Origin of the sequence: Arsukibacterium ikkense, assembly GCF_000987775.1 — a bacterium.
GTDB classification, from domain to species: domain Bacteria; phylum Pseudomonadota; class Gammaproteobacteria; order Enterobacterales; family Alteromonadaceae; genus Alishewanella; species Alishewanella ikkense.
On the sequence record NZ_LAHO01000009.1, the window covers coordinates 115,147 to 172,817 of the forward strand.

A 57,671-nucleotide genomic window follows, 5' to 3' on the forward strand; every position below is an offset into this window, starting at 1 on the left:
GTCGCCTGATAATCGCTATTTGTATATTACCGCTACCAACTACTTACTGCGGATAGCTTTGCTGACGTTATAGCGACCAGCTCAGGTTTTAGCGTTTAAAACCAATCCGAAAGCCGCCCCAGTGTTTACCATTAACGTAAATGGGAACCGACAAGTCGTGCAATATTTCACCGGTGTCGCGTTTGTAAGTTTGTAACAGCATGGCTTCGCGGTTGCTACCACAACGGCTGCCGGTGCGATCGGCAAAAATGCGTTTACTGCGGTTCGTCAGTAAGTCTTTGTGGTAATCGCCAGTCAGGGGTTGGCTGAACTTTTTATTGTGGGTCGGGAAATAGCCTTTGCTATCCACCGCACCGGCATATAATACCTGAGCATTCCGGCTTAAGATGGGTTCCTGCACCTGAGGAAAGGTCTGGTCGGTATAGCTGTCGTAAGCAGTATGGAACTTCTCCGGGTTAGTGTTGGCTATCGGTTGGTAGTTTTTGGCAAACAGCTGTTGCTCGCTGAATTTGCCATTGATAATGCCTTGCTGCAATAAGCCGGCAATAGCGTCGGCGGCTTGCTGCGCTTCTGCCAGTATCGGACTGTAAAAACTGTGATGGTCGAGCTGGCTGAGCTCACGATAAATACTTTCAGTTTCCATTGATAAATCAATAGCCTGATTAGCAATGTTACTGCCTTTTTGTTCAATAGTATTCAGGCCTTCGCTGACGCTGCTAATCGACTCCGTTATCGTCTTACTGGTATGAGCCAGGCTGGCACCGGCCTGCTCTAACTGGTTAGTGGCGGTGGCGGCTTGCGCTATTTCGCTGTTGATGCAGGTAAAACCGCTGGCAACTTGTTGTAGCTGCTGCTGTACCTCACTACTTTTTGTTACCAGGGCGTTCATTTGATCAGCGGTCTGGCCGCTTTGCTGGCGAATTTCTGCCAGCATCCTGGCAATATCAGCGGTGGCGCCCGAGGTTTTGCTGGCCAGCGCCCGCACTTCTTCTGCTACAACGGCAAACCCCCGGCCCTGCTCCCCGGCTCTGGCGGCCTCTATAGCTGCATTCAGCGCCAGCAGATTGGTCTGATCGGCAACATTATTAATGACTTCGGTGATCCGCTGAATATTGTCGGCAGAGTTACGTAACTGCTCCAGCTCCCGGGCAGAGTCGTTGACCGAGCTGGCCAGCTGCTTCAGACTCAGCACACTGCCAGATAGCTGATTATCGGCTTGCTGGCAGGCACTGGCGGTGTGTTGAATGCTTTGGTTCAGAGTTTGCAGGCTGTCGTTCAACTGGTTGCTGGTATGGCTGAGTTCATTACTGCTATGGGCAATCTGGCTGCTGCTCTGGGCACTGTGTTTAATATCGTTATTCAGGCTATCAATAAAAAAAGACACTTCAGCTGAGCCAATCGCCAGTTTGGAGGTAGATTCTTCCATTTTTGCCATATCCGGCGTTTTCTGCTCCGGCAATGTTGCAATAGCCGCTTGGGGGCGTTGCAACCAATATTGTAAGGCAAAGTAGCCCAGCAGCAGTAATAGTAGCAAGATGCTGCTACCCAGGCTGGCACTGCTTAGCCAGTAACCGGCCAGCAGGGCCGCTATTAATCCAAGATTAACTAACCAAACCAACATATTAACTCCGGAATATGCACTATGCTTGTACGTACTATGGCAGAAAACAAAAGGCGGTAAAGGATTACTGGCCGGGCTGCTACTAAAGTCTAGGCTGTTTTTTGCACTAAATAGTTGATGTCTGTCAAAACCACCTGGCAATTTTGCCAGTATTATAATAATAACCAAATGCAGGAGAGTTATTTATGAGCAACTTAGATCGTCGCACCTTTTTTAAAATTTCAGCCGGGACGGTAATTGGTATTACGGCAGGTGGTGTCAGCCTTAGTGCGCTGGCCGCGGAAAAGCTGAAACTGGACGACCCCCTGGCCGCAGCCATGCGCTACACCCATAAGTCGGAAGTTGAGGGGCAAATTTGTGGTAATTGTAATTTGATCCAGGGCGAAGATGGCCAGGAGTGGCGCCCCTGCGCCATTTTCCCGGGCAAGCTGGTTGCCAATGAGGGATGGTGCGCAGCCTGGGTTAAGAAAATCGCAGCTTAAGGTAGCACTTGGGTTTAAACAAAAACGGCCTGATAGGCCGTTTTTTTATAAGGGTGTCAGGGCAGCTGCAAATGGCGACCGCCATCCAGTGCCAGCACCCGGCCGGTAATATAGCGGCTGGTAAGCAAATACAACACGCTTTGTAATACTTCATCCGGGCCTGGGGCTATGGCCATTAGCGATTTCGCCAGTGCTTTTTGCCGGTAAGCGGCATCGTCGTTGTCGTTAAACATTAACAGGGCGGGGGCTATCGCATTTACTTTAACCTTAGGCGCCAGCTGGCGGGCCAGTGATAAGGTCAGGTTTTCCAGAGCGGCTTTAGACGCCGCGTACGCCTGATGTTTACTGCTGCCTACACTGGCAACAAAGTCGGTTAAATGAATAATATCAGCTGGCCCGGGACCTGCTAATAATTTGGGCAATAAGGCGCGATTCAGTAAATAAGGTGCCCGGGCATGTACCTGCTGCATGCTGTCGAATACCGCAGCGTCTTGTTGCAGCAAGCTTAAGGTAGTTTGCTGCGCGGTGTGCCCTGCCAGTGGCAGATCGGGCTGCCAGCTGGATGCATTGTGAATAACTGCCCGAATGGCCGGGTAGGGCGCCAGAGCTTCAATAAAGCTTGCCAGTTGTGCCAGCTGATTAAAATCGGCTTGCAGACAAAGCGCTCCCGCCTGTTGCAGAGCCTCAATGCCGGGCGTGAAGGTTCGATAACTGACCGCCAGTGCATAGCCTTGCTTCAGTAGTGCCTGCGCACAATATAAGCCGACCCGTTGCCCGGCGCCGGTGATAACGATCAGTTCTTTTTGTTGTTGCATAACATGCATAAGTTGTTGGCTGCCAGCTAATTAAAAAAAGCTATACGCAGCCAGGTGTCATCAGGTTTTCGTTTTTTTTGTTTCATTCAGTAATTCAGCACTGACAAAGCCAAGAAAGTCGCCCTCTGGTAACGGCTTGGCCCAGTAAAATCCCTGGCCTTCGTCGCAGCCCAGCAGGGCCAGCCGGGCTGCAGTAGCGCTGTCTTCAATGCCTTCGGCCACGGTTTTCAGCCCCAGACTTTTGCTCATCTGAATAATCGCCCGTACCAGCGGCTCGTCCCGCTCGGATAAACACAGCGATAAAATAAACGACTTATCAATTTTCAGCCGGCTGGCATTAAAACGACGCAAATAGCCCAGGTTTGAATAACCGGTACCAAAATCATCAATCGAAAACCGAATACCTAGCTGGTGCATTGCTGCCAGTTGCAAGGCGATATTGTCGCCCTCGCCAATCAACAGTGATTCGGTCAATTCCAGCTCTAATGCATGCGCGGGCAAGGCGGCTGCGCTCAGGGCTTGTTGTACCTGTTGTTCCAGCTTGCCATCGCGAAACTGCACAAAAGATAAGTTAACCGCAACGGTGAGATCATACCCCTGCTGCTGCCAGCGGCTGCATGCCAGGCAAGCTTGCTGCAGCACCCATTCACCAATTTCAACAATCAGGCCGCTGCTTTCTGCCAGCGGAATAAACTCGTCCGGGCTTATCATGCTGCCATCGGGTTGCGGCCAGCGTATTAATGCTTCGGCACCAATGATCCGCTGCTCAGCCAGCTGCAATTTTGGTTGAAAATATAACTGAAATTCCCGTTTTTTCAGAGCCTTGCGCATCAGCTGCAATAAGTTGAATTTGTCGATGCTGGCTTTATTTAATTCATCGTGATAAAAGCGGAATACATTGCGCCCGTCGGCTTTGGCCTGGAACATCGCCATATCAGCATGTTTGCAAATTTCACTGAATTCACAGCCGTCGTCCGGCGCGATGGCTATGCCTACTGAGCCAGAAATCTCTATCTGATTTTGCATAATAAAAAACGGCGCCGTGGTTTGAGCCAGTAACGCGCTTGCTTTTGCTGCCAGTGTCTCAGTATTGACAAAATGTGGCACCAGCACTAAAAACTCGTCGCCGCCAAAGCGGCACAACACGTCGTTTGCTGTCAGCTGATTTTCCAGTCTGCGAGCCAGTTGCTGTAACAGTAAATCACCGGCAGCATGGCCTAAGGAATCATTAACCGGTTTAAAATTGTCTAAATCCAGAAACAATACTGCCAGCCGCTGCTCGCTTGCCAGGCATTCGGTGTACAGCTGTTGAAAATGTTGCTGGCAGTACACCCGGTTTGGCAGGGCAGTCAGCGAGTCATGTAAGGCTAAATGTTCGATATGGGCCTGGCTTTGTTTTACCCGATGATTTTCGTTTTGCAAGCTGTGCATTAACCGTTGCTGGTCTCGGTATAATAAGTACACGCTGACCCCGGTAACCAGCAAAATAGTGCCAATAAACACGAAGTGTGCCACGCTGATCAGCGGTATAACAGGGGTTACTATGCCGCTTACCGCCAGATACGTCAGCAGGCCACAAAAAGCCAGCATAAAACTAATCAACGAGAAAAACAGCCGGCTATTACCCAGCATCGCTGCAAATACCAGTACCCCGGGGTAGCCAAGTAACGCCAGATCACGAATGCCGCCAGAAATAAAAGCCAAAGCTGATAACATGAGGCACATGGCCCACAACAATACAAAAGTTGCCGGCATAATCTGGCGCTGATAGGCTAAAATTGCCGCCAGTGCCAGGGCAAAACAGCCTGCCAGCAATACCCATTTGGTGGTGCCGCCGGCTACCGCCACGGCCAACACCAGGCCAAACAATGTCAGGCCAATAATTTGCAGTAAACGTTTGGTACGCAGCCGGTAAAGCTGGTTGGAAGAATTGTCAGGGTAAGTCGATGCTATTACTGGCTGATTCGGCATTTAAGTCGATACTACAGATGTTACGGATGACTTTACTGTAGCCGCTTTTTGGTGGTTGCGCGAATTGCCGCTGGTAGTTAGTCACTATCGGGCATTGCAGCAGGCGGCACCGCAGGCAGCAAGCTGGACACAAACACAGTAAGTACCAGCAGGGCACTGGATACCCAGAGGCAGGCCACCAGACCTGAGGTTTGGTAGAGCCAGCCAGACAACACCGTGCCAAGCAGCCGGCCCATAGCGTTGGCCATATAATAAAAGCCCACATCCATTGATACGCCATCATTTTTGGCATAGCTGACAATCAAATAACTGTGTACTGAGGAATTAATCGCAAAGACGCTACCAAACAGCAGTAAACCACCCAGCACAGCCAGTTCGATCTGCCAGTTGACCATTAGCGCCACGGCGATAAGGCCGGGAATAGCACACAGCAGCAAGGCCCAGAATGCTACCGTTTTGCCATCAGGTATATTGCCACTGCCCAACAGCATCGGGGCTATGCTTTGCACTGCACCATAACCTATAACCCACAGCGCCAGAAAACCACCCACTGTCCAATGGTCCCAGCCGAGCTGGCTGGCCAGAAACAGCGGCAGGGCAATAACAAACCAGACATCACGGGCGCCGAACAGCAGCATGCGGGCGGCGGATAAAATATTAATCGCCCGGCTTTTTGACAGCATTTCCCTGAATTTCGGTTTAGCGCTGCTTTTGCCTAAATCCTGTTTTAATTTTACTAAGCTCACTATCCAGACCAACAGCAACATCACAGCCAAACACAAAATGGCCAGCTGAAAGCCTAACAGTGTCAGTAGTAAACCGCCGATAAAAAAGCCCAGCCCTTTTAATGCGTTCTTCGAGCCGGTGAGTAGTGCTACCCACTTAAACAAGGTACCCTGCGCCTCGCTCGACACCAGCATTTTAATGCTGCTTTTGGCGCTCATTTTGTTTAAGTCTTTGGCTATGCCCGACATGGCCTGGGCCGCCATCACCCAGGGCACAATAAGGTACTCAGCCGGTAGCAACAGCATTGTCAGCGCAATAATTTGCAAAAACAAACCAATATTCATGGTTTTATTTAAACCAATCCGCGCGCCCAGCCAGCCACCCACCAAATTGGTAATAACCCCGAAAATTTCATAAAACAAAAACAGCATGGCTATGCTCAGACCGCTGTAACCGAGGCTGTAGAAATGCAGCACCACCAGCATTCGCAGTGCGCCGTCGGTCAGGGTAAAGGCCCAGTAGTTACCTGTTACCAGTAAATACTGGCGCACAGCGGGGGAAAGTGTAGCTAGCATCATGCTGCTCTCTGGTTGATGAACAGAAAATTACGGCTCAGGCCTGATCCTGTAGCCCGACCATTTTGACTAGTTCGACCGTGCGGTTAGCATAGCCCCATTCGTTATCGTACCAGGCGTAAAGTTTAACCTGAGTGCCGTTAATCACCATAGTACTGAGCGCATCAATAATGCTGGAGCGTGGGTCAGTTTTATAATCTATCGACACCAGCGGCCGGGTTTCATAACCGAGAATGCCGGTTAATTCGCCCTCTGCTGCTGCTTTTAGCATGGCATTGACTTCATCGACGGTGGTGGCGCGCTCAACTTCAAACACACAGTCGGTTAATGATGCATTCGTCAGTGGTACCCGCACGGCATGACCATTTAAGCGGCCTTTTAATTCCGGGAAAATTTCAACAATAGCCGTGGCAGAGCCGGTGGTAGTGGGTATTAAGCTGCTGCCGCAGGCACGGGCGCGGCGTAAATCTTTATGCGGCGTATCCATAATGCTTTGGGTATTGGTTAAACTGTGAATAGTGGTAATAGAGCCATGCTTGATGCCCAGCTGCTGGTGAATCACTTTTACTACCGGTGCCAGGCAGTTAGTGGTACAGCTGGCTGCAGTGACTATCTGGTGTGTGGTTTTGTCATACAGCTGATGGTTGACGCCCATCACGACATTTAGTGCGCCGGCTTCTTTTACCGGTGCACTTACCACCACCCGTTTGACGCCTTGCGCCAGGTAATCCTGCAAAGCGGCGACGGTTTTCATTTTACCCGAGGCTTCAATAACGATATCACAGCCCGACCAGTCGGTGTCGTTGATGGCTTTATTATGGCTAACCGCAATGGCTTTACCATTGATCAGTATAGTGCTGTCTTTGGCTGTGGCATTGTGGCACCAGATCCCGTGTACCGAGTCAAAATTCAGCAAATGGGCGTGGGTAGCGGCATCCGCCGCCGGGTCGTTAATGTGCACAAACTCCAGCTCGGGCCAGTCAAAGGCCGCGCGCAGGGCCAGACGGCCAATCCGGCCAAAACCATTAATGCCTACTTTAATGCTCATTCTACTGTCCTTTTAATGTTAGCGGCAGCTTTGCTTGGCCGGCCGCGTTGATACCAGAGTAGTTTGTTGCTGGCAGTCAGCCAGGTAGGGCTGATTGGCCAACAGCGTCTGTTGTAAGACCAGATGCGCCCAGGTTGGCAGCTTTGGGTGCAGCGAATAAAACACCCATTGGCCACTACGTCTGTCTTGCAGAATATCGGCTTTGCGCAGCTGGGCTAAATGGCGGGAAATTTTGGGCTGGCTTTGTTGCAGCGCCACCATCAGTTCACAGACACACAGCTCTTGCTGCTGGGCAATTAACAGCACGCTTTTTAAGCGGGTGTCGTCAGCCAACGCTTTGTAAAATAGCAGGGGGGATAGCATGAATGTGCTGCGCCATAGCCATTGGATATGCGAATAATCATATATGTAATATTTCATATGTCAATGCGTCTGCTGCTATCCTGCAGAACTTAACTTTACCCTAAGCAGTGCGAGCGCTAAGATGCCGCTGTAATAATAGCGCAGCCAGTGGACGTAATTATGACAGAATGCAGTCAGCAGGGTTTTAGCAATGAAATGGCGCAGGCCAGGCAACGGGTGCAGGCGATTAGCAGCCTGGCGCTACAGCAATTTCAGCTGGCGTTGCAGGCGTATAGCAAGCACGATGCCGGTCTGGCGCAACAAGCGCTGAATCAGCTACAAAAAGCCCATGACTTTGAGCAGGCGATGGATGATCATTGTCTGGATATGTTAAGCCACTCGGCCAGTGGCGGTGAGTTACGCCTGGTGCTGGCGCTGCTAAAAGCCATCAGTGATATTGAATACATTTGCGGCCAAAGCGCCTTAATTGCCCAGCAAGCGTTGCTGGCGGCAAACAGTCAGCCCCAGGCTCAGCAATTGGCGGCAATCAATACTCTGGCCGAGCCGGTAGCCAATATGCTGACTCTGGCATTGGCTGCCTTGCAGCAACGCAGTATCACGCAGGCCGAGCAGGCACTGAGTCTGGCCCCCACAGTTAACCGTTGCTATGGCGCTATTTTACGCAGCAACCTGGACAACACTGATAACCTGGCGGGGCACTTAGACAGTGCGCTGGGCGTTAACTGGGTAGCCAGAGCGCTGGAGCGGATTGCTGAACACAGTGCTAATCTGGCAAAGCATGCCATTTTTCTGGCCAAAGTCAGCAGTGGTCAGTCATTACGGGTCGAGTTGCAACCGCGTCGACGCTAATTTTTACGTCGTATTATGTAGTGTCATATAATTGTCATTATGAAGTCGTATCCTCAGTCAATCACCATTGCCTGAGTTGTTGCTATGTTGTCACGGCTAAAAATTTCCCAACGGATTTTCTTACTGGGTCTGATCCCTTTGCTGCTTTTAGTATTGGTGCTGGCAGCCAGTTTCTGGGCGGCTCAAACTAAAGATAAATTGTTTCATCAGCTGTATAACCAGCACCTGGCTATTCTGGCCGATATTATGAGTGCGCAGAAGATTATTCAGCAACAAGGCCTGGCTGAGATCCGGAAGTATCGCACGGGTTGGGCATCGGCAGACAATACCCGAAGTACCGTATCAGACCAATTAGCACAGGCAAAGCAGCACTGGCAAAGTTTCAGTGAACAGCGACCGGTAATGGCCACAGAAGAGGGTTATCAGGAACTGGATCAGGCCTTTGCAAGGGCGCTTAAGCAATATGAAGAGTGGATAAGTCCGGCGGGTAGTGACGCCTTACTGGCTCGTATTTTAAATGAGTCGACCATTAATAGTGAAGTAGAGCTGCGGATCACCGCCTTTACCGATCTGGCAGATGGGTTTATTCAACAACAAATTGCCGCTGCGGCTGAAGTGCGCGACCAGTCAGTTAGCTTTACCGGATTAATGGTGCAGTTTTACCTGTTTGGCGGGTTTATGCTGGTATTGCTGATCACCGGCTTAATTCTGGCCATTCAGCGCTCGGTGTCCCGGCCATTAAGCAATCTAAGTGCATTGCTGCATCGGTGGCACAACAATCTGACTTAACCCTGCGGGCCGATACCAGTGGCCAGGACGAAGTGGCAGCAGCGACGCAAGCACTCAATACCATGTTGCAACATTTTGCTGGCTTGATTGGCAGTTTTGGCCAAAGTGCTGGCATGCTAAGCGAACAAGCTGCCCAGGTATTTGCCGGCAGTGAAGATGTCAGTAATGGCTCGGGGCGGCAGGCCGATCAGGTAACCCAGCTTGCAGCGGCCATTGAACAAATGAGTATGGCTATTCGTCAGGTTGCGGCAAATGCCCGCAGTGCAGCTGACACCGCAGAGCAAGCAGAACAATTTAGTCTGGATGGTAGCGAAGTAGCGGCAACCAGTATGGCGACCATTGAGCGGCTAGAGCTGAAAATGCAACAAGCCAGTGGTGTGATCAGCCAACTGCAGCAAGACTCGGCTCAGATTTCCAGCGTACTGGATGTGATCCGGAAAATCTCTGAGCAAACCAATTTACTGGCACTCAATGCCGCCATTGAAGCAGCCCGGGCGGGTGAAGCCGGGCGGGGCTTTTCAGTGGTGGCGGATGAAGTGCGGATGCTGTCAGCCAGCACTCATAAAGCGACCGAGTCGATTCGTCAGATGATTAGTCAGCTGCAGCAACAAGCCAACTCTGCGGTTGCTGCGATGCGGCAAGCGGCAGAGCAAGCCAGTCAAAGTGTTGGCCAATCCCGTCAGACTGAGCAAATGTTTCAGCAAATTGCCGGGGCGGTTAAGCAAATAGTGCAACTGAATGCCGAAATTTCGATGGCGACTGACGAGCAGCAGCAAGTGGCAACAGGTATTGCAGATAGCATTACGTTATTGAATGACGATATCCGTCATCTGAACACCGGTGCGGCGCGTTCTGCGACAGCCAGTGAACAGCTCAACACCCTGGCTGGCCAGTTGTTACATGGCTGTCAGGCGTTTAAGGTTTGATTAATTTATTTAAATTCAATGGGATATGGCAGTTAAATTAATTGATAACTGTAATATTCCTGCAATAAAACTATCGCACACTGTGCAACGTCAACTAAAACATTTACCCGAGGACTTAACTAATGAAAATGAATAAGCTTACTAAACTGGTAGTTACTACCGCCGTATCGCTGGCTTTCGCAGGTCAGGCTCACGCTAATCGTGACACTGTTCAGGTTGCCGGTTCATCTACTGTGCTGCCATTTTCTTCGGTTGCTGCTGAAGAGTTTGGTAATAACTTCGCACAGTTCCGTACTCCGGTAGTAGGTTCTGGCGGCTCATCAGGTGGTTTACGTCAGTTCTGTCAGGGTGTGGGTATCAACACTATTGATATCGCTAACTCGTCACGCGCTATTCGTCCTGCCGAAGTAGAAGCCTGTAAAGCTAATGGTGTTAATCAGATCATTGAAGTAAAAATTGGTTATGACGGTATCGTGTTTGCGTCACGCGTTGATGCAGGCGATTTCAAATTAAAGCCAGAACACGTATTCCTGGCACAGGCTGCCCAGGTACCACAAAACGGCAAAATGGTAGCTAACCCTTATACAAACTGGAACCAGATTGATAAGTCACTGCCTAGCCAATCAATTTTACTGGCGATTCCTGGCTCTAATCATGGTACCCGTGAAGTTTATGAAGAAAAAGTGATTCTGGATGGCTGCCAAACGTTTGCTGAAGTTAAGGCTCTGCCAAAAGGCGATCAGAACAACTTCTGTTTAGCTATGCGTACTGATGGCCGGGTAGTAGAAATTGCCGGTGACTACACTGAAACACTGGCACGTTTACAAGCGCAGAAAGATGCTATCGGCGTATTTGGTTTAAGCTTCTATGAAGCTAACCGTGACCGCATTAAAGTAGCCACAGTAAACGATGTGGTACCAACAGTTGATAACATTATCGCTGGTGTTTATCCGGTATCACGCCCACTGTTCTTCTATGTGAAAGGCGAGCATATCGGTGTTATCCCGGGTTTACAGCAATTTGCTGAGTACTTTGTTTCTGAAGCTGCTTCAGGTTTTGGCAGCCCATTGGAAGCCGCTGGTTTAATCCCGTTAGATGATACCGAACGCGCGCAAATTCTGGCGAACATTAAAGCTAAAAAAGGCCTGTAAGCCTTTTAGCAAGCTGTTTTGACAAAGAGGACCCTGGTGGTCCTCTTTTGCTATTTAAGTAATATGACAATCATTGTAATAAAACTGCAATATGCAGGCGTTAAGCTAACGCGGCTTAGAACAGAAGTTTTTTATCCTGTTGGATAATCCGGATCGGCGAATGGAGCAAGCATGAGTAATCTTTCGTTAATAGTACTATTACTGGCATTGATGGCGATTGGCTATCAGCTGGGTATGGTGCGCAGTCGGCGGGTTGCCACTATAAACCCGCAGCAGAGAATGCACTCACGGCCACATCACTACGGTATGATGGTGGGGTTGTGGGCGATTATTCCCGCATTCTTTTTATTAATATTGTGGACCATGTTGGCGCCAAATGTCATTAGCAGTATGGTGGCGGCGCAGCTGCCGGCCGAGGTACTGGCTCAAGAGGGTATGACTGCTAACGTTATTATGCGCCGGATCAGCAACCTTGCCGGCAATTTCGGCATTGTGGCCGAAGCCGAGCCGTGGGAGCTGGCAGCGGCGGCTTATATGCAACAGTTAAAGTCGAGCAGTGCGGCATTACTGACCGGTTTAATGGCGGCCATTGCTGCGACCGGTTTGTTTTTTAGCTATAAAAAAATTCAACCGCAGTTACGGGCCCGCCACCAGATTGAGCGGACCATTAAAGCGGTACTGATCATCTGCTCTACCGTGGCTATTTTAACCACTATCGGTATTGTGTTGTCGATGGTCGGTGAAACCATGAAGTTTTTTAGTTTTATTCCACCATCAGAGTTTTTCTTTGGTACTACCTGGAATCCGCGTTTTTCTACCACCGGTGTCGGTGAGGGTTCTTTAACCGGCTCTCAGGGCAGCTTTGGTTTAATCCCGTTATTATCTGGCACCATGATGGTGGCCGGTGTGGCACTAATCGTCGCCATTCCGCTGGGTTTAATGGTGGCGATTTATCTGGCTGAGTATGCTCCTGCTGGTTTTCGCTCAACGGCTAAGCCAATTATTGAGGTATTAGCAGGTATTCCGACCATCGTTTACGGCTTTTTTGCACTGGTCACCGTAGGGCCTTTTTTAGCTGATTTTGGTGCCAGTATTGGCCTGACTATTCGTGCCACCTCTGCCCTGACCGCAGGTGTGGTAATGGGTATTATGATTATCCCGTTTATTTCCTCTTTGTCAGACGACATTATTACCCAGGTGCCCAAAGCGCTGCGTGATGCCTCGTTAGGCCTGGGCGCGACGAAATCAGAAACGATACGCAAGGTAGTCTTACCCGCGGCCTTACCCGGTATTGTTGGCGCAGTACTGCTGGCAGCCAGCCGGGCGATTGGTGAAACCATGATTGTGGTGCTGGCGGCCGGTAACAGCCCAACGTTAACCGCTAACCCGTTTGAAGCGGTATCGACCATTACTGTGACCATTGTTAACCAGCTAACCGGTGACAACGATTTTGCCAGCCCGCAGTCATTAGTGGCTTTTGCTCTTGGCTTAACCTTGTTTGTGATTACCTTGCTGCTAAACGTGGTAGCGCTGGTCGTTGTGCGCAAATACCGTGAACAATACGAGTAATTTATGACTGAGAAGAATATGAACCCAGCGAATAACTCTGCGGCCGATGGTGTAGCGCCGCTGAGTAAAGTTCAGCAGAAAGTGGCCGTGTCACTGAACCGCCGCCATCGCCATGAAAAGCTGTTTAAAGGTGTTGGTCTTGTGGCCTCGCTGATCAGTTTGTTGTTAGTGGCGATTTTGTTTATCAATATTTTTTCAAAGGGCTTGCCGGCGTTTTGGCAATCTGCCATTACTCTGGAAATTTATTTTGACCCAGAGATCATCAAAATAAGCGATAAGCCGGTGCAACGTGCCGACGAAACTGACAATGCCTTCCGCCAGCGCGATATTGAATGGCAATCTGAAGTGGGCATGATTAACTTTAACCGCTTGATTGTTGAAGGGTTAAATAAGGTACTGCCAGACGCTAATCAATACCGGCGCGATGTGCAGCGGATTGTTACTTCGGGTGAACGCTTTGCTATGCGCCAGCTGGTGATAGATAACCCAGCCATTATTGGCCAGACCAAAACCCTGAACCTGTTAACAGACGCTAATATTGATGTCTGGTTAAAAGGTAATATCGACCGCAGCCTGCCGGATGCCCAGCAGCAGCTTAGCCCTAAGGTGCGGGAGTGGGTAGAAATGTTATCCGAACAGGGCATTATTAAAAACCGTTTTAGTTTTGCCTTGTTTATGAACGCAGATTCGCGCAGTTCGCTGGCCTCGGCTGGTTTGGCTGGTGCCTTTATGGGCTCACTGTATATGATGCTGGTGGTGCTTTTTCTGGCGGTGCCTATGGGGGTAGCAGCAGCTATTTACTTAGAAGAGTTTGCCCCGAAAAATAAAATTACCGATCTGGTCGAAGTGAATATTAACAATCTGGCGGCGGTGCCTTCGATTGTGTTTGGTTTACTCGGTGCTGCGGTGTTTATTGGTTGGTTTAACCTGCCCATCTCCGCGCCGATTGTCGGTGGCCTGGTATTAAGTTTAATGACCTTGCCTACGGTAATTATTGCGACCCGCTCTACCTTAAAAGCGATTCCACCGTCAATCCGCCAGGCGGCACTGGGCTTAGGGGCGTCGAAAATGCAAGCGACCTTTCACCATGTATTGCCATTAGCGATACCGGGTATTCTAACCGGGGCGATTTTGGGCGTGGCCCAGGCGCTGGGTGAAGCGGCGCCACTACTGTTGATTGGGATGAAATCGTTCGTGGCGCAGGTGCCTTCAGGCCCCTTTGAGCAAGCTACGGCATTACCGGTGCAAATATTTTTATGGCAAGGTAACGAGCTACGTAACTTCTTTGAAGCGCGCACTTCAGCGGCCATTATTGTGCTGTTGGCGTTAATGTTAACGCTGAACGGCCTGGCGATTTGGCTGCGCAAAAAATATGAAAACCGGTGGTAAGCGCAGATGAATATGCCAGGCAACCCGATAATTTTAACCGAACAAGATGTAACCATGGCGGACCCAGCGATGACAGTTAACCAGACCAACAGCAGTGACAAAATTAAAATGACAGCCCGCGATGTCAAGGTGTTTTATGGCGCTAACCAGGCCATTCATGGCGTTAACATGGATATTATTGAAAATGAAGTGATCGCTTTTATCGGCCCGTCGGGCTGTGGCAAATCGACCTTTTTGCGCTGTTTAAACCGGATGAACGATACCATCGATATTTGCCGGGTAACCGGCAGTATTAAAATGGATGGCCGTGATATCTACGACCCGTCACTGGATGTGGTGCAGTTGCGGGCGCAAGTAGGCATGGTATTCCAAAAGCCAAACCCCTTCCCAAAATCTATCTATGAAAACATTGCCTATGGCCCGCGCTTACATGGCCTGGCGTCGCGTAAGTCAGAGCTGGATGATGTAGTGGAATCGAGCCTGCGCCGTGCTGGTTTATGGAATGAAGTTAAAGACCGGCTGGATCAGCCAGGTACGGGTTTATCAGGTGGCCAACAACAACGGCTGTGTATTGCCCGGAGTATTGCGGTTAGCCCGGATGTGATTTTAATGGATGAGCCGTGCTCGGCACTTGACCCTATTGCTACCTCTATTATTGAAGAGCTGATTGACGAGTTAAAGCAAAACTTTACCATCGTTATCGTTACTCACAATATGCAGCAGGCCGCCAGGGTGTCAGATCGTACTGCCTTTTTTCACCTGGGCGATTTAATTGAAATTGGTGCCACCAATGAAGTGTTCACCAACCCGCAGCACAAACGCACCGAAGATTATATTACCGGCCGTTACGGCTAATGTATTGAGTTATATAAAAAAGGGAAGCTTAGGCTTCCCTTTTTTAGTAGAGGTTCACATTGCTTGCAATTGTCACAAAACTGCCATAGATGCGAAATATTACTGTCATCTAAATCGATGATACTGCTCCCACCAAAACAAAGTTACTGCTAAAAAAACTATTAACTGGAGAATACAATGAAAGCATCTAAACTTGGCCTGGTCGCTGCAGCGGTATTGGCAACTCTGGCTGTTCCGGCAATGGCTGCCGATGTTAGCATTTATGGCCGTGCCCACTTATCTGTTGACCATTTAGATAATGGCGTTGATAGCGGCGTCAACGTATCTTCAAACTCCAGCCGGTTAGGGTTTAAAGCCAGCACCAAACTTGAAGATGATATGGAAGTGTTTGTGCAGCTTGAGCAGAATATCCGCTTTGACGAAGGCTCAGGCAGCTTTGCCACCCGTGATTCTTTCGTTGGTTTAAAAGGCAACTTTGGTATGGCGCGGATCGGTTTCTTCGATACACCATTAAAAACGATTCGCAGCCGCACTGATATGTTTGGCGACCGGATTGGTGATGCGCGTAACATTACCAGTGGTTATGGCCAGAGCTTTGACAATCGTTACCGCAATGGCGTGCATTACCGCACGCCCAATATGAACGGCTTTACTGTTGATTTCCAATATACTCCGCATAATAACACTGGTGCTACCGTGCAAAACGACCGTGAGTCTTACAGCACCTCGTTAACTTACACCAGCAAAGGCATCTATGTTGCTGCTGCTTACGAAAGCTACGAAGGTACTGATGGCGTTGACCCGAACGCGCTGCGTTTAGGTGCTTACTACGACATCAACAGCGATTTACGGGTATCGGCGCTGTATCAGAAAGCCAGTGATGTTGCTAACGGCGACCGCAGCGTATATGGCGTAGGTGCCAGCTACAAAATGGGTGATTACACCTTACGTGGCCAATACTACGTAGCGGGCGATGCGGACGCTGATAATTCAGGTGCCAATATGCTGGTGCTGGGTGCGGATCGCAAACTGGGTAAAGATTTAACCCTGTATCTGGCCTATGGCATTACCTCTAATGATGACAATGCTAACTACACTATTGCCAGTGGTGGCCGTGATACCCGTTTAACTGCTATTGCCGGTGAAAACAGTGCTGGCTTGTCATTCGGTGTTGTTTACAGCTTCTAAGCTTGATGTAGCTAACCGAAACTAAACTAAAAAAGCCGTTGCTCTGCAGCGGCTTTTTTGTTGGTAGCAAGATGCTAACCGTATAAAAAATATGTTAAAAGTAGTGAGGTAATGCGTTTATTCATAAAAATGTCATAATAACAGTCGATAATGCTTCTAATGTAATCATCTAATGGTAAACGACAATGTCCCGAAGAATTCTGGTAGTGGAAGACGAAGCACCGATCCGTGATATGTTGTGTTTTGTGCTGGAGCAAAATGGTTATCAGGCCGTAACGGCCGAAGATTTTGGCAGTGCAGTAAATCAGTTAATTGAACCCTATCCGGATTTGGTACTACTGGATTGGATGATCCCCGGCGGCAGTGGTATTCAGTTTGCCAAGAAAATGAAGCAACATGAGCTGACCCGCAATATCCCCATTATTATGATCACCGCCCGTGGCGAAGAAGAAGACAAAGTACGGGGTCTGGAAGTGGGCGCTGATGACTATGTTACCAAGCCGTTTTCGCCCAAAGAGCTGATGGCCCGCATTAAAGCCGTGATCCGTCGCGTTGCGCCCACCAGTTTAGATGATGTGATTGAAGTGCAGGGCTTAAAGCTGGACCCTGTATCGCATCGGGTCATGGCGCAGCAACAGCCACTGGATATGGGGCCGACTGAGTTTCGCTTACTGCATTTCTTTATGACTCATCAGGAGCGGGTATACAGCCGTGAGCAGTTGCTGGACCACGTCTGGGGCACTAATGTCTATGTCGAAGACCGCACGGTTGATGTGCATATTCGGCGCTTACGCAAAGCGATTTCTCTGGCCGGGCATGATAAGCTGGTGCAAACGGTGCGGGGCTCAGGCTATCGCTTTTCTGCTAAGTAGGTGTTATGCGGCCACAGCTTTCTAAAGGGAAGATTTTTGCTAAAGTCTTGCTTTTTTATGCCCTGGCAGGGCTGCTCGGCTGGCCCTTTGGCCAGAGCACGCTGTTTATGTTACTGCTTAGCCTGTTTTTACTGGCCTCGAACTATAAGCACCTGTTTTTAATTACCAAGTGGCTGTGGCACGACCGCAAGTTAACCCCACCGGAAGGCAAAGGTTTCTGGCAGCAAATCTTCGATGGTATTTATTATCAGCAACGACGTGAGCGTAAAAAACGCAAAGAACTCCGTAATTTGGTGCGGCGCTTTCGTGATGGGGCTGAGGCTTTACCAGAAGCGGTCGTGGTACTCACCAGCGACTGGGCTATTGTTTGGTGTAATAAGCTGGCACAAATGCTGGTGGGGTTGCGTTGGCCCAGTGACGAAGGCCAGCGCATTGATAACCTGGTGCGGAACCCGGAATTTAAGAACTTTTTAAAACAAAAGCAGTTTCAGCAACCGCTGGAAATTAGCGCCAGTGGCAGTAGCAACCTGGTGCTGGAATGCAAAATGATGCCCTATGGCAGCGAGCAATACCTGCTTATCATCCGCGACATTACCCAGCTCAAGCAATTAGAACAAATTCGCAAAGACTTTGTCGCCAATGTGTCGCATGAGTTGCGCACGCCGTTAACCGTGTTGCAGGGATATCTGGAAGTGATTGATGCTGAACGTTTGCCTGAGCCAGCTATGTGGCAAAAAGCTCATACCGTTATGCTGGAACAAACCAAGCGGATGGATGGTTTGGTGCAGCAGTTGCTGACCTTGTCGCGGATTGAAGCCTCAGCCCGGGTTCAGTTTGACGAAGAGGTAGATGTGCCGGCGATGTTAATGAGTCTGGAGCAGGAAGCGCAAGCGTTAAACCGGGAAAAACAACATAGCATCAGTTTTAGTATTGACCCTGATTTGAAAATAACCGGGGTAACCGAAGAGCTACGCAGTGCCTTCTCGAACCTGGTGACTAATGCCATTAAATACACCCCCGATGGCGGCGAGATTAGCGTCAGCTGGCAACGCCAGCATCAGCGCGCGGTGTTTGCCGTCAACGACAATGGTGAAGGTATCGCCCCCCACCATGTAAAACGCTTAACCGAGCGTTTTTACCGGGTTGATCAGGCACGCGCCCGCAACACCGGCGGCACCGGCCTCGGCTTGGCCATCGTCAAGCACGTATTATCTCGCCACAACAGCCAATTGATGATTTTCAGCGAGCCCGGTCGCGGCAGCAGTTTTTCTTTCAGCATCCCGGCAGAGCTGGTATTAGGTAACAGCAAAACGGCACCGCTTAAAAAAGCCAAGTTTAAAGTGAAATAATACTAAGTGCTAAACTTGGTGAGATTGCCAGCTCAGCCCGTGATGTTGATGTCGTGTGCCGCTTTACTATAGCGTTGCAACGGTCTGCTGCCTGAAACAATTAACATGATGATCATTAACCATACCGCAGGCCTGCATATGGGCATAAATAATGGTCGAGCCTACAAATTTAAAGCCGCGTTTTTTTAAATCTTTGCTCATGGCATCGGATTCCGGGCTGGTGGCACGGTAATCTGCCGGGCCGGCAATGCTATTTTGCTGCGGTTTACCACCGACAAAACGCCATTGATAGGCGCTGAAGCTGCCAAATTCGGCTTGCACCTCTAAAAAGCGTGCGGCGTTATTAATGGCGGCGGCAACTTTTAGGCGGTTGCGGATAATGCCGGGGTTTTGCAGTAACTCGGCGGCTTTGGTTTCATCAAAGGCCGCGACCTTAACCGGGTCAAAATTGGCAAACGCCGCCCGGTAGTTGTTGCGCTTTTTCAGCACCGTGTACCAGCTCAGGCCGGCCTGCGCCGCTTCCAGGGTTAAAAATTCAAACAACTTGTTATCGTCATAAACCGGCACGCCCCATTCGGTATCATGGTAAGCGACATAATCAGGTTTAGTTAAATCAACCCAGTGGCAGCGGCATAGCTCGTTACTCATTTTACCTCCTGTGCTGCCTTCTGGGGCGGTGTTGCCAGGTAGTCCAGAGCCAAACCGGTCAATGCCCGAACTCCCGTTACCAGCGCGTCTTCGTTAACATCAAACAGCGGCGAGTGATTCGGTGGCACCTCACTAAGTGGCATGCCAGTGGGCGAAATGCCTAAAAAGAAAAATACCCCGGGGATTTGCTGCTGATAAAACGAGAAATCTTCGGCGCCGGTAATGGGTTTGATCGGCGCCACGCCCTTGTTACCAGCCGCCCATTGCAGGCTGGGCATGGCCCAGTCGGTTAAGGCCGGATCGTTCCAGGTAACGGCAGCAAAATTGTGTACATGAAAGTGCGCTTCAGCGCCGCTGGCTTTGGCAATATGCTTGCTGGTGTGGGCCATGCGGGCGATTAAGTCTGCGCGCATCTCGCTGTCAAAAGTACGAATGGTGCCCTCTAACTTCACCTCATCAGGAATAATGTTCCAGCGGATACCGCCATGCACCTGGCCAAAGGACACCACAGCCGGTGCTTTGGTGACATCTATCTGCCGCGCTGGTATCAGGTTAATGGCATTAATCAGCTGGCCGGTAACGTTGATTGGGTCAATGCCACGCCAGGGGCTGGAACCATGCACCTGCTTGCCTGTAACGGTGATTTGAAAGCTGTCAGCAGCAGCCATAATGCCTTCAGTTTTCACCTGCAGCTGGCCAGGCTCGCCGGGCCAGACATGCAAGCCAAAAATCGCGGCAGGGGACGGGTCAGCAAATAAACCCTCGGCCAGCATCATTTTGGCGCCACCCTCTTCGCCCTCTGGCGGGCCTTCTTCGGCTGGCTGAAAAATAAACATAATAGTGCCGGTAAGCTCAGCTTGTTGTTTGCTCAGCACTTCAGCTGCGCCCATCAGCATAGCAACATGGGCATCATGGCCACAGGCATGCATCACCCCGGTTTGCTGGCCGTTAAATTCGCTGACTACTTTTGACGCAAAAGGTAAACCGGTTTGCTCAGTTACCGGCAGCGCATCCATATCGGCACGCAGCGCCACCACCGGCCCGGGCTTGGCGCCCTTTAAAATACCCACCACCCCGGTATGAGCAATGCCGGTACGTACTTCCATGCCAAGCGTTTGCAGATGCGCTGCTACTTTGGCCGCAGTGCGAAACTCGCGGTTCGATAACTCCGGGTGCTGGTGAATGTCCCGCCGCCAGTCAATGACTTTGGGCATTACCTGCTCAATTTGCTTGCTAAGCTCAGGCCGCTCGGCGGAGGCCACAGCAAACGGGGTGTACAGAAAAGGCAGTAAGCTCAGGCTTAGTAGTGACCAGCGCATAGGTAATCCTAATGGTTATGCAGAGTTATTACCTTAAGCGCAATAGCGTAAAATGCCAAGTCGCCATGCTGGATCAAATGCTAAAGTCGGCAAAATACGCCTGATGCAGCGGGTGGCTCAGTTAAACCAGTGCCGGGTTCTATTGGCAAACCAGACCAGCGACAACATTACCGGCACTTCTACCAACACCCCGACCACGGTGGCGAGCGCTGCACCAGAGTGCAAACCAAATAACGAAATAGCGACCGCTACCGCCAGTTCAAAAAAGTTCGAGGTGCTAATCATGCATGCCGGGGCGGCAATGTTGTGCGGTAGGCGCATTTTTTTTGCCACCGCATAGGTTATGGCAAAAATGCCATAGGTTTGAATAAGCAGCGGTATGGCGATAAGCACAATGATTAAGGGCTTAGCCACGATAGTTTCGGCCTGAAAGCCAAACAGCAGCAGCACTGTCGCCAGTAAGCCAATCATCGACCAGGGCTTGGCTTTGGCTAAAAACTGGCTGATCCCTTGCTCACTGCTGTTCTTGTTCAGCCGCTTGCGGGTCAGTACGCCGGCAATCAGCGGCAGCAGTACGTACAGCAGTACCGATAACAGTAAGGTTTGCCAGGGCACAACGATATCGGTGACGCCCAGTAGCAAGGCGGCTAAAGGCGCAAAGGCGAAGATCATAATAATATCGTTTACCGACACCTGCACCAGGGTGTAATTGGCATCACCCTTGGTCAGTTGGCTCCAGACAAACACCATAGCGGTGCAGGGCGCTACGCCCAGTAAAATCATGCCGGCGATATATTCATTGGCGCTTTGCGGGTCGACCCAACCGGCGAAGAACACTTTAAAAAACAGCCAGCCGAGCGCCGCCATAGTAAAGGGCTTGACCAGCCAGTTCATCACCAGCGTCAGCACTAAGCCTTTGGGTTTTTTGCCGACATCTTTAATGGAGGCAAAATCAATTTGTACCATCATTGGGTAAATCATTAACCAAATCAGCACGGCCACCACCAGATTGATCTGGCCATATTCCAGTGCGGCAATCACCCGAAATACGCCCGGCAACAGGTTGCCCAGCAGTACGCCGCCGACGATACACAAACCCACCCAGAGCGATAAATAACGTTCAAAAATGCCCACAATAGCTCCTGCATGTATAAAAACTGTATTTCTTCCTTGCCCTGAGTTATTCAGGCCATATGCTTAATGGCTGACGAACAGCAATGCTGCTTTAACAGCTGTTTTGTTATAGCGTGATAATGACATTGCCCTTCTTGCGTCCGGTTTCGACGTAGCGGTGCGCCTCGGCGATTTGCTCAAACGGATAGCGCCGGTCAATAACGGGTGTGAACTCGCCTGCCGCGGCCAGCTCTGCGAGAAAATGCAAATCGGCAACGCGCACGCTCGCTGGCCCGGCGATGATTTTTTTGTTACTGGAGACGGATATCCATGGGATTTGCAGCATATCCGGCAGCCCGGCTAATACCATTAGCAGGCGTCCTCCCTTTTTAAGTGAATTTTTGCAGCGTGAGGACGGCGCGGTGCCGACCGTATCGACAATGATGTCATAACGCTCACCATTTTGGCTAAAGTCTTGCTGAGTGTAATCAATAACCTGGCTGGCCCCCAAAGATTGCACCAACTCAAGGTTACTGGTACTGCATACCCCGGTTACATTGGCCCCGAAATGCCTGGCAAGTTGCACGGCAGCACTGCCAACGCTGCCAGAGGCACCATTAACCAGTACGCTCTGGCCAGGTTGCAGCTTTGCGCGCCGGAAGAAATCCAAGGCGGTGCTGCCGCCAAAAGACAGGGCTGCAGCTGCGTCATAGTTCAGATTGGCGGGCTTCAATACCACAGCCCCATCTTGCGGCATGCATTTGTACTGGGCATAACAGCCCATAGCGGCATCGCTAAATGCAAAAACCGGGTCACCAATTTTGAACTTGCTGACCTCTTTGCCAACCGATTCAACTACCCCTGCCAGTTCCGAACCAAGTATGGCTTGCCTTGGTTTGAACACGCCAAATACCAGCCGCATCAGCAGGCTGAAGCCGGCAGGCACAGTAAGACTGCGCACCCGCCAATCCCCCGAGGTTACCGTTGTGGCATGGATTTTTATCAGAACTTCATTGTCTTTGGGCGTGGGTTTTGCAACTTCCTTTAATTGCAGCACCTCGGGTGGCCCGTATTTTTCATACACTATGGCTTTCATGTGCTATCTCCCTATAGTAATAAGAAGCTTAACCAGCCAGCGTCTCGGCTAAGCCTGGGCAATCCAGCCGGAAGGCAATTTTCTTTAAGGCTTTTTGTTCCAGTAGCAGATCGGCAGACAACACACTTTGTTGTGCCAACCAATCAGGAGGCAAGCTTAATTGCAGCTGCTGGGTACTGGCGTTAATGGTAAATTCCGGCACAAAGTCATCACGCCGTTTTTGATTCAGCAGTACCGCAAGGCGCAGCAGTACCAGCAGATTTACTACTTGTGGCAGCTGATACAAACTAAAAATAGGAATTTCATCAGCGCGGATTTTACGACGGTGAAAACGCACCAGGCAGGCCAGCAGTTGTTGCTGCTCCTGGTTAAACCCCGGCAGGTTAGCATTTTGCAGAATATAGGCGGAATGCTTCTGAATACCTGACGAGTTAATGTGCAAGCCAATTTCAAACACCCGACAGGCAAAGCTGAGCAGCAGGCCATCATCATCCGTTAATTGCCAGGCGGTTTGCACCTGGCGGAACAGCGCTGCTGCGGTGTGCTGTACCCGTTGGGTTTGGGCGTCGTCAACGGTATAACGGCGCATCATGCTGCTGATGGTATGCTCTCGAATGTCATGATGCTGCAAGCGTTCACTCATTTCGTATAATACGCCTTCGCGCAGGGCGGCATCGACATACACCATTTCATCAATTTGCAGCATATTAAAGGCCGCTATTAAGATCGCCAGACCCGGACAGAGCAGTAGTTTGCGATCATCAGTTAAGCCGGCGAGGGTCAGTTCGCTGGCCTGCTGGTATTGCAACACATGCTGTTTTAACGCGGTTAAATCATTCAGGCGCAGGCTGCTGCTATGCCAGCCCAGGCCAGTTATTACATCTTTAATGGTTTTAATGGTGCCAGAGGTGCCGACTGCCTGTTGCCAACCGGCACTGCGAAAGCTGCTGACAATCGGCTCTAACTCTTGCTCGGCCTGCAAAATGGCCCGTTCAAACCGGCGGGCGCTAATTTTGCCCTGACCAAAATGACTCTGGCCATAGCTGACGCAGCCCATATTGCGGCTGCTTAAACGCAAGGGTTGCAAGCCTTCACCCAGCGCAAACTCGGTGCTGCCGCCGCCAATATCAATCACCAGTCGCCTGGCACTGAAATGCTCAAAGTGGGCTACGCCCTGATAAATAAAACGAGCTTCTTCCTGGCCAGAGATCACCTCAATCGGAAAGGGGAATACCACTTTAGCCCGGCGTAAAAAGGTCGCTGAGTTACGGGCCCGGCGCAGGGTGTAAGTGGCAATCACCCTCACGGAGTTCGGTGCGAACGGCTGCAGGGTGTCGGCAAACTGGGCCAGTACCTGTAAACCGCGTTCAATGGCTTCTTCGCTTAGTACCAGCTCATCATTCAGGCCTTCAGCTAACTGCACTTTTTGCTTTTCGCGGTGCAATAACTGCAAGGCGCCATCGACCACTCTGGCAATTACCATATGAAAGCTGTTAGAGCCGAGGTCTACTGCCGCCATATAGTCGGCGTCTGACGACGCTACCTGTTCAGTGTTTGTCAATTGTCTGTATCAACCTGTACCGCCTGTTGTCGCGCCAGAAAGTTATAAATTTCCTGCTGGGAACGTACATTGCGTTTATTGCCGCGCTTAACATAGGCATTAGAATGTTTGCCATCAATGATACGCGCCTTAACGTTATCCCGCCACTGGATATCCAGAGTACTGATAATTTGTTGCTTAATCCGGTTATCGTACACCGGCACGCCAACTTCCACCCGCTGGTCGATATTACGGGTCATCCAGTCGGCAGATGAGATATACAGCGCACTGTCACCACCATTATGAAATAAATATACCCGGGCATGTTCTAAGTAGCGGTCGAGCACGCTGATAATTTTAATATTCTGGCTTTTACCGGCAAGACCTGGCATTAGCGAGCACATACCGCGAATAATCATGCGGATCTTAACCCCGGCCTGGCTGGCCTTATACAGCAACTGCACAATCTCCTCATCAACCAGATTATTCACTTTTAAGAATATTTCCGCTTTGCGCCCGGCAACGGCAAAATCAATTTCGCGTTGAATTAAGCTGAGCAAGCGTGGCCGGCTCCAGGTGGGGGAGACTATTAAATGCTGAAAATTAAACGGCCGGTACGAGTACTGAATAAACTCAAACACTTGCTCAACTTCGGCGGTAATTTCGCTATGGCAGGTAAACAGGCTCATATCGGTGTAAATACGGGCGGTTTTTTCATTAAAATTACCGGTACCAATATGGCCATAACGCACCAGCTTACCTTTCTCCTGGCGGGTAATTAAACACAGCTTGGAATGAATTTTTAAGGTGGTCTGGCCAAAAATCACCTCAATGCCGGCATCGGTCATTCTGCGTGCCCAGTTGATATTATTTTCTTCATCAAAGCGGGCTTTCAGTTCCACCACTACCGTCACTTTTTTGCCATTGCGCACCGCATCCAGCAGCGAATGAATTACCCTTGAATGCTTGGCCACCCGGTACATGGTTAATTTAATACTGCTCACCTTGGGGTCAAACGAGGCCTGGCGTACCCACTCGGTAAAATAATTAAAATTGTGGTACGGGTAGTACAGCAGGATATCGGTGGCCCGGATGGCGTCAAACGTGGTGGGGTAATGTTCAAAGTCCGGGCTGGGTAAGGGCTCCATTGGCGGAAACTCCATACTCTGGTGGCCCAGGTTCGGAAAGCCAATAAAATCTTTAAAATTACGATAACGACTGCCGGCAATCAGCGCATCGCTGGAGCTGGTACCCAGTTGTTTGGTCAGTATTTTTAACATTTGCTCCGGCATAGCCGCATCGTATACCAGCCGGGTGGGTTCGGACTTTAAGCGCTGGCGAATGCCCTTGGACATTTTATCAATCAGGCTCTGATCCAGTGTATCGCTGATATTGTACTCAGCATCACGCGTCAGCTTGAGTGAAAAGGTACAAATGCTGTCGAATTGAAAAAATCCATTAAATAAGTCACTGACGCAATGGTTAATAATGTCGTCCAGCAGTAAAATCTGCCGCCGGTAATGGCCATTTTTTTTGCGGGTATTCAGGTGCAATGGCAACTCGATAAAACGCGATACCTCAGCCGTAGGTACTTCAATAATGGCATAGTCAGGTTTGCCGCTGCCGGTCATTTCCACCATCAGGTAGGTGGTGTTATCTTCCAGTATTTTACTGAGTGAGCTATCGGTGCTGGAGAGAATAAGCGGTGAGATATGTCGTTTAACTTCACGTCGGAAGAAGTCTTTTACCCAGTGAGACTGGGCATCAGTTAGCTTGCTGTCGTCAATTAACTCGATATTGTGCTTCCGCAGTTCCAGCTGAATATCCAGATAAATTTTATTAAATTGTTTGCCCAGCTCCATAACCTGCAGTTGAATTTGCGCAAGCAGGGTTTCGGCATCTTCGTGCTCCCAAGTCTGGTATTTTTTCAGCAAAATGCGCCGTTTCACATCGGCCACCCGTACCCGGAAAAATTCATCCAGGTTATTAGAATAAATACCTAAAAACCGAAGTCGCTCTATGGGTGGGTTGCGGGTATCGGCCGCTTCCTGCAGTACCCGGCCGTTAAAGGCCAGCCAGCTGAGTTCGCGTGGAAATAACGGGTAGTCGGGGTTGGCCCCGCTGTTTACATTGAGTGATGCTGGCTGTTCCATTTTTATTGCTCCTGCTTACTGCCTGCAAAGCACACTATGGCATTTTTGTGACAAATTGATGAAGCAAAATACCCTGCAGTTGGCAGGGGTATTTATGTTGGTTGTTTGCGCAGAGCTGATCACATTAGCTGCGGGCTAACGCTTAGGTTTCTACATCTACCACAATGTCGGTAGCGATCGACTCCAGGGCTTTTACCACTTCATCGCGGCTTAAACCTGCCGGCAATTGCACGATAGCTTCTGCATGAAACAGCGGCACTCCCCAGTTGGGCGCACTTTGTTTGTTACTGGAAAAATGCACAATATTGGTGCCTTTATGCTTAATAACTGACGACAGTTCGCGGACTATGCCTGGTCTGTCGTTGCCGGTAATAACAAAACGCAACTGTTGTTGTTTATTTAGCTCACTGTGTTCGCCTTGTTGTACTTTAATGTCCAGATCGCTAATAGTGCTAAGCGCTGTGACCAAGGCACCTAATTCGGGCTCGGCCACTTCAATCTGCACAATACCGGCAAAGTAGCCGGCCAAATGGCTTAAATTACTGGCCATCCAGTTACCATTTTGCTCATTAACTACCTTGGCTAACTGTTCGACTAACCCTGCTTTATCTTTACCAATAACGGTAAGGACTAACTGCTTCATATCGATATTCCCTTACTAAAATTAAAGGTTTAACCGCTAGGTAAAGCGGTAAGTGATGCACAATATATGCTAAAAAGTGACCTAGAGTGTAGACCCAACTTTCTGATTTTTAAACGCTACTTAATAATTTATTTTCCATTTACTGTCTTGTCATAGTTGGCTGTTATAAGATAAACCGGCATCAGCACGAGTTAGCTGCAGGAGAACAACGGTGATAACGGCGCGAACCCTACTTTGTGGCCAGATCTTAACAATGCTGTTTGGCCTTGCGTTGCCCACTGAGGTTGTTGCGGCGCCGGCAGGTAATCTGTCCAGCGTGGGCTCGGATACCTTGCAACAAGTGATGCAATTGTGGGGCGAAGAATATCAACGCCGCCACCCTGCAGTGAGTTTTCAGCTGCAAAGCAATGGTTCCTCTACCGCGCCGGTTGCGTTAATTGAAGGGACAGCCGGGCTTGGCCCGATGAGCCGGGTTATGCGTCAAAGTGAGCTGCAGCAGTTCGCTCAGCGTTTTGGCTATCTTCCCACTGCAGTGCCGGTCGCCATCGACTTACTGGCAATTTATGTCCACCCGGATAATCCTTTAACCCAGATCAGTATGCAGCAACTCGACGCCATTTTTTCGATTAATCGCCGCTGTGGCGCAGCTGCCGATATACAGCGTTGGGGCGAGCTGGGGCTAACCGGCAGCTGGCAATCCCGCTTTATCAACATGTATAGCCGTAATTCAGTGTCGGGTACTTATGGTTATTTTAAGCAACATGTATTGTGTAATGGCGATATCAAAGCCCGCACCAATCAAATGGCTGGCTCGTCTGCGATGCTCAGGGCCATCAGCCAATCGGTCGCCGGTATCGGTTATTCCGGTATTGGTTACGCCACCCCCGAAGTAAAAGTGCTGCCATTATTGGTGGCCGATGGCGAGGCAGTTTCCCCTACGGCAAAAAATGCGTTGGCGGGTCGTTACCCGTTAGCCCGCCGTTTGTACATCTATATTAATCTGGTACCCGGGAAACCTTTGGCGGCCAACGAGCGAGCTTTTTTTGATTTAGTGTTGTCGCCAGCCGGTCAGCAGCTGGCAAGGAAAGATGGCTTTCTGCCCTTACCTGATGAACTGCTCAATCAATGGCGTGTCAGTCTGGGGTTACCTGCTATGGCAGAACAACCATGAATAAAACTGCACTTATCCCGCCTATTATGCCAAAACAGCTGCTGCGACGCCGGCGCTGGTATAACCGGTTGTTTCGTGCCCTTATTGCTGTTGCCGGTAGCAGCGTAGTATTGATGCTGGCGGCGCTGTTTATCTACCTGTTTAGCGAAGTACTGCCATTATTTCGGGGCGTGTCTGGCAGCCCTCTGCAACCCTTAGCCGCGACCTATCAGGCCAATAACGCCGAATTACCGGTGGTACAAGCTGGTTGGCCAGGCGTAGCCGATTTTAGCGCCAGCTCGGCCAGTGGCGACTATCAGCTGCTGGCCAGTAAAAATGGGCTGGCATGTTTATTCAGCCCGGCCAGTCCAGCAGGCTGTTTGCAGCAATGGTCATTAACAGACACCGGCGATACCCTGACCAGTTTAAGCTGGTTAACGGCAGATCAGGCGGTGTTGGCCGGTTATCAAAGTGGCCGCTTGCAGCAGTGGTTTTTGCTTGCTGATAACCAAGGTAACCTGATGTTACGCCTGGCCCGCGAGTTGCCGGCTCAGCCCGCGGCCATTATCCACATTGCGGCAGAACACAACAGGCGCGGCTTTGCTACCTTAAGTGCCGATGGTCAGCTGGCGCTGTATTATTCGGCAACCGCCAAACCGTTGTGGCGTTATGCCACTGAGATTACTGATGCTGTCGACTTAGTATTTTCAGCCAACAATCAAATACTCAGTGTGTACAGCGCCGAGCAGCAACATCGTTTTGCATTGGACAACCCCCACCCGGAGATAAGCTGGCAGACGCTGTGGCATAGTGTTTGGTATGAGGGCTTTGCCGGGCCTGATTATGTTTGGCAAACTTCATCGGCGGCCGACGGCTATCAGCCAAAGTTTTCTCTGTTACCTCTGACCAGTGGCACCTTAAAAGCCGCGTTTTATGCCATGTTGTTCGCGGCACCACTGGCCATTATGGCCGCCATTTATACTGCCTGCTTTTTACCTGCCGGGCCGCGGCGGCGAATAAAAGGTTTAATTGAATTAATGGCGGCCTTTCCCACGGTTATTCTGGGTTTTATTGCTGCGGTTTGGCTTGCCCCAGTGATTGAAAACCATCTGTTGGCATTGTTACTTTGGGTTGTCGTTGCGCCGTTAAGCATTTTAGCATTGGCTGCAGTATGGCCTCGCTTGCCACAAAGCTGGCAGCAGCGGTGCAGCGGCGGTGCAGAGGTGTTGCTGCTGATGGTGTGGCTGGTGCTGGTCAGTAACCTGGTGTTTGTTGTTGCCGGACAGCTGGACAGCTGGCTATTTAGCGACGGCTTGCGCTTATATCTGGACCAGCAAGGGATTTACTATGAACAACGTAACGCTCTGATTATTGGCATCGCCATGGGGTTTGCGGTGGTGCCGGGTATTTATGCTATCGCTGATGACGTATTGCACCAGGTGCCCCGCCACCTGACCCGTGGTGCTTTAGCACTTGGAGCAACACCCTGGCAGGCGGTGGTGCGGATCAGCTTGCCATTGGCCGCGCCGGGCCTGATCGCCGCTGCTTTGGTAGGTCTGGGCCGGGCTATCGGTGAAACGATGATACTGTTGATGGCAACAGGCAACAGCCCGGTAATGAATTTTAACCTGTTTGAAGGGCTACGCAGCCTGACCGCGACACTGGCCATGGAGTTGTCAGAAGCAACGGTTGGCAGCAGTCATTTCCGGGTGCTCTTTGTCGCCGCCTTGTTATTGCTGCTTTTTACCTTTGTTGCCAATACGGCTGCTGAAGTTATTCGCCAGCGTTTGCGTAAAAAGTATCAGAGGTTATAGCCATGCTGCAAAACTGGTTTCGACAGGGTACCCCCTGGATTTGGCTCAACGCCGGCGCGGTAGCCTTGAGCCTGCTGTTAGTGGCGGGCTTGCTGGCTTTTATTTTAATGCACAGTCTCGGGGTATTCTGGCCCACCGACTTGCCGGGCCATTCTGGCAGTAAACTCTGGCTGTATCTGCAAAACTGGTGGCTATTTCTCAGTGGTTCGTCAGCGGAGGGGGGGATTTTTCCGGCTATCCTTGGCACGGTGCTGATGGTATTGCTGATGGCGGTGCTGGTGACGCCGCTGGGAGTGCTAGCCGCGGTTTACTTACATGAGTATGCCAAAGATGGCCCGGTACTGAGGTTGATTCGAATTGCCGTACATAACCTGGCTGGGGTGCCGTCCATTGTATTTGGCGTGTTTGGTTTAGGCTTTTTTGTATATTTTCTGGGTGGCAGCATTGATAACTTGTTTTATCGTGACAGCTTGCCCACCCCTACTTTTGGTACGCCAGGTTTAATATGGGTGTCGTTAACCCTGGCTTTGCTGACCCTGCCGGTCGTGATCGTAGCAACCGAACAGGGTTTGGCCGGCATTCCAAAAAATTTACGACTGGGTTGCTTTGCGCTGGGGGCTACCAAAGCTGAAGTGATCTGGAAAATTGTGTTACCTCAGGCCTCGCCGGCGATGGTGACCGCGCTGATGCTGGCGATAGCCCGGGCAGCCGGTGAGGTTGCGCCGTTAATCTTTGTTGGGGTGGTCAAGTCAGTGCCGGCACTGCCGCTTAGCAGCGAGTTTCCATACCTGCAACTACAGCAAAAAATTACCAGCCTGGGCATGCATATCTATGACTCCGGCATCCAGAGCCCGGCGGCTCAAGATACCGAACCACTGGTGTTCGCCAGCGCATTAGTGCTGATAACGCTGATTTTTATGCTTAATCTGGCTGCATACCGGTTACGAAAACGCTTAAATTTACGTTATGGCAACCGCTCGGTCGTTGAGTAATGTCGCTAAGTAATAAAACTGTAACAATGACAGGGTACACTATGAAAACTGAGGTTACCGCCAAACTGGAAGTTCAGGATTTATCGCTCAGGTTTGCGGATAAAACCGTGTTGCAACACATTAGTATGCGTATTCCGGAGCATAAGATTACTGCTTTTATTGGCCCGTCGGGTTGCGGTAAATCCAGTTTGTTACGCAGCTTTAACCGGATGAATGAATTACTGGAAGATACCAGTACTGACGGCAGAGTATTACTGGATGGCGCTGATATTTATCAGGCCGGGGTAGAAGTGGCAGAGCTGCGACGCAGGGTTGGAATTGTATTTCAGAAACCGAATCCTTTTCCGCACAGTGTGTATGAGAATGTCGCCTTTGGTTTGCGCTTGCAAGGGATTAAGCAGCCGCGCAAGTTAGATGAGTTAGTAGAATCAGCGCTAAAAAAAGCCGCGTTGTGGGACGAAGTGCGCGACCGGTTACACCACAGCGCCGTGAATTTATCGGGCGGGCAGCAGCAGCGCTTAGTGATTGCCAGAGCGATAGCGATTGAGCCGGAAGTGTTATTACTGGACGAGCCGGCATCAGCGTTAGATCCGATATCCACGCTGAAAATTGAAGAACTGATGTACGACTTAAAACAGCACTATACTTTGGTAATAGTGACACACAATATGCAACAGGCTGCCCGGGTGTCGGATTACACAGCCTTTTTAAATATGGGGCAGCTAGTTGAGTTTGACGAAACAAACAAGATGTTTACTGATCCCAGTCAGCGCGCCACCGAAGATTATATAACCGGGCGTTTTGGCTAATAGGGCAGCGGGCAACCAATTTATTAGCAGCAAGGGCCAGTCGATGGATAAGTTAAATTTATCAAAGCATATCTCCAGCCAGTTTAATGAAGAGATAGAGCAGGTACGCAATCACGTAATGGCTATGGGTGGCTTGATTGAACGCCAGCTATTTGATGCGCTGGAAGCTATCGCCAATAGCGACAGTGACCTGGCTCAACAAGTGATTCAAAACGATTTAAAAGTGAATGACTGGGAGCTACAAATCGATCAGGAATGCACCCGGATCATTGCCAAGCGCCAACCTGCCGCCAGCGACTTACGGCTGATCATGGCGATTTTAAAAACTATTGCCGACTTGGAGCGAATTGGCGATGAAACCCGCCGTATTGCGAAGGTTGCGTTGGAGTCTTTTAACAGCGCGCAACAAGATTTGTTGGTGAACCTGGATAATCTGGGACGGCATGTTGGCCAGATGTTACATGATGTGCTGGACGCGTTTGCCCGGATGGACGTCGAAGCTGCGTTAACAGTGCATAAAGAAGATAAAAAAGTAGACCGAGAATACGAAGCAATAACCCGCCAGCTGATGACTTACATGATTGAAGATCCGCGTTCTATTCCAAAAATCATGAATGTGCTGTGGTCGGCCCGCTCGCTGGAACGAATTGGTGATCGGTGCAAAAACTTGTCTGAATATATTATCTTTTTTGTTAAAGGTAAGGTGGTTCGTCACAGTTCGGAAGAGATCCTGGAAAAAGAAGCGCGTAGTTAAATTTAGATTTACCCTCGCTTTTTTAAAACGCCTTGGCCAGACTAACTGCCAGGGCGTTTTTGTTTTTTTCTGCTAATATTTCATTTTTATTGCAGTTTAATTGCAGTTACAATGCGCGCCGACCTTATTCATCCTGAATATTATGAGGCCACACTATGCCAGGTAATACTTTTTTATCCGTGTTTGCCAAATCCCCGATAAAACCTATCGAAGAACATATCCGCAAAGTACACGAAGCCAGTGAGCTATTGTTACCCTTTTTTGCTGCGGTATATCAGAAAGACTGGGGCAAAGCCGCAGAGGTACGCAAGGACATCGTTGCTCTGGAAAAAGACGCTGACAGATTGAAGCGGGAAATCCGGGTAAATTTGCCCCGAGGTTTGTTTTTACCCGTCGATCGCACCGACATTCTGGAATTAGTGGCGCAGCAAGACAAAATTGCCAATAAAGCCAAAGATATATCTGGCCGGGTACTGGGCCGGGAGCTGGAAATTCCAGAATCTATTCAAGCAGAGTTTCATAGCTATATTCAGCGCTGTATTGATGCCACCGCTATGGCCTCGGAAGTCATTAATGAACTGGATGAACTGCTGGAAACCGGGTTTCGTGGCCGCGAAGTTAACCTGGTGATTAAGATGGTAGAGAAACTTGATGCCATTGAGAACGATACCGATGAAATGCAGATTAAGCTGCGTAAATCGCTGCGCCTTGCTGAAGCTGGCTTAAACCCGGTTGATGTTATCTTTTTATATCGCACCCTGGAATGGTTAGGCGACCTGGCTGACGTTGCATTGCGCGTTGGTTCACGCCTTGAAATCATGCTCGCCCGCTAACAACACAGGACACAGATTATGGAAATTTTACAAGCTTATGGCCTGATCCTGATTATTGTTGCAGCCGTTTTTGGCTTTTTTATGGCTTATGGGGTGGGCGCAAACGATGTGGCCAATGCCATGGGGACCTCGGTTGGTTCTAAAGCACTGACTATTAAGCAGGCTATTTTAATAGCTGCAATTTTTGAATTTGCCGGTGCCTATCTGGCGGGTGGCTCGGTAACCTCCACTATTCGCTCTGGTATTATTGACGCTGGTTATTTCATCGATGTGCCGGAGTTTATGGTGTTTGGCATGATCGGCTCGTTGCTGGCGGCGGGTACCTGGTTGCTGGTCGCCTCCTATTATGGTTGGCCGGTTTCGACAACCCATTCCATTATAGGTGCCATCATAGGTTTTACTTTGGTTGCTGTTGGCTCTGAGGCCGTACACTGGACCAAGGTAACCGGTATCGTTGGTAGCTGGATCGTAACCCCGATGTTGGCTGGGGTACTGGCATACCTGATTTTTATGAGTGCGCAAAAGCTGATATTCGATACGGATAATCCGATAGCTAATGCCAAGAAGTATGTGCCATTTTATATGGTGTTTGCTGGCTTTATTATGTCACTGGTCACCATTCAAAAAGGCTTAAGTCATGTTGGCCTGGGCATGTCTACCGCCAACGGCATTTATCTGGCAGTAGCTATTGGTGTCATTATTGGTTTAATTGGTAAGGCTGCAATCTCGCGCCTGAAAATTGACCCGGAAGCGGATAAGCAAATGCACTTTAATAATGTCGAGAAGATTTTCGGCATTTTAATGATAACTACCGCTTGTTGCATGGCCTTTGCTCATGGCTCGAACGATGTAGCCAATGCTATAGGGCCGTTAGCTGCCGTTGTGAGTGTCGTTACCTCTGGTGGTGAAATTGCTGGCCGTGCCACCCTTGCCTGGTGGGTGTTACCTCTGGGTGCGATAGGGATAGTGATTGGTCTGGCGACACTGGGCGCGCGGGTAATTAAAACCGTTGGTACTGCTATTACTCACTTAACCCCCAGCCGGGGTTTTGCTGCCGAGCTGTCAGCGGCATCTACCGTGGTTATTGCCTCTGGCGCCGGCTTACCTATTTCTACTACCCAAACGTTAGTCGGAGCGGTATTGGGTGTAGGGTTTGCCAGGGGTATTGCCGCATTGAACTTAGGTGTGGTGCGAAATATCTTTATTTCCTGGGTGATTACCCTGCCAGTAGGCGCGGGTTTATCTATTATATTTTTCTATATATTGCAGTTTTTGTTTACCGTATAGACCGTTAACTGTGTAGCTAATAGAAAAGGGGCTGAATTTCAGCCCCTTTTTTTTACACCTTTACGCTAGTAGCCGCTTACGGCTGGTAAGCGCTAATCAGGGTTAAGCCTGATACTGCCCTGAAGCCATATACCGACATATGCCATACGCCCGCTTGTGGGTTGGTGATAACACAGGTTTCCTCATTACCATTGCGGTTTGGCCGGCAGTCGTAGCTGCCTGCACTTGGCGTGCTGCCATATTTCAGGTAGAGATCAGCATCGCCAGTGCCACCGGTAATGGAGACGCTTAGTTCTGCCATACCCGCTGGTACTTCCAGGGTGTAGTGTTGCCAGGCGCGCCGGCCAACACTGATGTTGGTGATGGTTTCACCGCCGGCATCCGGCAGGTCCGGATCGTCCGGCTCGTCTTCTGCAATAAAGCTACCTGTCAGATTAACGCCGCTAAAGGCAGTGTAGCCAATCAGTTTAACGTAGTAAGTACCTTGTTGTGCCGGGTCAAAATTACAGGTTTCGTTATTACCTGTTAAATATGGCCGGCAATCCCAGTCGCCCGGGGTGGGTTCAGCGCCAAACTTAACGTACATATCAGCATCGCCGGTACCGCCATTCATCACAAAGGATAAGTCGGTGGCCATGGCTGGAACATCCAGCGTAAACAGTAACTCATCACCGCCGGCACCTGCCAGATTCGAAACCGTTACACCATTTTCCAGGGCAGTGGCACCCGGTGGGGTAGGATCATCCGGGCCATCACCAGAACCGGCACAGCCATATTCTGCCAGATAATCCACAGCGTCTTTAGCCTGAACCAGACCGAAACCATAAGAATTATCGCGGCCAGGCGCACCTAAATCTTCAGCGCTGGCAGCCAGAGCAGCGCGGATTTCAACATTGCTACAATCCGGGAAGTGGCTCCAGACCAGGGCGGCAACACCGGCGACATGCGGTGAGGCCATAGAAGTACCGCTCATCAGTCCATAGTTGCTGGCACCTGACGTCAGGTTGGCAACGCTGCCCAGCTGTGCCATCAGCATTTGGCCATCTTCCAGCGACAGGCTAACCGCAGGAATGGTGGCGCTGGTGCCTTCCACAGTGCCGGCAAAATTACCTGACACATTATTGTAAATAATGGCAGCTAAACCGCCACCAGCCTGGCACGATTCCACTTTTTGCGAGAAGGCTACTTCGCCACGGGAAATTAAGCACACTTTGTCTGCCACATCAGTACAGGCGTTGATGGCCAGGCCGCAATCAGCAAATTCAGCACTTACCATACCGCTACCAGAACCCGACATCGGGTTGGCATCGTAAAATACACTGTTAACATTTAGCTGGGCTTCAAGCGCAGTGCCCTCTGGGTAGGTTGAGCGCACATCAACCCCAGGGCCGGCCAGTTCTACCTGGGCATTACGCTGGGAGAAATTGGCCAGGGCTTTAGTGCTATCTACTGCAGCGACCGACACCACAGAGTTATAAGACGCCGGGTAAGACATAGAGGTGTTGCCATCGTTACCGGCAGCCGCTATTAATAACAAACCGGCATCAAAGGCTGCCTGCATGGCATTACTTTCGGTCGCGTTGGGCGCTGCGCCACCTAAGCTCATATTAACTACAGTAGAGCCTGCTGTAACACAGGCATTTACTGCGCTGGCCAGGGTTGACGAGTAGCCCCAGCCATTGGCGTTAAATACTTTAATGATGTGCATATTCAGCTGGCCGTTTGGCATAATGCCAACAATACCAACGTCATTATTTAACGCGCCTATAGTGCCGGCCACGTGAGTACCATGCGGACCACCGGCATCGAACCAGTTACCTGTACCGATATCATTAGTGCCGCTGATGTTGCCTGAAGCAAAATCTTCATGCGGCAGGCCTAAACCCGAGTCAATAACACACACATTCTGATTACTGGCAAATTGGTCACTGACTAAATCAGCCTGCACCATCGGGTAGCCGTAAGGAATTTGCTGCATCATCGGATAGCGACGTTGATCAACTTCAATAAACTCGATATTAGGATCGGTTTTCAGCAGGTTAACCAGGCCTGGCCGCAGCTCAGCGGCAATTGCGCGTTGCTCTGCTAACACATGATGAATTTTCGCCCCCTGGCGTTGTAATTTATTGCTGTTGTCACTAAGCATGGCCAATACTGCATCTTTGGCGCCTTTTTGCTGTTTCAGCACATAATCGTTTTGCTTGCTCTGTCCTGCATTGCTGTCTTTGTATTTAATGATGTAGCGGTTGTTGTCAATGGTGGCGCTTTTGTCGGTGGCTGCCAGGGCGCTATTTACCGCCAGTGCCAGCAAGCTGCAACTGGCCAGCGCCAGTGGTTTGGTTAATTTGGACATGATTCACCCTCCTGAGGTGATTTTTTATAATAGGTTGTTCCTTCAAACTTGGTTGCGGACTGCCCAACTCACAACGATAAATCATGGTATGCCTTACTCACTTGTCACTATAATGTGAAATATTGCATTTTTTTACAGCAACATGGCTTTTATGCATACAATGAGAATTTCAAACTATAACAAATAGCAAACTGTTTCAATTTGTAATTTACAAAAATAACAAATAATAAAACTAAGTGTTTGAAAAGTGATTTATTTAAACGTCAAGCGCCAAATTTAGTTAAGTTTTTAGCCTAAACAACGACAAGTGTTAATTCTCAGCGCTGACTCGACCTGGCCATGGCAATGCTTTATATTGATTAATATTAATGTACTAAGTTGATATCTTAATCGGAAATTGCAATGAAAAGACTTCCCAGTATTAAACAGCTGCAGTATCTGCTTGCTTTGCATGAACATCAGCATTTTGGCCGCGCCGCTGAAGCCTGTTATGTGGGCCAGTCTACCTTGAGCGCGGCCATTGCTAATCTGGAAGAAACTATGGATACCCAGCTGTTAGAGCGGGACCATAAAACCTTTATTTTTACTTCGCTGGGCGAAGATGTGGTGCGTCAGGCCCGGCATATTATTGAACAATGTGAAGAGCTGACTGAGTTTGCCAGGTCACAGGGTAAGCCGATGGCCGGACCATTCAGGCTGGGTTGTATTCCCACTATAGCGCCCTTTGTGCTAAGTGAAGTGATGACCTTATGCCGTGAACGCTATCCCGATTTACAACTGTTACTGCGCGAAGATACCACTGATAACTCATTGCATGCGCTGGCCGAAGGCCGGCTGGATATGGTGTTGCTGGCGTTGCCTTATGAAACCGGTGCTTTGCATACGGAAATACTGGCACAGGATGGCTTTAAACTGGTGTTACATAAAGACTGGCTGGGACGGGGCTTTAATCAGGATATCAGCCAATGGCCGGATGAAAGTATTTTCTTGCTGGAACGTGAACATTGTTTAACTGGCCATGCGGTAAAAGCCTGTGAGCTGGAAGACAGTCGCAAAGTGAATCCGTTTTTCGCTACCAGCCTGCATACCCTGACTCAGATGGTGAATAACAAACTTGGCGTAACCTTTATGCCGCAAATGGCGATTAACAGTGGCTTACTGGATAGTACCGAGCTGATTACCCAACCGCCCAGCAGCGGTAATGCCTATCGGGATATCGGTGTCGCCTGGCGGCCCACATCCAGTAAAGCCCGCAGTTACCGGTTAATGACCAACCTGATTAGTGAGGTGTTACTGCAAAAATGCCGGGGGGAGGAATAAAAGTATTGCCGTACCAGGCTCACTCCTGTGTCAGGTAAAAGTTATGGTATTGCTGATAGAAATGCTGTAACTCACCACTTTCCAGCAGTGCCTGAAAGCGACTGTCCCAGATACATTTTAACTTCTTCCCTTGCTCGGTGTTGGCAAAGGCTGCATAGATGTTGTCTTCGGCAATCAACGTGGCCACTAAAGGGGCCAGTTGCATCGAATGGGTATCAGCATAGTGAGCAAATTGACTTTGTTCGGCCAGGTAGGCATCAACCCGCTGGTTTAACGTCAGTTCAATACCGTGTTCTACCGATAATACTTCATAGCCAGCATTGGTTAGGCCCAGAATACTGCCAAAGTCATAGGCAAGATTCCAGGCCAGCTGCAAGGGTTTCAGATCCTCGATGCTGTGCAGCTGATGTCGCCCGGGGTGAAAAATTACCACGATTTTATCCTGATCAATTGGCCGCGCCGATAGTAGTAAATCGGTGCCATTATGGCCAGATACGGCTAATGTCATGTCTGATTTTTGTTGCCGTACCAGCGTTAATGCCCGGTTATAATTGGTAAAGGTGACTTGCAGGCGGGGTTGGTAGGGCTGATAAATCAAACGGATAAGATCAAAGTAAGCACCGCTTTGATCTTGTTCGGTAAAGCCTGGCCATTGCTCGGTACTAAGCTGAATAGGTTCTGGCAATGCAACTGGCTGCGACAGGTTATTGGCCGGTACCTGACATAGAAATAGCAGCGGTAGCAGTAAGGACACTAACATATTCGTTTTTCCGCAACAGATTCTGCGTTAAGTGTAGTGATAATTTGCTAGAATGCTGGCTGTTTTTTTCAGCCGTGCCTATGGTCGGTAAAGCCAGGGAGTCATCTATGCAAGTTAAGAGTATGCAAGTTAAAGATTTTTCGTTCGAGCTGCCAGAGCAGCTTATTGCCCGTTTCCCCAAAGCTGAACGTTCAGCCAGCCGTCTGCTGGCCATGGATAAACAGAGCGGAGCTTTAAGTCATCATATTTTTAAAGACTTAACTGATTTTCTTCAGCCCGGTGATTTACTGGTATTTAATAATACCAAGGTAATACCCGCGCGTTTATTTGGCCAGAAAGCCTCAGGCGGCAAGGTTGAGGTGCTGGTGGAACGGCTGCTGGATGACCAGCGCTTTTTGGCGCATGTCCGGGCCAGCAAAGCCCCTAAACCCGGCAGCATGCTGTTGCTGGAAAACTCGGCTGAGGTGCGGATGAATCAGCGCCATGACGAACTGTTTGAGTTGGAAATGTTAAGCGATGAACCGGTGCTGGCGATGCTGGAACGCTTAGGCCATATGCCCTTACCGCCCTATATCGACCGGCCGGATAACGAAGAAGATAAAGCACGTTATCAAACGGTGTATAACGAAAAGCCGGGCGCCGTGGCGGCACCCACTGCCGGTTTGCATTTCGACCAGCCGCTGCTGGCTAAACTTGCGGACAAAGGCATTGAGTTTGGCTATGTGACGCTGCATGTTGGCGCCGGCACCTTTCAGCCGGTACGGGTGGATAATGTGCTGGAACACCAGATGCACGCCGAGTATATCGAGGTGTCGCAGCAGGTGGTTGATGCAGTAGCTGCGTGCAAAGCCCGTGGTAATAAAGTGGTGGCGGTGGGCACGACCTCGGTACGCTCGCTGGAGTCGGCGGCGCAGCAGGGCGGCGGTAAGCTGATTAGTTATTACGGTGATACCCAGATTTTTATCTACCCTGGTTATAAGTTCCAGGTGATTGATGCGCTGATCACTAACTTTCACTTGCCGGAATCTACGCTGATTATGCTGGTATCTGCGTTCAGCTCTCGCGAACATGTAATGAATGCCTATGATACGGCGATTGCTGAGCAATACCGTTTTTACTCCTATGGCGATGCGATGTTTATCAGCTAGCTTTGCTGCTATAATGCGCCGCGAATTAAGCCAGACTGTCTTTCTGGCGCTTGAGGATAGTGATGAAATTTGAATTAGATACCACCGATGGCCGGGCCCGCCGTGGCCGGCTGATCTTTGAGCGTGGCATTGTTGAAACCCCGGCCTTTATGCCGGTAGGAACCTATGGCACGGTAAAAGGCATGACGCCGGAAGAACTGGAAGCAACCGGCGCCCAGATTTGTTTAGGCAATACCTTTCATTTAATGCTGCGCCCGGGCACTGACATCATTAAAAAGCACGGTGATCTGCACGACTTTATGCACTGGCATAAGCCTATTCTGACTGATTCTGGCGGTTTCCAGGTATTCAGCCTGGGCGAGCTGAGAAAAATTACGGAAGAAGGCGTCAAGTTCCGTTCACCATTAAATGGCGAACGCATCATGTTAACGCCCGAGCGCTCGATGGAAGTACAGCGTGACTTAGGCTCTGATATCGTAATGATATTCGACGAATGCACGCCCTATCCGGCCACGGAGCAGCAAGCGAAAAAGTCGATGGAAATGTCACTGCGCTGGGCTAAACGCTCGAAAGAAGCGCACGGCGATAATCCGGCGGCGTTGTTTGGCATTATTCAGGGCGGTATGTACCCTGAGCTGCGCGATGTGTCGTTGCAGGGCCTTGAAGACATTGGCTTTGATGGCTATGCCATTGGTGGCTTGTCGGTTGGTGAGCCCAAGGCAGATATGATTAATATTCTTAACCATACCACTGGCCAGATGCCGAGCCATAAGCCACGTTATTTAATGGGCGTAGGCAAACCGGAAGATATCGTTGAAGCGGTGCGCCGTGGTATTGATATGTTTGACTGTGTGATGCCAACCCGCAATGCCCGCAACGGCCATCTGTTTATCAGTACCGGTGTGGTTAAAATTCGTAATGCCAAACACAAGGACGATACCTCACCACTCGATCCAGAATGTGATTGCTACACTTGTAAAAATTATTCCAGGTCATATCTACATCATTTGGATCGTTGTAATGAAATTCTCGGTGCCCGGTTAAATACCATGCATAATTTGCATCATTATCAAAAACTGATGCAGGGATTGCGTGACGCTATAGCCACTGGTACCTTGGAGCAGTTTGTCAGCGAGTTTTATGCTAAACGGGATTTACCGGTGCCCGTGCTGGAGCAGTTGGCTGATAGTGCAAAAAGCAACGAAACAGCTGTTAGCACTCACTAATATATAACTTAAAACGCAACTACATTACTAATAATAAGGGGATAACCATGAGTCTATTTATCAGCAACGCCTACGCCGACAGCGCCGCCGCACCACAAGGTGGTGGTTGGGATTTAATTATTATGTTGCTGGCCTTTGGCTTAATTTTCTATTTCTTAATCTACCGGCCGCAAGCCAAGCGGGTTAAAGAGCACCGCAATCTGATGTCTGCGTTAGGTAAGGGCGACGAAGTGCTGACCCAGGGCGGCATTGTTGGCCGGATCACTAAAATTGCTGACGACAAAGACTTTGTTACCGTGGCTATAAATGAAGGTACCGAAGTTACTGTACAAAAATCAGCGATCAGTGCTGTGTTACCAAAAGGCACGTTAAAGTCGCTGTAAGCGACTGCGTTTATTAAAAGGATCAACTTGTGTTAAACAAAAATCCTCTCTGGCGGTATGTAGTGGTATTAGGGTTGCTGCTGGCAGCATTCCTGTATGCCTTACCCAACGTATACCCAGAAGATCCGGCATTAAACATTAATGCCAGCCGCGGCGGTGTGGTCAGTGAAACCACCCGTGCTGAACTTGAGCAGGCGTTTATTGCCGCCAATATCAGCGCTAAGTCAGTTACCCTGACTGAGGGCCAGATCCTGGCCCGCTTTAACAGTGCTGATGATCAGTTGCGGGCGCGGGAAGTGGCTGGCCGCCAGTTAGGTAGTAGCTACATTACCGCACTGAATATGGTGCCGACGACACCCGGCTGGCTGCGCGCTATTGGCGCCAGCCCGATGAAGTTAGGCCTGGATTTACGTGGTGGCGTGCACTTTCTGATGGCGGTGGATATGAAAGCCGCTATCGACAAGAACATTAACGATTTAGTGCAGGCATTCCGGGCTGATTTACGCGAAGAGCGGGTACGTTATCGCGCGGTGCAGGCAGATTTAGATCGCGGTCAGGTGCAAATTTTACTACGCAGTGCTGAAGATGTGGCTGCCGCCCGGGCGGCACTGAGTAAAAATGACCGTGAGTTAGTGTTCAGCGACGGTAGTACTGAACACAGCCTGCTGGTAAGTTTAAGTGAAAACCGGGTGCGGGAAATTCGGGAGTATGCGCTGGAGCAGAACATTACTATTATCCGCAACCGGGTAAATGAAATTGGTGTGGCTGAACCGCTGGTGCAACGTCAGGGCGCTGATCGGATCATCGTCCAGCTACCGGGCGTGCAAGACCCGGCTCAGGCCAAAGAAATTCTGGGCGCCACTGCAACCCTGGAATTCCGGCTGGTCGACAACGATTCCGATTTAGGTGCTGCCTTAGACGGCCGCCTGCCGGCAGGTGCCAGCTTGTACCGCGACCGCAATGGTCAGCCGTATTTGCTGGAAAACCGTACCATGCTAACCGGTGACCATATCACCGGCGCTACCTCAGGCTACGACGAATATTCGCGGCCACAGGTGAGCATTTCACTGGATGCGCAGGGCGGCAATTTATTATCAAATGCCACCCGCAGTACCATTGGCCGGCAAATGGCTACCGTGTTTATTGAATACAAGCCGGGTGAGCAACGCAACGAAGACGGCACTCCGGTGCTGGTGAAGTTTGAAGAAGTGATTAATGCCGCAACCATTCAGGCGCGTTTAGGCCGCAGCTTCCGCATTACCGGCATCGACAACCCGGCTGAAGCGCAAAACCTGGCATTGTTGTTGCGGGCAGGCGCCTTAATAGCGCCAACGCAGATCATTGAAGAACGCACCATAGGCCCAAGCCTTGGTAAGGAAAACATTGATCTGGGTATGACCGCTATTATGTGGGGCATGATAGTCGTGCTGATTTTTATGGTGCTGTACTACCGGGCTTTTGGCTTAATTGCCAATGTGGCATTGATTGCCAACCTGATTTTAATCACCGGCTTTATGTCGATGATCCCAGGCGCCACATTAACCTTACCCGGTATGGCCGGTATTGTATTAACAGTAGGTATGGCGGTAGATGCCAACGTACTGATATTTGAGCGGATCCGTGAAGAGCTGGCTGAAGGGCGCAGCGTGCAGCAAGCGATTCATCAGGGTTACGACCGCGCCTTTGCCACCATTGCTGACTCCAACATTACCACCTTGCTGGTGGCACTGATTTTGTTTGGCATTGGTACTGGCCCGGTGAAAGGCTTTGCCATCACCCTGGCTATCGGTATTCTGACTTCAATCTTTACTTCAGTAGTCGGTACCCGGTTGCTGGTTAATTTATTCTGGGGTGGCCGCCGCGTGCAGTCACTGCCAATGTAAGGAGGCGGTGTGAGAATATTTCGCTTTACCGAGCCGCTGAATTTTATGCGGTTTAAAATGCCGGCGCTGTTCTTATCCGGTTTACTGGTTATTGCCTCGCTGGCAACCATTACCGTTAAAGGTATGAACTGGGGCCTGGACTTCACTGGCGGTACCGTTATTGAAGTGGGTTACCGAGGCGGCGTTGATTTATCACAGGTACGTCAGGTACTGGCCGATAGCGGCTACCCTGATGCCGTGGTGCAGTATTTTGGTTCCAGTGAAGATGTGGCGATCAGAATATCGCCGCGTGAAGGCATTGACCAATCGACCATTTCCAATCAGGTGCTAACTGCGTTAACAGTGACCTCCAGCGAGCCGATTGAAATGCGCCGGGTTGAGTTTGTTGGCCCCAGTGTCGGCGACGAGTTAAAAGAACAGGGCGGCTTAGCTATGCTGGCAGCCTTAATCGGCATCTTGCTGTACGTCACCATGCGCTTTGAATGGCGTTTATCGGTAGGTGCCGTGCTGTCACTGGGCCATGATGTCATTATTACGCTGGGGCTGTTCTCATTGCTGCAGCTGGAGTTTGATTTAACCGTACTGGCGGCTATTCTGGCGCTGATTGGTTATTCAATAAATGACACCATAGTGGTATTTGACCGTATTCGGGAAAGCTTTCGCAAGCTGCGCGACTCAACCGTGCATGAAACCATTAACGATGCGGTTACCGCCACCTTAAACCGGACGGTTGTGACCTCATTAACCACCATAATTGTATTAATTGTGCTGTTTACCATGGGCGGCGCGCTTATTCATAACTTTGCTACTGCCTTGCTGTTCGGGATTGCCATTGGTACTTACTCTTCGGTGTTTGTCGCCAGCTCGCTTGCCGTGCAACTGGGGATTAGCCGCGAAGATATGTTGCCACCGCCTCCGCCGGAAAAAGAAGGCGAGGGCACTGAGCCCCTGCTGTAAAGTTGTTTTTTATATGCTAAAAATGCCAGTCTGTGACTGGCATTTTTTTTGACGAAGGAAATACTATGGCAAGCCAACATGCACCAGGCTTTATTGCCCTGGTTAATCAGGCGAAAGCTGAAATAAACGAAATAAGCATCAGTGAGTTACTGCAACATAATCAGCCCTATGTGCTGCTGGATATCCGGGAAGACCATGAATGGGCTAAAGGCCATTTACCTGAAGCCATGCATCTGGGCAAAGGGATTATCGAGCGGGATATTGAACAGACAGTACAGGATAAAAAGCAGAAAATCGTGTTGTATTGCGGTGGCGGTTATCGTTCGGCATTGGCAGCACGCACCTTACAGCAAATGGGATATCAGCAGGTGCTAAGCCTGGCAGGTGGCTACAGAGAATGGACAGAGCAGGGACTGGCAGTGGAAATACCGGCTTAGGCCAGAGGCTAAGCCGGTAAGGTTATCAGCTTATTTGGCCAGAGTTTCTGACAGGTGAGGGCGCATGCCTTTAACCATGGCTTGCAGCACTTTCGGGCTGGCTGCGACGATGTTGCCGCTTTTCATCTGGTTAGAACCGCCGATAAAATCACAGACCATACCACCAGCCTCGCGCACTATCAGTTCACCTGCGGCAATATCCCAGGGCTTTAAACCAATTTCAAAGAAGCCATCAAAACGGCCGGCCGCGACATAAGCTAAATCCAGCGCAGCGGAACCGGTGCGGCGCATATCGGCACAGTCGGCAAAAAAGCTGTTAAAGATTTTGCTGTAGCTGTCTAAATGGTGTTTGGCTTTAAACGGAAAACCGGTAGCAAGAATGGCGCCGGTCATATCTGGCAGGGCAGTAACCCGAATGCGGGTGCCATTTAACTGGGCACCACGGCCACGTGACGCTGTAAATAACTCGCCGCGCAGTGGATCAAAGATCACGGCCTGGTCTAGTTTACCCTGGTGTTTTAAAGCGATCGACACCGCGAAATGCGGAATGCCTTTGATAAAGTTGCTGGTGCCGTCCAGTGGATCAATGATCCACTGGAATTCGCTGTCGCTGTTACCGTAATCGCCATGCTCTTCACCAACAATACCGTGGGTTGGGAAAGATTTTTTCAAAATTGCCACTATAGCCTGCTCAGCTTCTTTGTCGACGTTGGTGACAAAGTCGTTGCTGCCTTTTTGCAGCTTTTGCACCATGTCTAACTGGCCACAAGCACGAGCGATAATATTACCTGCACTACGGGCAGCACGAATGGCGATGTTTAACATCGGATGCATAGCGATTACCTTTTTTTTAAAAGAGCGTTAAAAACAGCTGTATAAAGAACAATCAAAAGAGCGGCGCGTATTGTAGCCGCTACAGTAAAAAAGTAAAGATAATTGGCCGTAAAAAACCACTGCCACTGCTTTACATATTCAGTTACATTGTTTTACCAGCTTGTGTTAACGCAACGCTAACTATTCAGATAATATTAAGCTTATTTAGGCACAATAGCCAAAAGCATTAAGTACTAATTTAGTGAGGTTAATATGAATATTCTTAAACTGGCGCTGGCAAGCAGCGTAATAATAAGCCTGGCAGGCTGTGGCGCCTTGCATACCTCTGTCGCCAAGCGCAATCTGGATGTGCAAACCAAGATGACCTCCAGTATCTTTCTTGATCCGGTAGAGCCTGCGCAGCGCACCATTTTTGTTGATGTGCGCAATACCTCTGATAAACCCGAATTTGATATTAAGCCACAGGTGGTGGCTAATCTGCGGGCCAAAGGTTATCAGGTTATCGATAGCCCGGGCCAGGCACATTACTGGTTACAAGCCAATGTACTGCAGGTAGGGCGGACCAACGGCCGTGATGCCAACCGTGCCTTTGCTGCAGGCCCTGGTATGGCAGGTGGTGCGGTAACCGGTTATGCCATTCACCGGGCGACCGGCGGCTCTGGTGCTGCAGGCTTAGGGGCGGCAGTGGCTGGCGCAGCGGCCGGTACTATTGTTGATGCCCTGGTAGAGGACGTGTATTACACGGCTATTACCGACATTCAGATAATGGAGCGCTTTGGCGGCACGGTGAGCGAGCGCTCAGAACATCAGCTGTTGCAAGGCGATAGCGGTAGCACCAGCTCCAGCTATCAGCGTCAGACCGATATGCGCAAATACCAAAGCCGGGTAATGAGTTATGCCAATCAGGCGAATTTAAAGTGGCCTGAAGCGGCTCCGCAGCTTACTGATGGCGTAGCGCGCTCACTGGCCGGGTTGTTCTAAATGCGCTTGCTAATATGTATGCTGGTGCTGCTGCCATTAAGCGGGTGTATGGCACTGCATACGTCAGTGGCTAAGGGCAAGCTCGATGTGCAAACCCGGATGAGTGAGACTATTTATCTTGATCCGGTAGAGCCCGAACTTCGCACCATTTTTATTGATATTCGCCAGACGGCGGCTGAGTACCAGTTGCCACTGGCTGACGACGTACGAGCACTGTTGCTAAGCAGGGGCTATCAGCTGGTTGACTCGCCGCAGCAAGCGCAGTACTGGTTGCAGGTGAATGTGCGTACGGTATTAAAAGAGCGGCCAGAAGTGGTGCTGGCCAGTGGCGAATACAATATGAGCCCGGAGCAAATTCATCAGCTGTTGTATCCGGGGATTGCCTTGCCTGAACCTGAGCCTGAACGGATGGCGTCGCAGCGCCGGGCCAGTAATGTGGCGGTATATGCCGATGCCACTTACGGTACTAATATTGATGGTAAAGATATTGCCAGAGCCTTAGTAGTGCTGGCCGCCTGGGCCGGGGCTGAATATGTTGGCAACCAGCTGGTGCAGGATAAATACTACACCATGCTGACTGATATTCAGTTGGCAGAGCGGATTGCCCCTGACAGTATTGGCATGGTGCAGGAAAGCAGCAGGCAGCAGTTAAAGCAGGGTGATAGTGGCAATATTGAACTGTTGTGGGAACTGGCGACCGATAGGCGCAAGTACCAGGTAAAAGTGGTGAGTTTTGCCAATAAAGCTAACCTGAGCTGGAGCGACGCTGAACAACCGCTGCATCAGGGTTTATTGCGCTCGTTAGCCGGTATTTTTTAATGACTAATCTTTTAACAGATAGCCTTTACTAAAGAGCGCCGCAGCCTATGCCAGATAGCGCCAGCCCCCATACCTCAGCTAATGTACAACAGGCATTGCAGGAGCCGGTAGAGATAGTGGAATGGTCTGCTGCCTGGGCAGAGTCTTTTTTGCAGGAAAAACAGCAGTGGCAACAGTTGCTGGGCAGCGCCGCCGGCCGGATTGAACACTTTGGCAGTACCGCTATCGCCGGCATGCCCGCCAAACCCATTATAGATATGTTAATCGAGGTACCCAGCTTAAGCTGGGTGCGCGATACTCTGGCCGCTCAGCTTGTGCCACGAGGTTATCAGCTGTTCTGGCGGGCCAGCACGCCCGGCGACACTGATGTCGCTTATGCCTGGTTTATTAAACGCGACAGCCATGGCCGGCGTACGCATCATCTGCATATGCTATTGCCTGATTCAGCAGACTGGCAGAAGTTGCAGTTTCGCGATTACCTGCAAGCGAACCCCGCAGCGGCAAACGCCTATGCCACATTCAAGCGCGACGCTGCCAGTAAGTTTGCCAATGATCGAAAGGCATACAACGCCGCCAAAGACGCCTTTATCAGGCCCATAATGCAACAGCTGGCTTTAAGCAGTTAAGCCTGTGTTATTTCCAATACTGCTCTACGGTGATATTACCCGGGGTGCGGCGCAGGTTTTTGGTTAAGCCCATACTTTCCAGTACCGCTTTGGTGTCGGTGATCATTTGCGGGTTACCACAGAGCATTACCTGCGATTTGGGGTTTAGCAGCTGGCCGCAGTGTTGTTGCAACTGATGACTGACAATTAAGTTTGGGATGCGGTCTTGCAAGGCGCCAGGGTGGGGCTCGCGGGTGACGATGGGTTGATAGTGCAAATGCCCCGGGTGCTGCGCGACAAAGCCCTCAATCAATTCTTTATAGGCTAAATCGGCGGCGCTGCTGACACTGTGCACCAGTATAATATGGGCAAAGCGCTGGTAGGGTTCATCGGTGGCCAGCATCGACAAATAGGGGCCTATACCGGTGCCGGTGGCGATAAGCCATAAATTGTCGCCGTCGGGTACTTCATCCAGAATAAAAAAGCCACTGGCCGGCTGGCTGATGCCCAGGGTATCGCCAGGCGTCAGCTGCTGCAGTAACGGCGATAACAAACCATCGGCCACGGTGCTGACTAAAAATTCCTGGTATTCACTGCTCGGTGGGTTAACCAGCGAGTAAGCCCGTTGGATCCGGCCTTGTGGGCCATCAACTGCCAGCCGCACAAACTGGCCGGCAATAAAGGGTAGCGGCCCGGTTTTGGCTTTAATGCTGAATAAGTTGCTGGTCCAGTAAATGGTTTCAGAAACCGTTGCATTTAACCATTGCGCCATTGCGTTCTCCGGTTTACTTTAATTTCATTAGCATAGCAGCTTAGCGCAGAGGGCGTTATGGAAACAATCAGCTGGCAAGACTTTGCCAAAGTAGAATTAAGAGTCGGTACCATTATCGCGGTGGACGATTTTCCACAGGCCCGCAAACCGGCCTATAAACTACAACTGGATTTTGGCAGCGAAATTGGTATTAAAAAATCCAGTGCGCAGATAACCAGCCTGTATAGCAAAGAGCAATTACTGGGTAAGCAGGTGATGGCAGTGGTTAATTTCCCAGCCAAGCAAATTGGCCCAATTCAGTCGGAATGTTTAGTCACCGGCTTTGCCCGGGAAGACGGTGCTATAGTGCTGGTCACCGTAGATAGCCCGGTACCGAATGGTGCTAAACTGGGCTAAGCATTTGGAACAAACAATCTACTGTCATAAATCTGCCTTAACGAAGTGTTATAACTGCGGCCGCCATGAATAAATACTTATACTTTCTTCGCCATGCTACTGCAGAAGTTATCCGGCCAAATCAGCTGGATATCGACCGTTGCCTGATTGAAAAAGGCCGTTTGCAGGCGCGGCGGGTTGCCGTGTTCTTAGGGCGACATAATATTGAGCCCGCTATAGTATTGAGCAGTCCTTATCCAAGAGCCATTCAGACCGCCGCAATAGTATGTAAAGAAGCTGAGCTTGCCCAAGCAAAAGAGCTGGACTGGCTGGCACTGGGCACCGACAGCCAATACGCTTTAGCGCAGTTACAGCAACAACTGTCAGTATTGCCGCATCACACTATGCTGGTAGGGCATGAACCTGATTTTTCCAACTTGCTTGGCCAATTGCTGGGCAGTGTTCAGCCGGCCCTAAAAATTAAAAAAGCGTCACTTACCTGTCTGGTTTACTGCGAAATTAGCAATAGCTTTCAGCTGGAATGGTCAATCCCGGCTAAATTTATGTAGAATTAGCGGTTACTGCTTAACCAGGTTTTGTTTATGCCAGAATATTTATTTGTGTACGGTACGCTTCGTCAACACGCCCTGCGCCGCGCCGCCGGCAATTTCTGCTATCAGTTACTGCAGCAGCATGCCAGCCTGGTCGGGCAGGGCCACTTGCAGGCCAAACTGCATCTGGTCGATTATTACCCCGGTGCAGTGCCAGGTGACGACCCCGCCTGGCAGGTTATGGGTGAGGTGTATCAGCTACCGCAAGCAACAAATTTACTAGCAGAGCTGGATGCCTATGAACAATGCGGCCCCGGCTTTGCATCCCCCAGTGAGTACCTGCGGCTTCAACAACAAATCACCCTGCATAATGGCGACATCGTTACCGCCTGGGTTTATGTCTATAACCACTCAACGGAAAGCCTGCAGCAGATTTTGTCTGGTGATTTTTTGCAAGAACGGGCAGCGATACTTGAAGGTATTGCCCGCGGTGAGCAAGCGCTAGGCGCAGGTAACGTAATCAGCCATAAAGATGCCAAGGCGAAAATGGCGAAATGGCTGAAGAAATAAGTACAGCTATGCAAAACTCAAAAGGCCGCAGCGCGGCCTTTTTGTTACGAGTAAAGCAAATACTTAGTAGCGCTATCGCTTAATGGCGCCAGTTTTTAATGTCTAAAGTGCCTTACACCGGTAAATACCATGGCCATACCGTGCTCGTCTGCGGCGGCGATCACTTCAGCGTCGCGCATTGAGCCACCTGGCTGGATTACTGCGGTAATGCCAGCGGCAGCGGCAGCGTCGATACCGTCACGGAACGGGAAGAACGCATCTGAGGCCATTACTGAGCCTGTTACTTCCAGGTTCTCGTCTGCCGCCTTAATACCGGCGATTTTCGCGCTGTATACCCGGCTCATCTGGCCGGCGCCGACGCCGATGGTCATGCTGTCTTTTACATAAACGATAGCGTTGGATTTTACAAACTTAGCTACCTTCCAGCAGAACAGTAAATCTGTTAACTCTTGTTCGGTCGGCTGGCGCTTGGTGACGACTTTTAAGTCCGCGGCAGACACTTTGGCCTGGTCGCGGTCTTGCAGCAGCATGCCGCCATTTACTTGCTTGATATCCAGCGCCGGTGTAGCAGCGCTGAATTCACCACAGACTAATAACCGCACATTCGGCTTGGTGCCTACTACGGCAACGGCCGCAACAGTAGCAGAAGGCGCAATAATTACTTCCACAAACTGGCGGCTAACGATTTCTTGCGCTGTGGTTTCATCTAACTCGCGGTTAAAGGCGATAATACCGCCAAAGGCCGAAGTAGGGTCGGTCTGATAAGCACGGTTATAGGCGGCCAGAATCGAATCACCAATAGCCACGCCGCACGGGTTAGCGTGCTTGACGATAACGCAGGCTGGCTCGGCAAATTCTTTTACGCATTCCAGCGCCGCATCGGTATCGGCGATATTGTTATACGACAATGCCTTGCCTTGTAACTGGTTTGCGGTAGATACCGAGGCTTCAGTCGCGCCGTCCTGCACATAAAAGGCTGCGCTCTGGTGGCTGTTTTCGCCGTAACGTAAGTCTTGCTTCTTCACAAATTGGCTATTGAAGGTGCGCGGGAATTTAGTCGCTGGCTCGCTTGGTGTATCGTAGGCCGGCAACATAGCGCCAAAGTAGTTGGCGATCATGCCATCGTACTGCGCGGTGTGCTCAAAGGCGCTGATCGCCAGGCTAAAGCGGGTCGCGTGCGTGGTAGCGCCGCCATTGGCCTGCATCTCGGCCAGTACCGTACCGTAGTCGTTGGCATTAACAATAATGGTCACATCTTTGTGGTTTTTCGCTGCCGCGCGCACCATAGTTGGGCCACCGATATCGATATTTTCTACCGCATCTTCCAGCGTACAGCCGCTCTTGGCGACGGTGCTGGCAAACGGATACAGGTTAACCACCACCAAATCGATAGGACCTATATTGTTCGCCGCCATTACGCTTTCATCAACGCCGCGTCGGGCTAGAATACCGCCGTGAATTTTCGGGTGAAGGGTTTTTACCCGGCCGTCCATAATTTCCGGGTGGCCGGTGTAATCAGAAACTTCTGTTACCTGAATACCTTGCTCCGCTAACAGCTTAGCGGTACCACCGGTAGATAAAATATCCACCTGCTGCGCTGCTAAGGCACGGGCAAATTCCACGATACCGGTTTTATCAGACACACTTAACAGTGCGCGGCGAATAGGGCGTAATGTTGTCATGCTTAAACTCTCTTGTCGCTTGCAGATATCAGATTTTAACTCAACCAATAAAAAAGCACCCGAAGGTGCTTAGTGGCGAGGCGGGCGCCTCGCGGTGGCATTAACTCATGCCGTATTGTTTCAGCTTCTTGCGCAGCGTACCGCGGTTAATGCCCATCAGATTAGCGGCGCGGGTTTGGTTGCCGCGGGTGTATTTCATCACCTCTTCCAGTAACGGCCGCTCTAACTCAGACAACACCAGTTCGTACAGGTCGTCAACATCCTGACCGTTTAACTGTTGCAGGTAGTTGGCAACGGCTTTTTGTACCGCGTTGCTTAAAGCTTGTGGCTTTTCCTGGGTTTGAACATGGGCGTTAGTAATAAATGGCGAAGTAACGTTCGAATTAAACATTGCTTTTCTCTTTTACGTTAGGTTGCTGCTAGTTGATAAAAATAGTCATTTAATGCCTCGAACTGGCGCTCAGCCAGCTCAATAGCATTGAATTCGCTGCGAAACACACCCTGGGCATCATGCTCAGCTAAATACCAGCCAACGTGCTTGCGGGCGATCTTCGGCCCTAAATGCACACCGTATAACTGATGTAAGCCCTGCACATGCTCCAGCATGATTTGCTGCACTTCAGCGATAGCCGGTGCAGCCAGTTTTTCACCTGTTGCCAGGTAATGGGCCACTTCCCGGAAAATCCAGGGGCGCCCCTGTGCCGCACGGCCAATCATAATGGCGTCGGCACCGGTATAATCGAGCACAAACTGTGCTTTTTCCGGCGTAGTAATATCGCCATTGGCTATAACAGGTAGCGACACCGCCTGTTTAATGGCTTTAATGGTATCGTACTCGGCTTCGCCTTTGTACATGCAGGCCTTGGTGCGGCCATGCACTGCCAGCGCCTGTATGCCATTGTGTTCTGCTAAACGGGCAATCTGCACCCCATTGCGGTGCTCTGGATCCCAGCCGGTGCGAATTTTCAGCGTTACCGGTACTGGTACTGCGTTAACCACGGCGCGAATAATTTTTTCTACCAGCTCGGGGTATTGCAATAACGCCGAGCCTGCCAGTTTTTTATTCACTTTCTTGGCCGGGCAACCCATGTTGATATCGATAATATCGGCACCGATCTCAACATTGTATTGCGCCGCTGCAGCCATTTGTTCTGGATCGCTACCGGCAATCTGCACCGAGCGAATACCCGACTCCTGACGATGACCCATCCGGTTTTGCGACTTTTCGCTTTGCCAGACCAGCGGATTGCTCGACAGCATTTCAGAGACAGCTAAAGCAGCTCCAAACCGCCGGCAAAGCTCTCGAAAAGTGTGATCTGTCACGCCAGCCATCGGCGCGCAAATAACCTTGTTCGCTAACTGATAAGGACCTATGCGCACCATGTAATCCAAGGCTCTACCCGTAAGGGGCGCTAAGTTTACGGATTTTTGCCAACAAAGCAAAGGTTATTATTTAAACAAAAGGCTAATTAATGTGGCCTTTGAGGGATTGACATTCGCTAAAAGGCTGAAAAGGCGTGTTTTCCTGTAACTGCCAACCCGTAAACAATGGCCTGCGCAAAAAGATAATTGTAAGGCTGTCTGTTTTGTCACCAGTGTGTTTGCCAGTTAACCGCCATTTTTACGTGCGCTTAAGCGTACCCATTCTTCTTGCTCAGCTACCGGCTCAAAGCTGAATTCATGCTGGTAGGCGGCCATGACACTTTGCGCCTGACTTTGCAAAATGCCTGATAACGCCAGCAGACCACCGGGTTTGACATAGGCGCTTATTACCTGGCTTAGCTCAGCCAGTGGCCCGGCCAGAATATTGGCCACCACCACATCGGCTTGCAAAAGCGGCTGGTCTTTCGGCAGGTACAGCTCTATCTGGCCACTAACGTTATTGCGCGCGGCATTGGCAGTACTGGCTTCTATCGCCTGCGGGTCAATATCGATACCAACCACCCGTTTTGCGCCTAGTTTCAGTGCTGCTATGCCTAAAATACCGGAACCACAGCCAAAATCGACCACGGTTTGCTCAGGTTGAATATGCTGATCCAGCCACTGCATGCATAAAGCGGTAGTGGGGTGGGTGCCGGTGCCAAACGCCAGGCCGGGGTCGAGCATCACGTTTACTGCAGTAGGGTCCGGAATATCGCGCCAGCTGGGGCATACCCATAAGCGCCTGCCAAATTTAATCGGATGAAAGTTGTCCATCCACTCGCGTTCCCAGTCTTTGTCTTCCAGTTGTTCCAGTTTGTACTCGACGCCGTTTTTAAAAAAGGCCACTTTCTGTAATTGGCTTAACACCTTATCCATCGGGTGCTCAGCGTCAAACAGGCCCACCACCACAGTGTTAGTCCAGTAAATCACTTCACCTGGCATCGGCTCGTATATCGGGGTGTCGTGCGCATCGACAAAACTCACCGCCTGGGCACCCCAGCCTTGCAGCATATCGCTGACTTGCTCAGCTTTATCTTCAGTGGTGTTAATACGTAATTGGATCCAGGGCATGTTGGCTCTCTTGCAGCAATTTTGGCGCATTATAGCAAAAAGGCCGCAATTGCGGCCTTTAATCTGGTTAAAGCTGGGCTTACTTCATATTCAGCTTTTTCTCAAGGTAATGAATATTAGTGCCGCCTTTGCAAAACTCAACATCGCGCATGATATCTTTATGCAGCGCAATATTGGTTTTAATGCCTTCTACCAGCAGTTCGTCCAGTGCATTACGCATGCGGGCGATAGCGATATCCCGGGTTTCACCGTAGGTGATCAGCTTACCGACCATTGAATCGTAGTTTGGCGGTACGGTGTAATCAGCGTAAATATGCGAATCCCAACGCACACCATTACCACCGGCGGGGTGGAAACGGGTAATTTTCCCTGGCGAGGGCATAAAGGTCACCGGATCTTCAGCATTGATCCGACACTCCACCGCATGGCCACGAATGACGATGTCTTCCTGTTTCAGCGTTAACGGCATGCCAGAGGCAACCCGCAGCTGTTCTTTAATCAGGTCGACTCCGCTGATCATTTCGGTTACCGGGTGTTCCACCTGAATACGGGTGTTCATCTCAATAAAGAAAAATTCGCCGTTTTCAAACAAAAACTCGAAGGTACCGGCACCGCGATAATTCATCACTTTACAGGCATCGACACAACGGCCACCGATAAAGGCCCGCAACTCTGGTGTAATGCCCGGCGCTGGCGCTTCTTCCACTACTTTCTGGTGGCGGCGCTGCATAGAGCAGTCACGCTCACCTAAGTGAATAGCGTTGCCCTGGCCGTCGGCTAATACCTGAATTTCGATATGCCGTGGGTTTTCCAGGAATTTTTCCATGTACACCATATCGTTACCAAAGGCTGCTTTCGCTTCCGCTTTGGTCATCTCAATAGAATTAACCAGTTCTTCTTCGCTGCGTACCACCCGCATACCGCGGCCACCGCCACCGCCAGAGGCTTTAACGATAATGGGGTAGCCAATGCGCTTGGCAATGACTTTATTGGTGGCCGGGTCATCACCTACCGCACCGTCAGAGCCCGGTACGCAGGGTACACCGGCTTTTTTCATCGCTTCAATAGCGCAGACTTTATCGCCCATTAAGCGGATAGAATCCGGGTGTGGGCCAATAAACACCAGGCCGCTTTCTTCTACCTGCTGGGCAAAGTCAGCCCGCTCGGCTAAAAAACCGTAACCCGGGTGGATCGCCTGGGCATTGGTGACTTCAGCTGCCGCTATTAACGCCGGAATATTTAAATAACTTTGTGGTGACGGCGCCGGGCCAATACAAATGGTTTCGTCGGCCAGCAGCACGTGCTTTAAGTTACGGTCGATGGTGGAGTGCACCGCCACCGTTTTGATCCCGAGTTCTTTGCAGGCGCGTAAAATACGCAACGCAATCTCTCCCCGGTTGGCAATAAGTACTTTTTCTAGCATCGGTCAGCCTTTTGGGTTATTCGAGAATAAATAACGGCTGATCAAATTCGACCGGGTCGCCGTTTTCAACCAGAATTTCTTTTACCACGCCTGCTTTGTCAGACTGGATCTGATTCATCATCTTCATGGCTTCAACAATACACAGGGTATCACCTACTTTAACTGTCTGGCCCACTTCAACAAAGGCTTTAGAGGTAGGCGAAGCTGCCCGGTAGAACGAACCAACCATTGGTGATTTAACAACCTGGCCAGTAAAAGCAGCTTTAACGGGCTCAGCGGTCACTGCCGGTGCTGCTGGCGCCTGCGCCTGCATCGGCGGCTGAGCATAGTGCATTTGTGGCATTGGCGCATATTGCGGCGCCGGGCTGTGCCGGCTTATCCGTACAGACTCTTCACCCTCGGTTATTTCCAGCTCAGAAATGCCTGACTCTTCGAGCAATTCGATCAATTTTTTAATTTTTCTAATATCCATGTCTGTCGCCTGATGTTAGTTAATTTATTTGGTTGTTTGTAATGCTGCTACCGCTGCGTCCAGCGCATAGTGGTAACCCTTGGCACCTAAACCGCAGATCACGCCTTTGGCGATATCAGCTAAATAAGAGTGTCGCCGGAACGCTTCCCGGGCATGCACGTTGGATAAATGAATTTCTATAAACGGAATAGCTACTGCCAGCAAGGCGTCGCGAATGGCCACGCTGGTATGAGTGTAAGCACCCGGATTAATTAATATATAGTCTTGTTGCCCCAGGCTTTGCTGAATAGCAGCGATAAGTTCATGTTCAGCATTTGACTGAAAATGGCTCAGGCTGACATTCATTGTGCTGGCTGCACTTTCCAGCTCGCTGACAATATCGCTGAGACTGGCAGCGCCATACACGGCAGGCTCTCTGCTGCCCAGCATGTTCAGATTAGGACCATTTAATAATAAAATCCGGTAGTTTGCCGCCATTTGTGCTGTATATCCGCTAAATGTAATGAATAAGTTTTATCTTACGAGAGCCAGCTTAAAAATGCACCTGTTTGCTTAAATAGCCAACATTGTGGTGCCCTTTATCGCCAGATAAGCGCCTTATTATAGTGAAATCGTGACAAATGGCAGCAAAATACTGGTCTTATCAGCCAGAGTAAGCAAAAGGTTGGCAACGTTGAAAGAGAAAAATGCAGCAAAAGTGCGGGCCAGCCCTAGTGAAAGGGCAACGGACTGGCCCTGTTGCTGCAGGCTATAGTTGAGTGATAGCAGCCAGATGCTCGGCAAAGGGCGTGGCGGCCATAAAGCCGGTAACCCTGGAATTCGTCAGTTCCTCACCCTGCGGGCTGAAAAACAACAGCGTAGGCAAGCCCAGCACTTGATAGTGGTTCAGTAGCCGCTCATCAGCGCGGCTCATTTTAGTGACATCCACTTTAATCAGC

56 protein-coding genes and 2 pseudogenes (2 of these 58 only partly in view) are annotated in these 57,671 nt (G+C 50.2%); 33 read left to right on the forward strand and 25 right to left on the reverse strand.

The features are described 5' to 3' along the window. Positions 1–73, forward strand: the 3' portion of a protein-coding gene (locus tag WG68_RS10500; RefSeq protein WP_046557640.1) for an SMP-30/gluconolactonase/LRE family protein. The gene continues 926 nt to the left of window position 1, outside the view; only the last 73 of its 999 coding nucleotides appear in the window; its start codon lies off the left edge, out of view; it ends in the stop codon at positions 71–73. 15 nt (positions 74–88) lie between these two features. Here the strand turns inward: WG68_RS10500 and WG68_RS10505 are convergent, their stop codons facing one another. Next, a complete protein-coding gene (locus tag WG68_RS10505) occupies positions 89–1,621 on the reverse strand; it encodes a methyl-accepting chemotaxis protein (RefSeq protein WP_083981858.1) in 1,533 nt (510 codons plus the stop codon). A gap of 185 nt (positions 1,622–1,806) precedes the next feature. On the opposite strand from WG68_RS10505, the gene WG68_RS10510 reads away from it, so the two are divergent. Then, the gene (locus tag WG68_RS10510; protein ID WP_046557641.1) at positions 1,807–2,103 is read left to right on the forward strand and encodes a high-potential iron-sulfur protein; all 297 of its coding nucleotides are present in this window, start codon (positions 1,807–1,809) and stop codon (positions 2,101–2,103) included. 56 nt (positions 2,104–2,159) lie between these two features. Here the strand turns inward: WG68_RS10510 and folM are convergent, their stop codons facing one another. The 5 genes from folM to WG68_RS10535 all read right to left on the reverse strand — a co-directional run bounded on the left by folM (position 2,160) and on the right by WG68_RS10535 (position 7,658). Then, complete coding sequence (gene folM / locus WG68_RS10515; RefSeq protein ID WP_161796363.1) at positions 2,160–2,918, reverse strand: dihydromonapterin reductase; 759 nt, start codon at positions 2,916–2,918, stop codon at positions 2,160–2,162. 60 nt (positions 2,919–2,978) lie between these two features. Continuing rightward, positions 2,979–4,889, reverse strand: a complete 1,911-nt coding sequence (locus tag WG68_RS10520; protein WP_046557643.1) for a putative bifunctional diguanylate cyclase/phosphodiesterase — start codon at positions 4,887–4,889, stop codon at positions 2,979–2,981. A gap of 77 nt (positions 4,890–4,966) precedes the next feature. Then, positions 4,967–6,193 carry an organoarsenical effux MFS transporter ArsJ gene (gene arsJ / locus WG68_RS10525; RefSeq protein WP_046557644.1) on the reverse strand — a complete coding sequence of 409 codons (1,227 nt, stop codon included), beginning with the start codon at positions 6,191–6,193 and terminating at the stop codon, positions 4,967–4,969. Positions 6,194–6,227: 34 nt separating this feature from the next. Then, positions 6,228–7,238, reverse strand: a complete 1,011-nt coding sequence (locus tag WG68_RS10530; protein WP_046557645.1) for an ArsJ-associated glyceraldehyde-3-phosphate dehydrogenase — start codon at positions 7,236–7,238, stop codon at positions 6,228–6,230. 18 nt (positions 7,239–7,256) lie between these two features. Next, complete coding sequence (locus WG68_RS10535) at positions 7,257–7,658, reverse strand: metalloregulator ArsR/SmtB family transcription factor (protein WP_046557646.1); 402 nt, start codon at positions 7,656–7,658, stop codon at positions 7,257–7,259. Between the two features lie 102 nt (positions 7,659–7,760). On the opposite strand from WG68_RS10535, the gene WG68_RS10540 reads away from it, so the two are divergent. From WG68_RS10540 to phoR, 10 genes are all read left to right on the forward strand, one after another. After that, positions 7,761–8,450 carry a phosphate signaling complex PhoU family protein gene (locus tag WG68_RS10540; protein WP_046557647.1) on the forward strand — a complete coding sequence of 230 codons (690 nt, stop codon included), beginning with the start codon at positions 7,761–7,763 and terminating at the stop codon, positions 8,448–8,450. Positions 8,451–8,534: 84 nt separating this feature from the next. Next, positions 8,535–9,239: a Tar ligand binding domain-containing protein gene (locus tag WG68_RS19835; protein ID WP_235357718.1), complete on the forward strand. Its 705-nt coding sequence runs from the start codon at positions 8,535–8,537 to the stop codon at positions 9,237–9,239. Beyond that, on the forward strand, positions 9,218–10,165 hold the full coding sequence (locus tag WG68_RS19840) for a methyl-accepting chemotaxis protein (RefSeq protein ID WP_235357719.1): 948 nt from the start codon (positions 9,218–9,220) through the stop codon (positions 10,163–10,165). Before WG68_RS19835 ends, WG68_RS19840 begins: the two co-directional genes overlap by 22 nt. Positions 10,166–10,287: 122 nt before the next feature. Continuing rightward, positions 10,288–11,316, forward strand: coding sequence for a substrate-binding domain-containing protein (locus WG68_RS10550; protein WP_046557648.1), 1,029 nt, complete (start codon positions 10,288–10,290; stop codon positions 11,314–11,316). Positions 11,317–11,487: 171 nt separating this feature from the next. After that, entirely contained in the window at positions 11,488–12,885 is a 1,398-nt protein-coding gene (gene pstC, locus WG68_RS10555) for a phosphate ABC transporter permease subunit PstC (protein WP_046557649.1), read from the forward strand. 18 nt (positions 12,886–12,903) lie between these two features. Then, positions 12,904–14,274 (forward strand): phosphate ABC transporter permease PstA, encoded by a 1,371-nt coding sequence (gene pstA / locus WG68_RS10560; RefSeq protein WP_152663077.1) that lies wholly within the window; start codon positions 12,904–12,906, stop codon positions 14,272–14,274. A 69-nt stretch (positions 14,275–14,343) separates the two neighbouring features. Then, the gene (pstB, locus tag WG68_RS10565; RefSeq protein WP_046557706.1) at positions 14,344–15,129 is read left to right on the forward strand and encodes a phosphate ABC transporter ATP-binding protein PstB; all 786 of its coding nucleotides are present in this window, start codon (positions 14,344–14,346) and stop codon (positions 15,127–15,129) included. 177 nt (positions 15,130–15,306) lie between these two features. Then, positions 15,307–16,317, forward strand: a complete 1,011-nt coding sequence (locus WG68_RS10570; protein WP_046557651.1) for a porin — start codon at positions 15,307–15,309, stop codon at positions 16,315–16,317. Positions 16,318–16,502: 185 nt separating this feature from the next. After that, positions 16,503–17,189, forward strand: a complete 687-nt coding sequence (gene phoB / locus WG68_RS10575) for a phosphate regulon transcriptional regulator PhoB (RefSeq protein WP_046557652.1) — start codon at positions 16,503–16,505, stop codon at positions 17,187–17,189. Between the two features lie 5 nt (positions 17,190–17,194). Further along, complete coding sequence (gene phoR / locus WG68_RS10580; RefSeq protein WP_046557653.1) at positions 17,195–18,538, forward strand: phosphate regulon sensor histidine kinase PhoR; 1,344 nt, start codon at positions 17,195–17,197, stop codon at positions 18,536–18,538. Between the two features lie 66 nt (positions 18,539–18,604). Here phoR and WG68_RS10585 read toward each other — a convergent pair whose 3' ends face one another. The 7 genes from WG68_RS10585 to WG68_RS10615 form a co-directional block, all read right to left on the reverse strand. Then, complete coding sequence (locus WG68_RS10585; RefSeq protein WP_046557654.1) at positions 18,605–19,186, reverse strand: DNA-3-methyladenine glycosylase I; 582 nt, start codon at positions 19,184–19,186, stop codon at positions 18,605–18,607. Beyond that, entirely contained in the window at positions 19,183–20,505 is a 1,323-nt protein-coding gene (locus WG68_RS10590) for an amidohydrolase (protein WP_046557655.1), read from the reverse strand. Before WG68_RS10590 ends, WG68_RS10585 begins: the two co-directional genes overlap by 4 nt. 117 nt (positions 20,506–20,622) lie before the next feature. Then, on the reverse strand, positions 20,623–21,639 hold the full coding sequence (arsB, locus tag WG68_RS10595; RefSeq protein WP_046557656.1) for an ACR3 family arsenite efflux transporter: 1,017 nt from the start codon (positions 21,637–21,639) through the stop codon (positions 20,623–20,625). A gap of 106 nt (positions 21,640–21,745) precedes the next feature. Then, positions 21,746–22,714: an NAD(P)-dependent alcohol dehydrogenase gene (locus WG68_RS10600; protein ID WP_046557657.1), complete on the reverse strand. Its 969-nt coding sequence runs from the start codon at positions 22,712–22,714 to the stop codon at positions 21,746–21,748. Between the two features lie 28 nt (positions 22,715–22,742). Next, a complete protein-coding gene (locus WG68_RS10605) occupies positions 22,743–24,275 on the reverse strand; it encodes a Ppx/GppA phosphatase family protein (protein ID WP_235357720.1) in 1,533 nt (510 codons plus the stop codon). Continuing rightward, positions 24,272–26,407 (reverse strand): polyphosphate kinase 1, encoded by a 2,136-nt coding sequence (ppk1, locus tag WG68_RS10610; RefSeq protein WP_046557658.1) that lies wholly within the window; start codon positions 26,405–26,407, stop codon positions 24,272–24,274. Before ppk1 ends, WG68_RS10605 begins: the two co-directional genes overlap by 4 nt. Positions 26,408–26,549: 142 nt before the next feature. Continuing rightward, complete coding sequence (locus tag WG68_RS10615) at positions 26,550–27,050, reverse strand: glycine cleavage system protein R (protein ID WP_046557659.1); 501 nt, start codon at positions 27,048–27,050, stop codon at positions 26,550–26,552. A 211-nt stretch (positions 27,051–27,261) separates the two neighbouring features. Between WG68_RS10615 and WG68_RS10620 the strand changes: the two genes are divergently transcribed. The 7 genes from WG68_RS10620 (at position 27,262) to WG68_RS10650 (ending at position 34,689) form a co-directional block, all read left to right on the forward strand. Further along, positions 27,262–28,221, forward strand: a complete 960-nt coding sequence (locus WG68_RS10620) for a PstS family phosphate ABC transporter substrate-binding protein (RefSeq protein ID WP_046557660.1) — start codon at positions 27,262–27,264, stop codon at positions 28,219–28,221. Continuing rightward, on the forward strand, positions 28,218–30,014 hold the full coding sequence (locus tag WG68_RS10625; protein WP_046557661.1) for an ABC transporter permease subunit: 1,797 nt from the start codon (positions 28,218–28,220) through the stop codon (positions 30,012–30,014). The genes WG68_RS10620 and WG68_RS10625 overlap by 4 nt, the downstream gene beginning before the upstream one ends. A gap of 2 nt (positions 30,015–30,016) precedes the next feature. Beyond that, positions 30,017–31,006 (forward strand): phosphate ABC transporter permease PstA, encoded by a 990-nt coding sequence (gene pstA, locus WG68_RS10630; RefSeq protein WP_052749053.1) that lies wholly within the window; start codon positions 30,017–30,019, stop codon positions 31,004–31,006. Positions 31,007–31,047: 41 nt separating this feature from the next. Beyond that, positions 31,048–31,815: a phosphate ABC transporter ATP-binding protein PstB gene (pstB, locus tag WG68_RS10635; protein ID WP_046557662.1), complete on the forward strand. Its 768-nt coding sequence runs from the start codon at positions 31,048–31,050 to the stop codon at positions 31,813–31,815. 43 nt (positions 31,816–31,858) lie between these two features. Beyond that, on the forward strand, positions 31,859–32,569 hold the full coding sequence (phoU, locus tag WG68_RS10640) for a phosphate signaling complex protein PhoU (RefSeq protein WP_046557663.1): 711 nt from the start codon (positions 31,859–31,861) through the stop codon (positions 32,567–32,569). A gap of 155 nt (positions 32,570–32,724) precedes the next feature. Next, complete coding sequence (locus WG68_RS10645; protein ID WP_046557664.1) at positions 32,725–33,402, forward strand: TIGR00153 family protein; 678 nt, start codon at positions 32,725–32,727, stop codon at positions 33,400–33,402. Positions 33,403–33,420: 18 nt separating this feature from the next. Continuing rightward, a complete protein-coding gene (locus WG68_RS10650; RefSeq protein ID WP_046557665.1) occupies positions 33,421–34,689 on the forward strand; it encodes an inorganic phosphate transporter in 1,269 nt (422 codons plus the stop codon). A 76-nt stretch (positions 34,690–34,765) separates the two neighbouring features. Here the strand turns inward: WG68_RS10650 and WG68_RS10655 are convergent, their stop codons facing one another. Then, on the reverse strand, positions 34,766–37,042 hold the full coding sequence (locus WG68_RS10655; protein WP_046557666.1) for a S8 family serine peptidase: 2,277 nt from the start codon (positions 37,040–37,042) through the stop codon (positions 34,766–34,768). Positions 37,043–37,444: 402 nt separating this feature from the next. On the opposite strand from WG68_RS10655, the gene WG68_RS10660 reads away from it, so the two are divergent. After that, positions 37,445–38,362, forward strand: coding sequence for a hydrogen peroxide-inducible genes activator (locus WG68_RS10660; RefSeq protein WP_046557667.1), 918 nt, complete (start codon positions 37,445–37,447; stop codon positions 38,360–38,362). Positions 38,363–38,381: 19 nt separating this feature from the next. Here WG68_RS10660 and WG68_RS10665 read toward each other — a convergent pair whose 3' ends face one another. Continuing rightward, the gene (locus WG68_RS10665; protein ID WP_046557668.1) at positions 38,382–39,122 is read right to left on the reverse strand and encodes a type 2 periplasmic-binding domain-containing protein; all 741 of its coding nucleotides are present in this window, start codon (positions 39,120–39,122) and stop codon (positions 38,382–38,384) included. A gap of 122 nt (positions 39,123–39,244) precedes the next feature. On the opposite strand from WG68_RS10665, the gene queA reads away from it, so the two are divergent. The 6 genes from queA (at position 39,245) to WG68_RS10695 (ending at position 45,156) form a co-directional block, all read left to right on the forward strand. Next, entirely contained in the window at positions 39,245–40,270 is a 1,026-nt protein-coding gene (queA, locus tag WG68_RS10670; RefSeq protein ID WP_046557709.1) for a tRNA preQ1(34) S-adenosylmethionine ribosyltransferase-isomerase QueA, read from the forward strand. Positions 40,271–40,332: 62 nt separating this feature from the next. Next, on the forward strand, positions 40,333–41,496 hold the full coding sequence (gene tgt, locus WG68_RS10675) for a tRNA guanosine(34) transglycosylase Tgt (RefSeq protein ID WP_046557669.1): 1,164 nt from the start codon (positions 40,333–40,335) through the stop codon (positions 41,494–41,496). Positions 41,497–41,543: 47 nt separating this feature from the next. Beyond that, positions 41,544–41,879, forward strand: a complete 336-nt coding sequence (gene yajC, locus WG68_RS10680) for a preprotein translocase subunit YajC (RefSeq protein ID WP_046557670.1) — start codon at positions 41,544–41,546, stop codon at positions 41,877–41,879. Positions 41,880–41,908: 29 nt separating this feature from the next. Then, on the forward strand, positions 41,909–43,762 hold the full coding sequence (gene secD / locus WG68_RS10685) for a protein translocase subunit SecD (RefSeq protein ID WP_046557671.1): 1,854 nt from the start codon (positions 41,909–41,911) through the stop codon (positions 43,760–43,762). 9 nt (positions 43,763–43,771) lie between these two features. After that, positions 43,772–44,719 carry a protein translocase subunit SecF gene (secF, locus tag WG68_RS10690; protein ID WP_046557672.1) on the forward strand — a complete coding sequence of 316 codons (948 nt, stop codon included), beginning with the start codon at positions 43,772–43,774 and terminating at the stop codon, positions 44,717–44,719. Positions 44,720–44,784: 65 nt separating this feature from the next. Next, entirely contained in the window at positions 44,785–45,156 is a 372-nt protein-coding gene (locus tag WG68_RS10695; RefSeq protein ID WP_046557673.1) for a rhodanese-like domain-containing protein, read from the forward strand. Positions 45,157–45,186: 30 nt separating this feature from the next. Here the strand turns inward: WG68_RS10695 and suhB are convergent, their stop codons facing one another. Next, on the reverse strand, positions 45,187–45,990 hold the full coding sequence (gene suhB / locus WG68_RS10700) for an inositol-1-monophosphatase (protein ID WP_046557674.1): 804 nt from the start codon (positions 45,988–45,990) through the stop codon (positions 45,187–45,189). A 252-nt stretch (positions 45,991–46,242) separates the two neighbouring features. Between suhB and WG68_RS10705 the strand changes: the two genes are divergently transcribed. From WG68_RS10705 to WG68_RS10715, 3 genes are read left to right on the forward strand one after another with little or no spacing between them, the layout of a single operon-like run. Beyond that, a complete protein-coding gene (locus WG68_RS10705) occupies positions 46,243–46,971 on the forward strand; it encodes a complement resistance protein TraT (protein ID WP_046557675.1) in 729 nt (242 codons plus the stop codon). After that, positions 46,972–47,790, forward strand: a complete 819-nt coding sequence (traT, locus tag WG68_RS10710; protein ID WP_046557676.1) for a complement resistance protein TraT — start codon at positions 46,972–46,974, stop codon at positions 47,788–47,790. Between the two features lie 47 nt (positions 47,791–47,837). After that, positions 47,838–48,416, forward strand: coding sequence for a GrpB family protein (locus WG68_RS10715; protein ID WP_046557677.1), 579 nt, complete (start codon positions 47,838–47,840; stop codon positions 48,414–48,416). Positions 48,417–48,423: 7 nt separating this feature from the next. On the opposite strand, the gene WG68_RS10720 is transcribed toward WG68_RS10715, so the two are convergent. Then, positions 48,424–49,167, reverse strand: coding sequence for a ferredoxin--NADP reductase (locus tag WG68_RS10720; protein WP_046557678.1), 744 nt, complete (start codon positions 49,165–49,167; stop codon positions 48,424–48,426). Positions 49,168–49,224: 57 nt separating this feature from the next. Here WG68_RS10720 and WG68_RS10725 point away from each other — a divergent pair, with 57 nt between their 5' ends. From WG68_RS10725 to WG68_RS19845, 4 genes and pseudogenes are all read left to right on the forward strand, one after another. Continuing rightward, positions 49,225–49,563: a tRNA-binding protein gene (locus tag WG68_RS10725; RefSeq protein ID WP_046557679.1), complete on the forward strand. Its 339-nt coding sequence runs from the start codon at positions 49,225–49,227 to the stop codon at positions 49,561–49,563. 65 nt (positions 49,564–49,628) lie between these two features. Then, a complete protein-coding gene (locus tag WG68_RS10730; protein WP_046557680.1) occupies positions 49,629–50,111 on the forward strand; it encodes a SixA phosphatase family protein in 483 nt (160 codons plus the stop codon). A gap of 33 nt (positions 50,112–50,144) precedes the next feature. Then, positions 50,145–50,534: pseudogene (locus tag WG68_RS10735) on the forward strand (gamma-glutamylcyclotransferase family protein); the annotation flags it as partial. A gap of 3 nt (positions 50,535–50,537) precedes the next feature. Further along, a pseudogene (locus WG68_RS19845) lies at positions 50,538–50,663 on the forward strand (type II toxin-antitoxin system Phd/YefM family antitoxin); the annotation flags it as partial. A gap of 95 nt (positions 50,664–50,758) precedes the next feature. Here WG68_RS19845 and purH read toward each other — a convergent pair. From purH to WG68_RS10775, 8 genes are all read right to left on the reverse strand, one after another. After that, complete coding sequence (gene purH / locus WG68_RS10740; protein WP_046557681.1) at positions 50,759–52,345, reverse strand: bifunctional phosphoribosylaminoimidazolecarboxamide formyltransferase/IMP cyclohydrolase; 1,587 nt, start codon at positions 52,343–52,345, stop codon at positions 50,759–50,761. A gap of 100 nt (positions 52,346–52,445) precedes the next feature. Further along, positions 52,446–52,736, reverse strand: a complete 291-nt coding sequence (fis, locus tag WG68_RS10745) for a DNA-binding transcriptional regulator Fis (protein WP_046557682.1) — start codon at positions 52,734–52,736, stop codon at positions 52,446–52,448. Between the two features lie 17 nt (positions 52,737–52,753). Then, a complete protein-coding gene (dusB, locus tag WG68_RS10750; RefSeq protein WP_083981860.1) occupies positions 52,754–53,728 on the reverse strand; it encodes a tRNA dihydrouridine synthase DusB in 975 nt (324 codons plus the stop codon). Between the two features lie 225 nt (positions 53,729–53,953). Beyond that, positions 53,954–54,838 (reverse strand): 50S ribosomal protein L11 methyltransferase, encoded by an 885-nt coding sequence (gene prmA / locus WG68_RS10755; RefSeq protein WP_046557683.1) that lies wholly within the window; start codon positions 54,836–54,838, stop codon positions 53,954–53,956. Between the two features lie 79 nt (positions 54,839–54,917). After that, positions 54,918–56,261 (reverse strand): acetyl-CoA carboxylase biotin carboxylase subunit, encoded by a 1,344-nt coding sequence (accC, locus tag WG68_RS10760; protein WP_046557684.1) that lies wholly within the window; start codon positions 56,259–56,261, stop codon positions 54,918–54,920. Positions 56,262–56,277: 16 nt separating this feature from the next. Next, a complete protein-coding gene (gene accB, locus WG68_RS10765; RefSeq protein WP_046557685.1) occupies positions 56,278–56,733 on the reverse strand; it encodes an acetyl-CoA carboxylase biotin carboxyl carrier protein in 456 nt (151 codons plus the stop codon). Positions 56,734–56,757: 24 nt separating this feature from the next. Next, complete coding sequence (gene aroQ / locus WG68_RS10770) at positions 56,758–57,210, reverse strand: type II 3-dehydroquinate dehydratase (RefSeq protein WP_046557686.1); 453 nt, start codon at positions 57,208–57,210, stop codon at positions 56,758–56,760. Between the two features lie 271 nt (positions 57,211–57,481). Beyond that, positions 57,482–57,671: the end of a protein-disulfide reductase DsbD gene (locus WG68_RS10775; RefSeq protein WP_052749054.1), read on the reverse strand. The gene runs 1,601 nt beyond the window's last position; only the last 190 of its 1,791 coding nucleotides appear in the window; the start codon falls outside the window, past its right edge — the gene reads right to left on this strand; its stop codon occupies positions 57,482–57,484.

Bases quoted from the DNA above. Each gene is read 5' to 3' on its own strand.
- WG68_RS10505 (WP_083981858.1), bottom strand. From the start codon at position 1,621: ATGTTGGTTTGGTTAGTTAATCTTGGATTAATAGCGGCCCTGCTGGCC.
- WG68_RS10510 (WP_046557641.1), top strand. From the start codon at position 1,807: ATGAGCAACTTAGATCGTCGCACCTTTTTTAAAATTTCAGCCGGGACG.
- folM (WP_161796363.1), bottom strand. From the start codon at position 2,918: ATGCAACAACAAAAAGAACTGATCGTTATCACCGGCGCCGGGCAACGG.
- WG68_RS10520 (WP_046557643.1), bottom strand. From the start codon at position 4,889: ATGCCGAATCAGCCAGTAATAGCATCGACTTACCCTGACAATTCTTCC.
- arsJ (WP_046557644.1), bottom strand. From the start codon at position 6,193: ATGATGCTAGCTACACTTTCCCCCGCTGTGCGCCAGTATTTACTGGTA.
- WG68_RS10530 (WP_046557645.1), bottom strand. From the start codon at position 7,238: ATGAGCATTAAAGTAGGCATTAATGGTTTTGGCCGGATTGGCCGTCTG.
- WG68_RS10535 (WP_046557646.1), bottom strand. From the start codon at position 7,658: ATGAAATATTACATATATGATTATTCGCATATCCAATGGCTATGGCGC.
- WG68_RS10540 (WP_046557647.1), top strand. From the start codon at position 7,761: ATGACAGAATGCAGTCAGCAGGGTTTTAGCAATGAAATGGCGCAGGCC.
- WG68_RS19835 (WP_235357718.1), top strand. From the start codon at position 8,535: ATGTTGTCACGGCTAAAAATTTCCCAACGGATTTTCTTACTGGGTCTG.
- WG68_RS10550 (WP_046557648.1), top strand. From the start codon at position 10,288: ATGAAAATGAATAAGCTTACTAAACTGGTAGTTACTACCGCCGTATCG.
- pstC (WP_046557649.1), top strand. From the start codon at position 11,488: ATGAGTAATCTTTCGTTAATAGTACTATTACTGGCATTGATGGCGATT.
- pstA (WP_152663077.1), top strand. From the start codon at position 12,904: ATGAACCCAGCGAATAACTCTGCGGCCGATGGTGTAGCGCCGCTGAGT.
- pstB (WP_046557706.1), top strand. From the start codon at position 14,344: ATGACAGTTAACCAGACCAACAGCAGTGACAAAATTAAAATGACAGCC.
- WG68_RS10570 (WP_046557651.1), top strand. From the start codon at position 15,307: ATGAAAGCATCTAAACTTGGCCTGGTCGCTGCAGCGGTATTGGCAACT.
- phoB (WP_046557652.1), top strand. From the start codon at position 16,503: ATGTCCCGAAGAATTCTGGTAGTGGAAGACGAAGCACCGATCCGTGAT.
- phoR (WP_046557653.1), top strand. From the start codon at position 17,195: ATGCGGCCACAGCTTTCTAAAGGGAAGATTTTTGCTAAAGTCTTGCTT.
- WG68_RS10585 (WP_046557654.1), bottom strand. From the start codon at position 19,186: ATGAGTAACGAGCTATGCCGCTGCCACTGGGTTGATTTAACTAAACCT.
- WG68_RS10590 (WP_046557655.1), bottom strand. From the start codon at position 20,505: ATGCGCTGGTCACTACTAAGCCTGAGCTTACTGCCTTTTCTGTACACC.
- WG68_RS10600 (WP_046557657.1), bottom strand. From the start codon at position 22,714: ATGAAAGCCATAGTGTATGAAAAATACGGGCCACCCGAGGTGCTGCAA.
- ppk1 (WP_046557658.1), bottom strand. From the start codon at position 26,407: ATGGAACAGCCAGCATCACTCAATGTAAACAGCGGGGCCAACCCCGAC.
- WG68_RS10615 (WP_046557659.1), bottom strand. From the start codon at position 27,050: ATGAAGCAGTTAGTCCTTACCGTTATTGGTAAAGATAAAGCAGGGTTA.
- WG68_RS10625 (WP_046557661.1), top strand. From the start codon at position 28,218: ATGAATAAAACTGCACTTATCCCGCCTATTATGCCAAAACAGCTGCTG.
- pstA (WP_052749053.1), top strand. From the start codon at position 30,017: ATGCTGCAAAACTGGTTTCGACAGGGTACCCCCTGGATTTGGCTCAAC.
- pstB (WP_046557662.1), top strand. From the start codon at position 31,048: ATGAAAACTGAGGTTACCGCCAAACTGGAAGTTCAGGATTTATCGCTC.
- phoU (WP_046557663.1), top strand. From the start codon at position 31,859: ATGGATAAGTTAAATTTATCAAAGCATATCTCCAGCCAGTTTAATGAA.
- WG68_RS10645 (WP_046557664.1), top strand. From the start codon at position 32,725: ATGCCAGGTAATACTTTTTTATCCGTGTTTGCCAAATCCCCGATAAAA.
- WG68_RS10650 (WP_046557665.1), top strand. From the start codon at position 33,421: ATGGAAATTTTACAAGCTTATGGCCTGATCCTGATTATTGTTGCAGCC.
- WG68_RS10655 (WP_046557666.1), bottom strand. From the start codon at position 37,042: ATGTCCAAATTAACCAAACCACTGGCGCTGGCCAGTTGCAGCTTGCTG.
- WG68_RS10660 (WP_046557667.1), top strand. From the start codon at position 37,445: ATGAAAAGACTTCCCAGTATTAAACAGCTGCAGTATCTGCTTGCTTTG.
- WG68_RS10665 (WP_046557668.1), bottom strand. From the start codon at position 39,122: ATGTTAGTGTCCTTACTGCTACCGCTGCTATTTCTATGTCAGGTACCG.
- queA (WP_046557709.1), top strand. From the start codon at position 39,245: ATGCAAGTTAAAGATTTTTCGTTCGAGCTGCCAGAGCAGCTTATTGCC.
- tgt (WP_046557669.1), top strand. From the start codon at position 40,333: ATGAAATTTGAATTAGATACCACCGATGGCCGGGCCCGCCGTGGCCGG.
- yajC (WP_046557670.1), top strand. From the start codon at position 41,544: ATGAGTCTATTTATCAGCAACGCCTACGCCGACAGCGCCGCCGCACCA.
- WG68_RS10695 (WP_046557673.1), top strand. From the start codon at position 44,785: ATGGCAAGCCAACATGCACCAGGCTTTATTGCCCTGGTTAATCAGGCG.
- suhB (WP_046557674.1), bottom strand. From the start codon at position 45,990: ATGCATCCGATGTTAAACATCGCCATTCGTGCTGCCCGTAGTGCAGGT.
- WG68_RS10705 (WP_046557675.1), top strand. From the start codon at position 46,243: ATGAATATTCTTAAACTGGCGCTGGCAAGCAGCGTAATAATAAGCCTG.
- traT (WP_046557676.1), top strand. From the start codon at position 46,972: ATGCGCTTGCTAATATGTATGCTGGTGCTGCTGCCATTAAGCGGGTGT.
- WG68_RS10715 (WP_046557677.1), top strand. From the start codon at position 47,838: ATGCCAGATAGCGCCAGCCCCCATACCTCAGCTAATGTACAACAGGCA.
- WG68_RS10720 (WP_046557678.1), bottom strand. From the start codon at position 49,167: ATGGCGCAATGGTTAAATGCAACGGTTTCTGAAACCATTTACTGGACC.
- WG68_RS10725 (WP_046557679.1), top strand. From the start codon at position 49,225: ATGGAAACAATCAGCTGGCAAGACTTTGCCAAAGTAGAATTAAGAGTC.
- WG68_RS10730 (WP_046557680.1), top strand. From the start codon at position 49,629: ATGAATAAATACTTATACTTTCTTCGCCATGCTACTGCAGAAGTTATC.
- purH (WP_046557681.1), bottom strand. From the start codon at position 52,345: ATGACAACATTACGCCCTATTCGCCGCGCACTGTTAAGTGTGTCTGAT.
- fis (WP_046557682.1), bottom strand. From the start codon at position 52,736: ATGTTTAATTCGAACGTTACTTCGCCATTTATTACTAACGCCCATGTT.
- dusB (WP_083981860.1), bottom strand. From the start codon at position 53,728: ATGGTGCGCATAGGTCCTTATCAGTTAGCGAACAAGGTTATTTGCGCG.
- prmA (WP_046557683.1), bottom strand. From the start codon at position 54,838: ATGCCCTGGATCCAATTACGTATTAACACCACTGAAGATAAAGCTGAG.
- accC (WP_046557684.1), bottom strand. From the start codon at position 56,261: ATGCTAGAAAAAGTACTTATTGCCAACCGGGGAGAGATTGCGTTGCGT.
- accB (WP_046557685.1), bottom strand. From the start codon at position 56,733: ATGGATATTAGAAAAATTAAAAAATTGATCGAATTGCTCGAAGAGTCA.
- aroQ (WP_046557686.1), bottom strand. From the start codon at position 57,210: ATGGCGGCAAACTACCGGATTTTATTATTAAATGGTCCTAATCTGAAC.